The 55866-nt window shown below is 67.5% G+C and carries 50 protein-coding genes (2 of these 50 running past the window's edge); 33 read left to right on the top strand and 17 right to left on the bottom strand.

The window, feature by feature from the left end; all coding sequences use genetic code 11:
- From ACF8ME_RS26270 to ACF8ME_RS26310, 9 genes are all read left to right on the top strand, one after another.
- A protein-coding gene (locus tag ACF8ME_RS26270) for a TOMM system kinase/cyclase fusion protein (protein ID WP_392418907.1) crosses the window boundary here: on the top strand, positions 1 to 2369 show its 3' portion. Its footprint begins 1720 nt before the window's first position; only the last 2369 of its 4089 coding nucleotides appear in the window; its start codon lies off the left edge, out of view; it ends in the stop codon at positions 2367 to 2369.
- Positions 2370 to 2386: 17 nt separating this feature from the next.
- Positions 2387 to 3172: a BMA_0021/BMA_0022 family TOMM bacteriocin gene (locus ACF8ME_RS26275; RefSeq protein WP_016446373.1), complete on the top strand. Its 786-nt coding sequence runs from the start codon at positions 2387 to 2389 to the stop codon at positions 3170 to 3172.
- A complete protein-coding gene (locus ACF8ME_RS26280) occupies positions 3147 to 4013 on the top strand; it encodes a class I SAM-dependent methyltransferase (protein WP_223275345.1) in 867 nt (288 codons plus the stop codon). Before ACF8ME_RS26275 ends, ACF8ME_RS26280 begins: the two co-directional genes overlap by 26 nt.
- Positions 3970 to 6174, top strand: coding sequence for a TOMM precursor leader peptide-binding protein (locus ACF8ME_RS26285; protein WP_392418910.1), 2205 nt, complete (start codon positions 3970 to 3972; stop codon positions 6172 to 6174). Before ACF8ME_RS26280 ends, ACF8ME_RS26285 begins: the two co-directional genes overlap by 44 nt.
- Before the next feature lie 119 nt (positions 6175 to 6293).
- Positions 6294 to 7238 carry an FHA domain-containing protein gene (locus ACF8ME_RS26290; RefSeq protein WP_016446376.1) on the top strand — a complete coding sequence of 315 codons (945 nt, stop codon included), beginning with the start codon at positions 6294 to 6296 and terminating at the stop codon, positions 7236 to 7238.
- Between the two features lie 198 nt (positions 7239 to 7436).
- Positions 7437 to 7772, top strand: a complete 336-nt coding sequence (locus tag ACF8ME_RS26295; protein ID WP_223275358.1) for a hypothetical protein — start codon at positions 7437 to 7439, stop codon at positions 7770 to 7772.
- 94 nt (positions 7773 to 7866) lie between these two features.
- A complete protein-coding gene (locus ACF8ME_RS26300) occupies positions 7867 to 8274 on the top strand; it encodes a GFA family protein (RefSeq protein WP_017404804.1) in 408 nt (135 codons plus the stop codon).
- A gap of 189 nt (positions 8275 to 8463) precedes the next feature.
- Complete coding sequence (locus ACF8ME_RS26305; RefSeq protein ID WP_392418914.1) at positions 8464 to 10449, top strand: HEAT repeat domain-containing protein; 1986 nt, start codon at positions 8464 to 8466, stop codon at positions 10447 to 10449.
- 205 nt (positions 10450 to 10654) lie between these two features.
- The gene (locus ACF8ME_RS26310; protein ID WP_392418916.1) at positions 10655 to 11095 is read left to right on the top strand and encodes a hypothetical protein; all 441 of its coding nucleotides are present in this window, start codon (positions 10655 to 10657) and stop codon (positions 11093 to 11095) included.
- A 36-nt stretch (positions 11096 to 11131) separates the two neighbouring features.
- Here ACF8ME_RS26310 and ACF8ME_RS26315 read toward each other — a convergent pair whose 3' ends face one another.
- Both ACF8ME_RS26315 and ACF8ME_RS26320 read right to left on the bottom strand, forming a co-directional pair.
- Positions 11132 to 11611 carry a GNAT family N-acetyltransferase gene (locus ACF8ME_RS26315; protein ID WP_074931903.1) on the bottom strand — a complete coding sequence of 160 codons (480 nt, stop codon included), beginning with the start codon at positions 11609 to 11611 and terminating at the stop codon, positions 11132 to 11134.
- A gap of 129 nt (positions 11612 to 11740) precedes the next feature.
- Positions 11741 to 15241 (bottom strand): IPTL-CTERM sorting domain-containing protein, encoded by a 3501-nt coding sequence (locus tag ACF8ME_RS26320; protein ID WP_392418919.1) that lies wholly within the window; start codon positions 15239 to 15241, stop codon positions 11741 to 11743.
- A 504-nt stretch (positions 15242 to 15745) separates the two neighbouring features.
- Here ACF8ME_RS26320 and ACF8ME_RS26325 point away from each other — a divergent pair.
- Positions 15746 to 16045 carry a hypothetical protein gene (locus tag ACF8ME_RS26325; RefSeq protein ID WP_392418921.1) on the top strand — a complete coding sequence of 100 codons (300 nt, stop codon included), beginning with the start codon at positions 15746 to 15748 and terminating at the stop codon, positions 16043 to 16045.
- Positions 16046 to 16079: 34 nt separating this feature from the next.
- On the opposite strand, the gene ACF8ME_RS26330 is transcribed toward ACF8ME_RS26325, so the two are convergent.
- The 3 genes from ACF8ME_RS26330 to ACF8ME_RS26340 all read right to left on the bottom strand — a co-directional run bounded on the left by ACF8ME_RS26330 (position 16080) and on the right by ACF8ME_RS26340 (position 18495).
- Entirely contained in the window at positions 16080 to 16784 is a 705-nt protein-coding gene (locus tag ACF8ME_RS26330) for an SDR family oxidoreductase (RefSeq protein WP_392418924.1), read from the bottom strand.
- 30 nt (positions 16785 to 16814) lie between these two features.
- Entirely contained in the window at positions 16815 to 17816 is a 1002-nt protein-coding gene (locus ACF8ME_RS26335) for an NADP-dependent oxidoreductase (RefSeq protein ID WP_392418926.1), read from the bottom strand.
- 73 nt (positions 17817 to 17889) lie between these two features.
- Positions 17890 to 18495 carry a TetR/AcrR family transcriptional regulator gene (locus ACF8ME_RS26340; protein WP_392418929.1) on the bottom strand — a complete coding sequence of 202 codons (606 nt, stop codon included), beginning with the start codon at positions 18493 to 18495 and terminating at the stop codon, positions 17890 to 17892.
- A gap of 70 nt (positions 18496 to 18565) precedes the next feature.
- Here ACF8ME_RS26340 and ACF8ME_RS26345 point away from each other — a divergent pair, with 70 nt between their 5' ends.
- The 4 genes from ACF8ME_RS26345 (at position 18566) to ACF8ME_RS26360 (ending at position 22340) form a co-directional block, all read left to right on the top strand.
- Entirely contained in the window at positions 18566 to 19876 is a 1311-nt protein-coding gene (locus tag ACF8ME_RS26345) for a flavin-dependent oxidoreductase (RefSeq protein ID WP_392418931.1), read from the top strand.
- A 98-nt stretch (positions 19877 to 19974) separates the two neighbouring features.
- Entirely contained in the window at positions 19975 to 20877 is a 903-nt protein-coding gene (locus tag ACF8ME_RS26350) for a glutamate ABC transporter substrate-binding protein (RefSeq protein ID WP_016446387.1), read from the top strand.
- 3 nt (positions 20878 to 20880) lie between these two features.
- Positions 20881 to 21543, top strand: coding sequence for an amino acid ABC transporter permease (locus ACF8ME_RS26355; protein ID WP_046238349.1), 663 nt, complete (start codon positions 20881 to 20883; stop codon positions 21541 to 21543).
- Complete coding sequence (locus tag ACF8ME_RS26360) at positions 21540 to 22340, top strand: amino acid ABC transporter permease (protein ID WP_016446389.1); 801 nt, start codon at positions 21540 to 21542, stop codon at positions 22338 to 22340. The genes ACF8ME_RS26355 and ACF8ME_RS26360 overlap by 4 nt, the downstream gene beginning before the upstream one ends.
- A gap of 19 nt (positions 22341 to 22359) precedes the next feature.
- Here the strand turns inward: ACF8ME_RS26360 and ACF8ME_RS26365 are convergent, their stop codons facing one another.
- Positions 22360 to 22596, bottom strand: a complete 237-nt coding sequence (locus ACF8ME_RS26365; protein ID WP_016446390.1) for a hypothetical protein — start codon at positions 22594 to 22596, stop codon at positions 22360 to 22362.
- Positions 22597 to 22770: 174 nt separating this feature from the next.
- On the opposite strand from ACF8ME_RS26365, the gene ACF8ME_RS26370 reads away from it, so the two are divergent.
- Positions 22771 to 24153 (top strand): PLP-dependent aminotransferase family protein, encoded by a 1383-nt coding sequence (locus ACF8ME_RS26370; protein ID WP_392418935.1) that lies wholly within the window; start codon positions 22771 to 22773, stop codon positions 24151 to 24153.
- Here ACF8ME_RS26370 and ACF8ME_RS26375 read toward each other — a convergent pair.
- Positions 24134 to 25612, bottom strand: coding sequence for an MFS transporter (locus tag ACF8ME_RS26375; RefSeq protein ID WP_392418938.1), 1479 nt, complete (start codon positions 25610 to 25612; stop codon positions 24134 to 24136). The genes ACF8ME_RS26370 and ACF8ME_RS26375 overlap by 20 nt on opposite strands.
- Positions 25613 to 25740: 128 nt before the next feature.
- On the opposite strand from ACF8ME_RS26375, the gene ACF8ME_RS26380 reads away from it, so the two are divergent.
- From ACF8ME_RS26380 to ACF8ME_RS26400, 5 genes are all read left to right on the top strand, one after another.
- On the top strand, positions 25741 to 26643 hold the full coding sequence (locus ACF8ME_RS26380) for a LysR family transcriptional regulator (RefSeq protein WP_392418939.1): 903 nt from the start codon (positions 25741 to 25743) through the stop codon (positions 26641 to 26643).
- Positions 26644 to 26792: 149 nt separating this feature from the next.
- Positions 26793 to 27266 (top strand): BLUF domain-containing protein, encoded by a 474-nt coding sequence (locus ACF8ME_RS26385; protein ID WP_223275322.1) that lies wholly within the window; start codon positions 26793 to 26795, stop codon positions 27264 to 27266.
- A 60-nt stretch (positions 27267 to 27326) separates the two neighbouring features.
- Positions 27327 to 29111 (top strand): putative bifunctional diguanylate cyclase/phosphodiesterase, encoded by a 1785-nt coding sequence (locus ACF8ME_RS26390; RefSeq protein WP_392418941.1) that lies wholly within the window; start codon positions 27327 to 27329, stop codon positions 29109 to 29111.
- Positions 29112 to 29288: 177 nt separating this feature from the next.
- A complete protein-coding gene (locus ACF8ME_RS26395) occupies positions 29289 to 29696 on the top strand; it encodes a PRC-barrel domain-containing protein (protein ID WP_017404321.1) in 408 nt (135 codons plus the stop codon).
- A gap of 120 nt (positions 29697 to 29816) precedes the next feature.
- Complete coding sequence (locus tag ACF8ME_RS26400) at positions 29817 to 30191, top strand: cytochrome c (protein WP_016446397.1); 375 nt, start codon at positions 29817 to 29819, stop codon at positions 30189 to 30191.
- Positions 30192 to 30193: 2 nt separating this feature from the next.
- Here ACF8ME_RS26400 and ACF8ME_RS26405 read toward each other — a convergent pair whose 3' ends face one another.
- Positions 30194 to 31129, bottom strand: coding sequence for a LysR substrate-binding domain-containing protein (locus ACF8ME_RS26405; RefSeq protein WP_016446398.1), 936 nt, complete (start codon positions 31127 to 31129; stop codon positions 30194 to 30196).
- An 89-nt stretch (positions 31130 to 31218) separates the two neighbouring features.
- Here ACF8ME_RS26405 and ACF8ME_RS26410 point away from each other — a divergent pair, with 89 nt between their 5' ends.
- Complete coding sequence (locus ACF8ME_RS26410) at positions 31219 to 32589, top strand: MFS transporter (protein WP_392418943.1); 1371 nt, start codon at positions 31219 to 31221, stop codon at positions 32587 to 32589.
- Positions 32586 to 33224 carry a LysE family translocator gene (locus ACF8ME_RS26415; RefSeq protein ID WP_016451462.1) on the top strand — a complete coding sequence of 213 codons (639 nt, stop codon included), beginning with the start codon at positions 32586 to 32588 and terminating at the stop codon, positions 33222 to 33224. Before ACF8ME_RS26410 ends, ACF8ME_RS26415 begins: the two co-directional genes overlap by 4 nt.
- A gap of 43 nt (positions 33225 to 33267) precedes the next feature.
- Here the strand turns inward: ACF8ME_RS26415 and ACF8ME_RS26420 are convergent, their stop codons facing one another.
- Positions 33268 to 34161, bottom strand: coding sequence for a LysR family transcriptional regulator (locus ACF8ME_RS26420; RefSeq protein ID WP_016446401.1), 894 nt, complete (start codon positions 34159 to 34161; stop codon positions 33268 to 33270).
- A gap of 133 nt (positions 34162 to 34294) precedes the next feature.
- Between ACF8ME_RS26420 and ACF8ME_RS26425 the strand changes: the two genes are divergently transcribed.
- The 4 genes from ACF8ME_RS26425 (at position 34295) to ACF8ME_RS26440 (ending at position 37440) form a co-directional block, all read left to right on the top strand.
- Entirely contained in the window at positions 34295 to 35149 is an 855-nt protein-coding gene (locus ACF8ME_RS26425; RefSeq protein ID WP_061289477.1) for an amidohydrolase, read from the top strand.
- 77 nt (positions 35150 to 35226) lie between these two features.
- Positions 35227 to 36231, top strand: coding sequence for a tripartite tricarboxylate transporter substrate binding protein (locus ACF8ME_RS26430; protein ID WP_046238354.1), 1005 nt, complete (start codon positions 35227 to 35229; stop codon positions 36229 to 36231).
- Positions 36232 to 36242: 11 nt separating this feature from the next.
- Positions 36243 to 36761, top strand: a complete 519-nt coding sequence (locus ACF8ME_RS26435; RefSeq protein ID WP_392418945.1) for a carboxymuconolactone decarboxylase family protein — start codon at positions 36243 to 36245, stop codon at positions 36759 to 36761.
- Positions 36762 to 36765: 4 nt separating this feature from the next.
- Positions 36766 to 37440 carry a hypothetical protein gene (locus ACF8ME_RS26440; RefSeq protein WP_277849832.1) on the top strand — a complete coding sequence of 225 codons (675 nt, stop codon included), beginning with the start codon at positions 36766 to 36768 and terminating at the stop codon, positions 37438 to 37440.
- 17 nt (positions 37441 to 37457) lie between these two features.
- Here ACF8ME_RS26440 and ACF8ME_RS26445 read toward each other — a convergent pair whose 3' ends face one another.
- Positions 37458 to 38453, bottom strand: a complete 996-nt coding sequence (locus tag ACF8ME_RS26445) for an NAD(P)H-quinone oxidoreductase (RefSeq protein ID WP_217649270.1) — start codon at positions 38451 to 38453, stop codon at positions 37458 to 37460.
- A gap of 140 nt (positions 38454 to 38593) precedes the next feature.
- Here ACF8ME_RS26445 and ACF8ME_RS26450 point away from each other — a divergent pair, with 140 nt between their 5' ends.
- Complete coding sequence (locus ACF8ME_RS26450; protein WP_016446407.1) at positions 38594 to 39469, top strand: LysR family transcriptional regulator; 876 nt, start codon at positions 38594 to 38596, stop codon at positions 39467 to 39469.
- Positions 39470 to 39603: 134 nt separating this feature from the next.
- Here ACF8ME_RS26450 and ACF8ME_RS26455 read toward each other — a convergent pair whose 3' ends face one another.
- Positions 39604 to 39867 (bottom strand): VF530 family DNA-binding protein, encoded by a 264-nt coding sequence (locus ACF8ME_RS26455; RefSeq protein WP_198803962.1) that lies wholly within the window; start codon positions 39865 to 39867, stop codon positions 39604 to 39606.
- 123 nt (positions 39868 to 39990) lie between these two features.
- Here ACF8ME_RS26455 and ACF8ME_RS26460 point away from each other — a divergent pair, with 123 nt between their 5' ends.
- The gene (locus ACF8ME_RS26460; RefSeq protein WP_047327521.1) at positions 39991 to 41547 is read left to right on the top strand and encodes a methyl-accepting chemotaxis protein; all 1557 of its coding nucleotides are present in this window, start codon (positions 39991 to 39993) and stop codon (positions 41545 to 41547) included.
- A gap of 55 nt (positions 41548 to 41602) precedes the next feature.
- Positions 41603 to 41908: an NIPSNAP family protein gene (locus ACF8ME_RS26465; RefSeq protein WP_016446410.1), complete on the top strand. Its 306-nt coding sequence runs from the start codon at positions 41603 to 41605 to the stop codon at positions 41906 to 41908.
- A gap of 88 nt (positions 41909 to 41996) precedes the next feature.
- Here ACF8ME_RS26465 and ACF8ME_RS26470 read toward each other — a convergent pair whose 3' ends face one another.
- A complete protein-coding gene (locus ACF8ME_RS26470; protein WP_392418947.1) occupies positions 41997 to 42890 on the bottom strand; it encodes an amino acid ABC transporter substrate-binding protein in 894 nt (297 codons plus the stop codon).
- A 181-nt stretch (positions 42891 to 43071) separates the two neighbouring features.
- Between ACF8ME_RS26470 and corA the strand changes: the two genes are divergently transcribed.
- The gene (gene corA, locus ACF8ME_RS26475) at positions 43072 to 44046 is read left to right on the top strand and encodes a magnesium/cobalt transporter CorA (protein ID WP_012206223.1); all 975 of its coding nucleotides are present in this window, start codon (positions 43072 to 43074) and stop codon (positions 44044 to 44046) included.
- 114 nt (positions 44047 to 44160) lie between these two features.
- Positions 44161 to 45081, top strand: coding sequence for a polyphosphate kinase 2 (gene ppk2 / locus ACF8ME_RS26480; protein WP_392418949.1), 921 nt, complete (start codon positions 44161 to 44163; stop codon positions 45079 to 45081).
- Between the two features lie 60 nt (positions 45082 to 45141).
- Here ppk2 and ACF8ME_RS26485 read toward each other — a convergent pair whose 3' ends face one another.
- Positions 45142 to 51219 carry a DUF4011 domain-containing protein gene (locus ACF8ME_RS26485; protein WP_392418951.1) on the bottom strand — a complete coding sequence of 2026 codons (6078 nt, stop codon included), beginning with the start codon at positions 51217 to 51219 and terminating at the stop codon, positions 45142 to 45144.
- 429 nt (positions 51220 to 51648) lie between these two features.
- On the opposite strand from ACF8ME_RS26485, the gene ACF8ME_RS26490 reads away from it, so the two are divergent.
- The gene (locus tag ACF8ME_RS26490) at positions 51649 to 51987 is read left to right on the top strand and encodes a DUF6616 family protein (RefSeq protein ID WP_141831413.1); all 339 of its coding nucleotides are present in this window, start codon (positions 51649 to 51651) and stop codon (positions 51985 to 51987) included.
- 55 nt (positions 51988 to 52042) lie between these two features.
- Here the strand turns inward: ACF8ME_RS26490 and ACF8ME_RS26495 are convergent, their stop codons facing one another.
- Genes ACF8ME_RS26495 through ACF8ME_RS26505 form a run of 3 tightly spaced genes read right to left on the bottom strand, consistent with a single transcriptional unit; the run spans position 52043 to position 54670 of the window.
- Positions 52043 to 52717 carry an RraA family protein gene (locus tag ACF8ME_RS26495; protein ID WP_392418952.1) on the bottom strand — a complete coding sequence of 225 codons (675 nt, stop codon included), beginning with the start codon at positions 52715 to 52717 and terminating at the stop codon, positions 52043 to 52045.
- A 40-nt stretch (positions 52718 to 52757) separates the two neighbouring features.
- On the bottom strand, positions 52758 to 53744 hold the full coding sequence (locus ACF8ME_RS26500; RefSeq protein ID WP_373800755.1) for a Bug family tripartite tricarboxylate transporter substrate binding protein: 987 nt from the start codon (positions 53742 to 53744) through the stop codon (positions 52758 to 52760).
- Positions 53745 to 53791: 47 nt separating this feature from the next.
- Positions 53792 to 54670, bottom strand: coding sequence for an NAD(P)-binding domain-containing protein (locus ACF8ME_RS26505; RefSeq protein WP_392418954.1), 879 nt, complete (start codon positions 54668 to 54670; stop codon positions 53792 to 53794).
- A gap of 188 nt (positions 54671 to 54858) precedes the next feature.
- Here ACF8ME_RS26505 and ACF8ME_RS26510 point away from each other — a divergent pair, with 188 nt between their 5' ends.
- Positions 54859 to 55515, top strand: coding sequence for a GntR family transcriptional regulator (locus ACF8ME_RS26510; protein ID WP_088164349.1), 657 nt, complete (start codon positions 54859 to 54861; stop codon positions 55513 to 55515).
- A 6-nt stretch (positions 55516 to 55521) separates the two neighbouring features.
- On the opposite strand, the gene ACF8ME_RS26515 is transcribed toward ACF8ME_RS26510, so the two are convergent.
- Positions 55522 to 55866, bottom strand: partial view of an MFS transporter gene (locus ACF8ME_RS26515; protein ID WP_392418956.1) — the final stretch only. The gene runs 909 nt beyond the window's last position; 345 of the gene's 1254 nt are visible here — the last part of the coding sequence; its start codon lies off the right edge, out of view — the gene reads right to left on this strand; its stop codon occupies positions 55522 to 55524.

Genomic DNA, 55866 nt, shown 5'->3' on the forward strand with positions numbered 1-55866 from the left:
TCGTCCACGCCAGGACACAGGGCGCGAACACCGTGGTGCTGCAATGCCAGCCCGAGCACCGCAACACCGCGCTGACCCCTTTCCTGGGCCTGATACGGCAGCGGCTGGAGGCGGCAGATCCCCCGCAGGACCACCGCGAACAGATGCGCGAAGCCCTGCGCGCCGCAGGCTGCGATGCCGAGGCCGCCCTGCCCATTCTGTGCGCCTGGCTCTCGCTGCCCCTGGGCGACTGCGAGCCCAGCCGCATCTCGGCCGTCATGCAAAGGGCGCTGCTGCTGCAGTCCACCGCGCAATGGCTGCTGCACATGTCCGAAGCCGAGCCCCTGCTGCTGGTCGTCGAGGACGTGCACTGGGCCGATCCCACCAGCATCGAACTGCTGGAGCAACTGGTATCGCGCCTGCCCGGGCGGCGCGTGCTGCTGGTGCTCACGGCGCGTCCGCAGTGGCAACCGCCCGAAGGCCTGCAGGCCGACTGCGTGGATGTACGGCGGCTGGAAGACGCCCAGGCCACCGAACTGGCCCGCCAGACGCTGGCACCGCGCCGGCTCAGCCCTGCCGTGATCCGCCACGTGGTGGAGCGCACCGACGGCGTGCCGCTGTTCATCCAGGAAATGGCGCGCATGCTGCTGGATGCCCACCTGGTGGAGGAAGACGGCGTCTGGGACTTTCGCCATGCCGGACTGCCGGCCGCCATTCCGCTCACGCTGCGCGACTCGCTGGTCAGCCGCTTTGACCGCATCGGCCCGCTCAAGCCCCTGCTGCAGCTGGCCGCCACCATGGGCCGGCACTTCGAGTTCGACCTGCTGTGCGCCTGCGTGGAACGCCCGCAGGGCGAAGTCGGGCAGGAACTGGCCGCCCTGGGCCAGGCCGGCCTGGTGATTGCCGACGAACGCGCGGGCCCGGGCGCCTACATGTTCCGCCACGCGCTGATCCGGGACACGGCCTACGAATGCATGCTGGTATCGCAGCGCCGGCTGCTGCACCGCGACGTGGCCCTGGCCCTGATGCAGCACCAGCCGCAGCGCGTTGCGGCGGAACCCGCAGGCGTGGCCCAGCACTGGGCGGACGCCGGCGACCACGCCCAGGCCGTGGCCCTGGCCGTGCGGCAGTTGCGCATCACCCAGCTGCGCTCGCTCAACGATGAAACCATTGCCTACGCGCGCCACATCGACGACTGGCTGCAACAGCTCCAGGGCGTGGCCCAGCGCGAGGCGCGGCTGGACGTCAACAGCTACGTGACCCAGGCGCTGATGAACAAGCACGGCTGGGCCCATGCCCAGGTGGTGGAAAGCATCGCGCTGTCGCAGGAGCTGCTGGCCGGCCCGGGCGCCAACGCCGTGGCCGACTACAAGCAGGTGCAGCACCTGTGGATGCTTATCACCTACCACCACGTGGCCAGCAACCGCGAGGAAGTGCGCCAGCTCAGCCACCGGCTGCTGGAGCAGGCCGTGCGCCAGCAGGACACGGGCGTGCTGGTGGCCGCCCAGACCTACCTGGGACTGGCCCACTACTCCGACGGCCGATTCGAGCAGGCCGAAGAAGCGCTGACCGACGCCATCACCCGCTACGACCCCGTGGCCCATGCCCACCATGCGGCCGAGTTCGGCTTCGACACCCGTGTCTGGGCCACCTGCGGGCGCGCCCTGGTGCGCTGGTTCGCCGGCTTCGGGCAGGCCGCGCTGGCCGATGCGGCCGACGCCGTGCGCCTGGCGCACGAGGTCTCGCACATTCCCTCGCTGAGCATGGCCCTGCTCTACCAGGGCCTGGTCCACCAGGCGCGCGGCGACCGGGCCAGCGCGCTGGCCACCACGGGCGAGCTGCTGGACATCACGGCCCGCTACGGCCTGCCAGCGTTCTCGGGCTATGCGGACATCATCCGCTGCTGGGCCCTGGGCGAGGGCACGGCAAGCGAAGACAGCGAAGGCATAGCGCGCGCCAGCGCAACGGCGCAGGTGCTCTGGGACATGGGCTGCCGCTACTGCCAGACCTACTACCGCTCCTTCGTCGCCGAAATGCTGGCGGCCAGCGGGCGCTGGGCCGAGGCCCTGGACAAGATCGACGAATGCCTGCGCCTGGCCGACGTGCTGGACGAGCGGCTGCACAGCAGCGAGCTGCACCTGAAGAAGGCCCGCTTCCTGCTGGCCATGGGCGCCGACCACGCGGCCGTGCAGGACAGCCTGGCCCAGGCGGCCGGGACTGCGCGCACTGCCGGCAAGTACCGCACCGAAACCGAGGCACTGGCCCTGTCGCAGGCCCTGGCACCCGCCAGGCCTGACGTGGCCGCGCGCCTGAGTGAGCTGGCCGCGCTGCGGCCTGAACTGTCCGTGCACCTGTCCGGGCCCCTGCCCGGCCAGGCGCATTTTTCTTGAACCGAGGATGAAGTCACATGACCACCCAGCTGCAGAATACTGAACCGTTGCTCGCATTCCGCCTTGCCTACCTGCGGGCCATCGCCCGCTCCTGGCAGGATGACGCCTACCGCCGTGACCTGCTGGGGCAGCGCGACATCCAGCCCATGCTGCACCGCGACTTCAACCTGCCGACCCAGTGGCCCCAGGTCGATGTGTCGCTGCGCCTGAGCGACGACCCCACCCAGCGCGCCGAATGGAAGCCCGTGCTCACGGCCGGCTGGATCGGTCCCGACGATGAATTCGTCATCGTCCTGCCCCAGGCGCCCCAGACCCATGCCTCCGAGGCCCTGGCCGCCTACTACCAGCTGTTCCCCAACTTCATGGGCGTGAGCACCTCGTTCGAGGAGCCGAACAACGGCATGCTCAGGGCTGCCCTGCCCACGGGCCTGGGCATCCCCGGCGGCGGCCCGGACTCGCTGCTGGCCTTCGGCGGCGTGGTGCTGCGGGCCATCGCCCTGGCCTGGCAGTCGCCCGAGTTCCACGCGGAGCTGACGCGTGACGACGGCAAGGACAAGGCCCCCGTGCTGAGCCAATGGCTGGGCTACAACAACCCGTTCAACTTCCAGGTCCGCTTCGAGACCGAACAGGCCTTCACCTGGGACGCCGCGCGCGGCGAGTGGAACCTGCAGCGCGCAGACGGCACGGCCATCAAGAACGGCATCGTGCTGAACTACCCGGTGGCACCCGCCGAGCAGGACCTGTGGGCCATCGCCCTCACCTCCTACAACAACACCGGTGACGCCTATCCCTTCACCTGCTGATACGGCACCGGCGCAGCTGCAAGGGGCCACGGCCACCTTGCTGCTGACGCTGGCGGCACGTGCCCGCGCTGCAGGTGCGGCAGCTCCCCCGGAGCTGCACGACCTGCCGCCCTTTGCCGATCCCGAGGCGTGCCGCATCGCGGCGGCGCTGCCCCAGGCCAGCGAGGCGCACGCCGCCGACCCCGCCTTTGTGCGCAGCGTGGTGCTGCGCACGCAGCTGTTCGACCGGCTCACCACGCAATTCCTGAGCGCGCATCCGTCCGGCCTGTGCATTGCGCTGGGCGCGGGCCTGTGCACGCGGCGCAGCCGCCTGGCGGCCCTGGCCGGCACCGCACGCTGGCTAAACGTGGACCTGCCCGACGCCATTGCGCTGCGCGATCAATACATGGACGGCGACGAAACCCGCCTTGCCTGCTCCATCCTCGACACCTCCTGGCTGGACGCCGCCGCCCTGCCCGGCAACCAGCCCGTTCTGGTGCTGCTCGAAGGCGTCTGCCCCTACCTTCCCCAGGCGCCGCTGGAGGCCATGCTGCAGCAGTTGGCCCAGCGTTTTGCCGCGCCCGGCAGCCCGCCGTGTACCGTGGTGCTCGACCATGTGCACCCGGCCCTTGCACGGCTGCCCATGCAGGTGGGCGGCATGCGGCTGCCCGTCGTCTCCGGCTTTGCGGACGGCGCCCAGATGGAGCGCATCCACCCCGCCATCCGCATCAGCCTGCAGGAGCACCTGTATGCCCGGTTCTCGCAGCAGCACCAGCTGTTCGAGACCGCCTTCCACGCCACCACCGGCCAGCACCCGTATGCCGTCGTCCGCCTTGAACTGGGAGCCCCGTCCCTTGCCTGAGCCTGCGGCCCCGGACCTGTTTGCCGACGCCTTCCGCTGGCACGAAAAATTCCTGCCCCCCGTGCAGCAGGGCGACCGCCTTTTGCTGGCCAGCGAACGCGACACCCTGGCCCTGGGCTCCGCCGCCGTGCTGGCGCTCAACGCCCCGCTGCAGGCCGGCACCAGCCTCATGCAGCACTGCGCCACAGCGCCCGATGCGCCGCTTGCGCAGATGCTGCACGCCCTGGGCGCCCTGCTGCGCCAGGGCCTGGTCCAGCCGGTGCTGCACAGCGACTTGAACGGCCACGGTTATCTGCAACCGGATTTCTCGGCCCCGCCCGTGCACCTGCAGGCATCGGAGCAGATCGACATCGTCCTGCTGACTGCAGCGCTGGACAGCACAGCCGCCTGCCACTGGGCTGCGGCCGTGGCCACGCAGGCACCAGCCCCGCTCACCATCGTTTTCTGCGACGACTACCTGGACCCGCGCCTGGGCGCCATCGACGCCGGCCAGCGTGCCGCAGGCCGGCCCTGGCTGCCGGTCCGGCCCGCGGGCGAGCAGGCCATGGCCGGGCCCTTGTTCACGCCCCATGCCGGCACCGCATCGGCCTGCTGGCATTGCCTGGCGCACCGCTGGCAACGCAACCATCCCGCACGCGCCGCGCAAGGTGGCCCGCCGCACGACAGCGGCCGCTGCCCGCCCGTGCGCGCCGGCGCCGACCTCATCGCCACGCGGCTGCAGGCCCTGCTGCCCATGGTGCAGCGCCTGCTGGCGCACACCGATGCGGCGCAAAACGTGTGGACGCTGGAGCCTGACCAGCCCCACCCGGTGGCCGCCCGCCCGCAATGCCCGCACTGCGGCACACCGGGGCTGATGGCACTGCGCCAACGCGAACCCATTGCGCCAGTTCCCGGCACGCATGCCGCGCGCGCCGACGGCGGCTGGCGCAGCGTGCCGGCCGAGACCACGGTGCAGCGCCTGTCCCGGCAAGTCAGCCCGCTGACCGGCGTGATTGCCCGGGTCACGCCGCTGACGGCCGAGACCGACGAAGCGCTCACCGTCTACCGCAGCGAAATCTTCAGAACGCCCGCGCCTGGCAGCGGCTTCCTGGCAGCCCCCCCGACACAGCTGTGCCTGGGCAAGGGCCTGTCGGCCATGCAGGCCCGCGCCAGCGCCATGTGCGAAGCCGTGGAGCGCTACGCCGCCTTCCACCAGGGCGATGAAGCCGTGGTCGTCGCCCCCGCCGCGCAGCTGGATGCGCCCTGCATTCCTCCCACAGCGCTGGCCCGCTTCAGCGACCGGCAGACCGCCCGCTTTGCCAGCGACAGGCCGCCGCATGCCGTGGCCCCCGGCGCCGGCCAGGGCGAACCCCTGTGCTGGGCGCCCGCCTGGTCCCTGACCGCCGATGCGCGCCGCTACCTGCCGCTGGGCTTTTGCCTGGCCCATGCGCCCGCGCAAAGCCAGCACCACGTGGGCTGGACCTCCAACGGCTGCGCGGCCGGCAACACGCGGGAAGAAGCCATCCTCCAAGGCTTCATGGAACTGGTGGAGCGCGACGCCGCCGCCATCTGGTGGTACGGCCAGATCCGCAGGCCCGCCATCGCGCTGGACGGCATCGCCGCAGCCACGCGCCAGCGCCTGGCGCGCAGCTGCGGCCCGCAATGGTCGTACTGGCTGCTGGACATCACCCATGACTTCGGCATACCGGTCGTGGTCTGCGTGGGCCGCCACGCGGATACCGGCCATTGGGCCGTGGGCTTTGGCTGCAGCCTGGACCGCGCCCTGGCCTGCGAACGCGCCCTCACCGAAATCAGCCAGCTGATCGCGGCGGGCAAGGGCTTTGCCGTGCCGCAGCAGGTGCAGGCCTTTCTGCATCCGCTGGACGGCACCGATGCGCCGCCGCAACAGCCTGCGCAGCAGGCGGACACCGCGCCGCCGGACATTGCCCAGGCCATTGCGCACTGCGTGGACATCGCACGGGGCCTGGGCCTGGAAACCATCGTCTACGACCACTCGCGCCCCGACATCCCTCTGTACACCGTCAAGGTCGTGGTTCCGGGCCTGTGCCATATCTGGCCGGAACTGGGCAATCCACGGCTGCGCGACGTGCCCGTGGCCCTGGGCTGGCGCAGCCGTCCGCTGCAGGAATCCGAGTTCAATCCGCAGGCGCTGTACGTTTGACAAACTGAAACGCGCAGCGGGCATGTACTCTCTCGGCTTGGCAACAGGCTGCCGGCTCCGGGCCAATGCGCCCCCAGCCCACCCCCTGTTCACACAAGCCCCAAGGAGAATTCGAGGCGATGGCCCTCTTTCGTAACCAACTCGACGGCAGCATCGTCGTGCTGCGGCCCCTGCATACCTTCGGCCGCCACCCTTCGGTCTGCCAGACCGTCATGAAGGCGCCCGACGTCTCCCAGGTCCACGCCCTGTTCCGCTGGAACCGGCAGACCTGGGAAATCGTGGACCAGAGCCGCAACGGCACCATGCTCAACGGCGTGCGCCTGGTCGCCGGCCGCTGGACCGTACTGACCGTGGGCGCCAGGCTCAGCATGGGCGAAGGCGCAGAAGCGGCCTGGACCGTGCAAGACCTGGGACCGCCCGTCACCTGCCTGAGCCCCGGCCCGGGCCTGCCCCAGGACGCCCCCCTGGCCCTGAACCCGCGCGGCACCCTGCTGCCCGACGCCCAGGAGCCCGAAGCCAACGTCTTCTTCGAAGACGGCCGCTGGCTGCTGGAGTCCGGCGACGGCACCGAACCCCTGGTGGACGGCGCCATGGTCCACACCTCGGCAGGCAGCTGGGAATTCGTGCAATGCGACGACCTGGAATCCACGCGGGAAAGCAGCTTCGACCCGCATGCGCCCAAGCCGCCGGACGTGTCCTTTCGCTTCCACGTCAGCCAGAACGAGGAGCACGCCAGCCTGACCGTCATGAGCGACGGCAAGCCCATCGCGCTGGGTGAACGCATACACCACTACACCCTGGTCACCCTGGCCCGCGTGCGCCAGCAGGACGCCCACAAGGGCCTGGCCCCCGCAAGCCAGGGCTGGATAGAGCTCGATGCGCTCTCGCGCATGCTGGGCGTGGATTCGTCGTACGTGAACATCCAGATCTTCCGCGCCAAGCACCAGATCCTCAGCGCCCTGCCCGAATGCGCGGCCTTGCCGGCCCTGGTGGAGCGGCGGCGCGGCAGCCTGCGCTTCGGGGACTTTGCGTTCGAGATCGAGGGCGGGGCGCGCAGCGCCTGAACGGCGAACTGCAACGGAGAACGGCAGGCACACGGCGCATCGCTCGCCGTATGTAATCAGCTGTAATTTTCTTGTTGTGCACACGTCAATAAAGTGGGAACCGGTTCCTGCCGCCTGCGGCAAGGACCTCTCACCCTCCTCCCGGACCGGGTTGCCCGAGTCCACTGGCGCACCTGGAAACCGCAAATGAGCATGGACATGCGACGTGTACTGTTGATCCCCGCCAGCGCGCGGCCCGTTGACCCTGGCCTGGCCAGCCTTTCCATGGACGCACAGGTCTGGGAAAACGGCTATCCCCTGGTCGTCGGCAAGGCCCGCCACGGCCTGCTGCAGGACTTCTGGCGGCACTACTACGGCGAATCCGCCGCCATGTTCGTGGCCTCGGACCAGTTGCTGGAACTGCACAACGACATCATGGCCGCCATCCCCGCCTGCGTGGGCGAGATGCCGGTGCTGCGCTTTCTCAACGACCTCGGAAGAATGTGCCTGCAGGCGCATGGGGACGGCAGCGGGCTGCAGGTCATCGGCGACTGACGAAACGGATGACTCCTGGGGTTGCCGCGCATCCCTGTCGCGGCATTGGGGCGCATGCACAATGGCATGCGCCTTTTTTCGTGCCCGCCCGACCATGAGCAACGCCCCGGATAGCCCCCCTCTTGCCCTGACCGGCAGCTGCCTGTGCGGCGCCATCGCCTATGCACTGCGCTCCACGCCCCGGGCCGTCTCGCACTGCCACTGCCGCATCTGCCAGAAGGCCCACGGTGCCGCATTCGCCACCTACGGCAGCGTGCCGGCAAAGGACCTTGTCTTCACCCGGGGCCAGGAGCAATTGCGCTCCTTTGCCTCATCGCCCGGCATCACGCGCTGCTTTTGCCAGCAATGCGGCTCATCGCTGTCATGGCACAGCCAGCATTACGAAGAAGGCGCATGGATCTCCGTCGCACTGGCCACGCTGGATTCGGAGTTTGTCGTGGGCAGGCAGCGGCATGTGAACCGGGGGGCGGGGATGGCGTGGGTGGATGGTGGGACAAGGTGATCGGGCGGATGGGGTCGGCCAAAAGCGGCCGGATGCCAAGGCCTGCCCGGCCGGTCGACCGGTGGACGACTTGTCCAGTGGCGGCCCTGGGGCGGCACCTATGATGCAGGGCGCGCCAGACGAGCCTGTGCTGGTGGTCTTCTCGGACAAGCAGAACCAGGGCAATCCGGACCGGCCCTTCCAGTACTTATGAACGACAACCCAAGCCAGGCACTCGCAGAGCAGCTGCAGAGCTCCACAAAAAACGTCGATGTGTTCTTGGCGCTGCAAGCGCTGTCCTGCGCTGCCCCCGCAGTGGCTTTCGAGGCCATCACGACATTCATGAGGTCCGCGCCGGCAAATCAGCTGCCCCTGGCCCGAAATGCACTGCTGGAGCTGGCGGACCGCGCTCCCGCGCTCCTGGTGAGCGCGACGCTGGACGAAGACGCAAAGGTGGCTGACTCGGCCAGGCAGGCCTTGTTGATCCGTCCCTCCAATGAGGCACTGCCCCTGTACCTGCGCATGGCCAAGTCCAAGAGCGTTGACGAAGCCTGCTCGGGCTGCATGTACCTGGGCCGTATCTCCTCGCCACAGGCCCGGGCGCCTTTGTTCAAGGCCTTGGGCCACCGCAGCGCAGCGGTGCGCGAGTATGCGGCGACATCCATTCACAGCCACGCCGACGAACACTGGATCGCCGACCTGCTGGAGGCCATCCGCACGCTGCGGCGTGAGGAGACCGACAAAAAGAAAGACTTTGGCGAGGTGATCAGCACGCTGTGCAGCGCGGTGGTCCAGAAATCCACACACGCCTGCCTGGACCTGCTGATGGAAGGACTCCACGATGCGGACGCCAGAGTCCGCGGGACCTGCATCAGCGCACTGGGGCGCCTGGGCGATACGGCAGCCGTGGTCCCGCTGATCGAGACGTTTGAACATCCGCGCCGCGGGATGCCGCGGGAGCTGAGGACGGCACTGGTCAAGGTGCTTGGCGAGTTGGGCGACGCGCGTGCGATCGCGCCACTGCTGCGTGCCGGAGTGACCGTTGCAGCACCGGCGCTGGGCCCGCTGAAGGCGCAGGAAGCCGTGCCTGAACTGATGGCCGCGCTGGAGCAGGCAAGGACACCGCGCGATGCCGACGAGCTGGCCGAGGTGTTGGCCCAGCTGCAAGGGCCCGGCGAGTCGCAGTGGCCCCGCGCAGGGTTGCGCACGGCGTCGCTGCAGGTACGGCGAGCCGCCGCGCTGCAGCTGGCGCGCACCGCGCCCCAGGAAGCGGCCCAGCATCTGCGCGCCATGCTGCCCCAGCTGTGCGGCGGCGACGCCGTGGGCGTGGCCGAAGCGCTGGCCTTGATGGGCTCAGCAGAGGGTTTCGAAGGCTTCGCGAAGGCATTGGCGGACGACCCCCACCACTGGAATGCCAGCGCCGTGGCGTACGCCTGCCAGAATCTTCGCGGCCCCCAGGTGCAGGCCCTGCTCCTGGGGCTGATGCCCGGCATCCGCAACGAATACGTCCACCACGCCTGCAAAGCGCTGGCAGCGCAAGGGGCTGACGTATTGCCTGCGCTGATCGCTGCAGCCCAGGCAGCCGGCGACAGCGTGCGACACCGGTACGTGATGGCGCTTGCCGAGTTCCGCGCCCCCCAGGGGGCCGGTTTGCTGGCGCCTCTGATGGTCCGCCGCAACCCGTTGCGGGACGCCGCCATGCTGTCGCTGTCAGCCACGCCCAGCGCCGAGGCCAGCGCGGCGCTGGCTGCGGCATTGCGGCAAGCCGAATCGCCGGCTGATGCCCGGCTGATCACCGAAACGCTGGCGAAGGCAGCCACGCGCGAGGCGATTCCCGACCTGATACGGGCGCTGCAGGCCGACCTCGCCACCGAAGAGATATTGGAAGCCTTGGGCCGTCTGGGCAGTCTGGGCGACCAGGCGGTTGTGCCTGCACTGATCGATCAACTGAGCAGCCCCAACGCGCGCCGCCGCCAGGCAGCAGCCATGGCGCTGGGGCAGATCGCAGACCCTGCGGCAGGGGCACCGCTTGTCCGCCTGCTGCTGAAAGAGTTTCATCTGGAGGTGGCGCAGGCCGCAATGCAAGCCTGGCTGGCCATGGGCGCGCAAGATGGTGGCGTACTCGATGGGCTGGGCGCGCCGGGCACGCGCGCATTCCTGTTGGCCAGTGCCAGACAGCTGCGCAGGGAACGCTGACACGCACATCCCCGCACGGATTGCGGTGCGCCCGGTCAGGATCTGCCATCGCTGTAGAGCCGGCATTTGGTGCGGCTGCTTGAGGCTGAGAGCTGCCCGGCCCCTTGACGAAGATTCACCGTGCCTTCAGGCAAAATCCAGACGATCGGGAAAGCTTGGCGTCAGGTCTGCCGAGAGGCCCAACTTGAAGAATGGAACAGTATCAATGGCACTGACGAAGAAGGGCGAGTTCTGGTACGGGACAACGTCCGGCGACACCCAAGCCGAGCTGCGCAGCTACAGCATTGCGAATGGCCATGAGGCCGTCCGGTTTGCCTCGTCCAAATGCGATTGCGGATGCCGGACTTTTGCGCTGCAGACGGATGAAGAAGCCGGCGTGGCCATCCGCACCTGCACCGACTGCGGGCAGGAACACCTGATGGGCGACAGCGCGGAACATGTTGAAGAGGCCGCCCCTGAGGCACACGAGTGCGTGTGCGAGAACGAGACGTTCGAACTGATGTCCGGCGTCTCCGTGTACGAAGGCACACACGACGTGCGCTGGTACTACATCGCTTGCCGCTGCGTGGAATGCAATCTGGTTGGGGTCTTCGCAGACTGGAAGTGTGAAGCGGGTGATGCGGCGGCCTTCCTCGCCAAGGTATGAGCGCGCGGGATCAAGACGCGCTGCCCAAAGATCTGGTCAAGCGGGTTTGCCGGGTGCATGCAGGCGATAGCGCAAAAAGCGAGTCCCCTCGATATCCAGTGCGCCATCTGGCCGAAATCCCAGCTTGAGAATCCCTTTTATTCTGGTTCTTGAAGGTGGCAGCAAAATTGTGATGGAGCTCAGCCCCAAGCCAGTGAATGCACGTTTCACTATCTCTTGATAGATGGCTTTGCCACTTCCCCAGAATTTGGGGTGAAGCACCAAAGCGAGGTCGGCATCACCTTCCTCGTACTGCAAACCGCCCCAGCCGGCAAATTGCTGATCAATTTCAAACGCCCATGGCCCATAGCCGTATTGCTGCCACTGGGCATCCTTTTGCCGAGCCCATTCATTTGCTTTCGCCAGGTCGAAATTCGCACTTCCAAGCGGCATTTGTCGCAGCACATCTGGATTGTTGTTCAGCGAAACAATGTGAGCCGGATCAACTTCAGTGAGCCGCTTAAATTTCAAATTCATGCCTGTATCTGGTTGTCTATCCATCAAATTCAAAGCCTACCAAAACGGTGGTTGCCGACCGTCTATCTGAGCGTCAACCAAGGGGCAGCAGTCCACAGTGCGGGGTTGCTGCCGCTGCAAGCCAAGGCTTCACTTTCTGATCGGCGGTGCGCAACCACTGCTCGACGCTCGGCAACGCACCGCCACCAGCCCCGCTGCCAGCAGCGAAAGCAGTGCCAGCGCCCAGGGGCCGAGCGCGGGTATGGCCTGCGGGGCCAGCAGCACGGGCAGGCCGGGGTCGGTGATCTGGTTGGGCACGGAATCGCTGTCGCCCACGCCGCCATCGGCCAGGGTGAAGGTCACGCTCAGGCCGTCGGGCGCAAACTGCGCGCCGGGCAGCGCATACCAGTGCGGCTGCGCGCAGGCAGCGCCGGTGCAGCCCAGCCCGTCGGGGCTGGGGCCGTATTTGTAATAAACGGCCCCCTGCGGCACTGGTGTGGTGAAGTGCACGGTCACCTGTGCATCTGCATTGCCAGCGACACGCCCCAGCACCAGGCCCAGCGGCGCGTGCACCGCACGCACATGGGACGGCAAGGGCGCGGGCAAGGTGGAGGCAAAGGCGGCGCTGCTGATCTCCCAGCCGTTCGCACTGTCCACCTCCACCGCCCCCAGATTGCCGTTGCCGCCCGCACCCTGCCACGGTGCGCTGCACTGCTGCGCTGCACCTCCATATTCACCGTTGCACTGCCATTTGTGTTGGCCGCCAGCGGATAGCACGGTCCCTGGCGTGCCCGTGGCGCACAGATTCGCGCTGGGCTTGAAGGCCACAGCGCCGTTGGCCGCTGAGCCGCAGGTGGCATCGACCGGGTCGTGGGTGAACGTGGCCGAAACGCTGCGCGGACTGGTCACGTTGGTGAGCTGGCATGCTCCCGTGCCCGCGCAATCGCCCGACCAACTGGTGAAGTGATAGCCCCTACCAGGCGTGGCGGTGCAGCTTGCGTCCTGGCCGTGGGTGACGGGGTTGGGCGTGCAGGTGACTGTGCCGTTGGTGGTCGCGGGGGTAATGCTGATGGGGTATGTGTTCAGCGCGAAGGTGGCACTCACGCTGCGCGGGCTGGTCACGTTGGTGAGCTGGCATGCCCCCGTGCCCGTGCAATCGCCTGACCAACTGGTGAAGTGATAGCCCGCATCGGGCGTGGCGGTGCAGCTTGCGGCCTGGCCGTGGGTCACGGGGTTGGGCGTGCAGGTGACCGTGCCGTTGGTGGTGGCGGGGGCGATACTGATGGGATAGGTGTTCAGCGCGAAGGTGGCACCCACGCTGCGCGGGCTGGTCACGTTGGTGAGCTGGCATGCCCCCGTGCCCGTGCAATCGCCCGACCAACTGGTGAAGTGGTAACCCGCATCGGGCGTGGCGGTGCAGCTTGCGTCCTGGCCGTGGGTGACGGGGTTGGGCGTGCAGGTGACCGTGCCGTTGGCCGGGGCGGGGACGATGCCGATGGAATAGGTGTTGAGCGCGAAGGTGGCACCCACGCTGCGCGGGCTGGTCACGTTGGTGAGCTGGCATGCCCCCGTGCCCGTGCAATCGCCCGACCAACTGGTGAAGTGATAGCCCGCATTGGGCGTGGCGGTGCAGCTTGCGTCCTGGCCGTGGGTGACGGGGTTGGGCGTGCAGGTGACCGTGCCGTTGACGGCGGCGGGGGTAGCGATGGAGTGGGTGTTGGGCGTGAAGGTGGCCGAGACGGTGCGCGACGCGGTCACGCTGGTGAACTGGCATGCACCCGTGCCCGTGCAATCGCCCGACCAACTGGTGAAGTGGTAGCCCGCATCGGGCGTGGCGGTGCAGCTTGCATCCTGGCCGTGGGTGACGGGGTTGGGCGTGCAGGTGACTGTGCCGTTGGCCGGGGCGGGGACGATGCCGATGGAATAGGTGTTGAGTACAAATGTGGCACCCACGCTGCGCGGGCTGGTCACGTTGTAGAGAATGCACGCGCTGGCAGTGCCCGCGCAATCGCCCGACCAATGGGTGAAGTGGTAGCCCATCGCGGGCGAGGCGACGCAGATGGTGTCTTGCCCATGGGGCACGGGGTTGGCCGTGCAGTTCACGCTGCCGCCGGTGACGGCAGGGGTGGCGATGGCGTAGGTAATCGGCGCGAAGGTGGCTCCCACGCTGTGCGCGCTGGTCACGTTGGTGAACTGGCATGCACCCGTGCCCGCGCAATCGCCCGTCCAGCCGGTGAACTGAAAGCCCGTTTGCGGCGTGGCAGTGCAGCCAGCGGCCTGGCCGTGGGGCACGGGGTTGGGCGTGCAAGACATGCTCCCGCCCGTGGTGGCAGTGGTAGTGATGGCGTAGGTGATGAGCGTCGTGTTGGCAGAGACGGTGGTAGCCCCGAGAACCACGGGCTGGCAAGCCCCCGTGCCGCTGCAGGCGCCGCCCCAGCCGCTGAAGGGGCGGGCGACAGGGTCGTGCACCGTGGCCGTGCAGGTGGCGCTGGAGCCATGGGTCACGGGGTTCGGGGTGCACTGTGCGCTGGCGATGCCCGCATCCGTGTTGACTGTCACCATGTACTGGCGCGGTGCCAGGCAAGCGGCCGTGGTGCCGCCGCTGATGCCCGCGCAATTCCAGCGGAAGGCATCGGACGCGGCAGACTGGTTGGTGGCCGAACCGGCGCTGCACAAGAGGGTTGGCAAGGTGAGCGAAGGCGCAGTGCTGCCACACGCGCCATTGGTGGGCGGCGGGGCGAAGGTGGCGCTGATGGTGCAATTGCCGGTAATGGTCGCAGTGGTGTAGGTGTTGCCCGCAAGCGATCCGCCGCAGCCACTGACCTGCACCGTATAGCCCGGTGGCGTGGTGAGCGTGAAGCTGGCCTGCTGCCCCGCCGCTACATCGCGCCCCGCCTCGATGCTGCCGCCGCCCGTGGCCTGGGAGGTAACGAGGTAGGCGCGAGGCACGGAGCATTGCGGCGAAGGGTTGCCGCCGTAGCTGCTCTGGCACACCCAGGAGAAGGAGTAGGTTTCACCCATCACGCCGCTGGTCGTGCCCACGCTGCACAGCAAGGCGTCTGGCGGATAACGGCGAGGCGTGGTGCTGCTGGCACTGCCGCACACGCCATCGAGCTGCACGGAGCCGGCTTCGACCGTCATGCCGATGGAGGTCTGCGGCTCGGCCACCCAGGCCGGGTTGTGGCTCGCGCCTGAATACCAGGTCAGCCCGTCGTTGGTGGCCGTGGTGATCTGGCGGCGGATCATGGTCTGGCCGATGCTGCGCACCACCACCCAGGCAAAGTCGCCCGCCGCCACGATGCGGTCGCCCGTGAACACGCGCATGCCCGGCGTGGCCGCGTCGGCGGTGAAGGGGGCGCAGGCCGTCATGTCCACGAACGGCGTGGCGGCGCTGGCGTCGGTTGCGCACACTTGCAGCTCGAACTGGTCGATCTGGGTGAGATTCATCTTCACCTGCGTGATGCGCAGCGACTGGCTGCCAATCGGGATGCGGTTGGCCACCCACAGTTTGGTGTGGTAGCTGGAGTTGTGCTGGATGAGCCACGGGTCATTGGCGGCTGCCAGGTTGTCGAATACCGTGACTGCACCAGCAGACACTGAAGCCGCCGCCGTCAGCAGCAGCATGGCAATTCGAAGGGCAAGGGTTTTCATGGCGATGGGGTGGGTGGGTGAAGCGGTGTTCCACCCAGCCGCGATCGGCCATGAAAAATGCTTTCAGCGCTTGTGTATCAAGCGCTGAAAGCCATGTTGATGCAAGCGTGTGGCACGGGTGGATGCGCACTGCCGGCCATCTTGCGGGCGCGCAGCCCTGGCGGCTTGACTGTGCGTTCGTGCCGCGCTTGACTGGACGTTTCGCAAGCCTCACCCCCCCAAAAAAAGGGGCGTTCCCCTCCCCGCCCGCGCTATCATCCGCCCCGGCCCCCTGTCCCGGGGCTGATGCTTCAAAACATCCGTCGTATAGCGGCACAGCCTCTCCGAAAGCGAGGCTTGGTACACCGAATCCATCAGTCAACGCAGATGCGATGGCCTGTGGATTCGATCCGCAATGGAGCACGGAACAATGAACGCCGTTTCTCTCGCCTGCGCGCCGTCTTTTGGCGCAGCCCCTCCCTCATGCCAGGCCTTTGTGCCCGGCCAACTGCGGAGGGACATGGCATGAACCCCGCCCAGCCCTCCCCCACCACGGACAGCCACAGCACCCGGCAGCTGTCCAACGCCCTCACCCAGGTGGACCATCTCGTGCAGCAAGGCTGTGCAGAGATCTCCTCCATCGCCCAGCTCGCCCTGGCATGGCTGGAGACCCCCAAGGGCCACCGGCACCTGGACGTGGTGGCCCGCGCCCTGCAAAGCATCCGCGACAGCGCCGACACGCTGGCCGACTACGCCGGCACCGAGGCCCAGACCATGGGCTGCGGATCTGCCATGGCGCGCACTTCATGGCCCGGCCTGTGTTGATGGTCCGGCCACGGGCTGCGACGGTCATCCAGGCTCAGGCGCCCTGCGGCAGATAGCTTGGCCGGGCCGCCGTCATGCCGCGCTTGACCTGCTGGGTGAGCTCGTCGGCCAGCACTTCATCGAGCCCGGCCTCCAGTCCGTCCAGCGCGCGGCTGACGATGTCCTCGGGGCTGGACTTCGGTGCGTCAAGCCCGCGCGTGAGGTCGGTATCGACATAGGCCATGTGCAGGCCCAGCACCTGTGTCTTCTGCCCTGCCAGCTCGCTGCGCAGGGCGTTGGTGAGCGACCAGGCGGCCGACTTGCTGGCCGAGTAGGCGGCCAGTTCGCCGCCATTGACCCAGGAGGCCACCGACAGCACATTGAGCAAGGCCCCGCCGCCGTTGGCCTTGAGAACCGGCGCAAAGGCCTGGCTCATGCGCAGCACAGCGAAGAAGTTGGTCTCGAAGATGCGCCTGGCGACCTCTTCGCTGTCGGGCGCCAGAAAGCCGCCGGGCTGCGCGATGCCGGCGTTGTTGATCACCAGCGTGACGTCCGACGCCTGCGCTGCGGCGGCGGCCACGTCCTGCGGGCGGTTCACGTCCAGCTGCAGGGCATGCACGCCGGGCTGGGTGACGGTGGCGGGGTCGCGCGCGCCGGCGTAGACCTTGCGGGCGCCACGGGCAAGCAGCTCGCGTGCGAAAGTCAGGCCGATGCCGCGATTGGCACCGGTGACGAGAACAACAGCGTTTTCAATTTTCATGGAGCACTCCAGGGGTGGGGGGAAACAGATTCAACGGATCTTGATGACGACCTTGCCCTTTGCGTGGCCGGCTTCGGCATAGGCAAGGGCCTCGTTGGTGGACTCGAATGCGAAGACCTTGTCCACGACCGGGCGGATGGCGCCCGCCTCGATGAGGCGGGTGATCTCGCGCAGCTGGCCACCGTCGGCCTTCATGAAGACAAAGGAGTAGTCGATGCCACGGCTTCGCGCCCGGCGCCTGATGCCGGAGCTGAGCAGCCGCATCACCAGCTTCACGAACAAGGGCACCGCGATTGCCCTGCCAAATGCGGGATCGGGCGGGCCGGAGATGGAGACCAGCTTGGCGCCGCCCTTGAGCACGCGCAGGGATTTACCAAGCGCCTTGCCGTCCTGGCTGTTGAGCACCACGTCGTAGTCGTGCAGGACGTCCTCGAAGTCCTGCGTGCGGTAGTCGATGACGACATCCGCACCCAGGCTCCTGACCAGTTCGAAGTTGGCAGCGCTTGTGGTGGTGGCAACGGTGGCGCCCAGGTGCCTGGCCAGCTGGATGGCGAACGTGCCCACGCCCCCGGAGCCGGCCTGGATGAAGACCCTTTGCCCCTTCGTCAGCTTCGCTGTCTCCACCAGTGCCTGCCAGGCCGTCAGACCCACCAGGGGGATGGAGGCGGCCTCTTCCATCGTGAGCCCCTTGGGTTTTGGCGCCAGCGACGACTCCCTGACCGGCACGAACTCCGCGAACGTGCCGATCCGGAAATCGTCCGTGCGTGCATAGACCTCGTCACCGGGCTTGAACTGCCGCACGCGCGGGCCGGCCTTGACCACCACGCCGGCCACGTCGTGGCCCAGGATCAGGGGCAGGCGATAGGGCAGGATGAGCTTGAATTGCCCATCCTTGATCTTGGAGTCCAGCTGGTTCACGCCTGCGGCATGGACCTGGACCAGGACTTCGTCGTCACGCAGCTGCGGCTCGGGTACGTCTGCCAGCTGCAAGGCGCGGTTCGCTCCATAGCTTTCCAGAATGAATGCCTTCATGGCTCTCCTTTATATGATGATCATCATATGTAAAGACGAAAAAAATCCAGGCACATGCACAGGGCATGCGCCATCACTGGCTGGCCGGCGCCAGGTGCTTGAGTGCTGCCTCGCGCAGGTTGTCGGACAGGGCCGGATCGTCCACCGCCCGAGCCAGCAGCAGGCTGCCGACCATGGTGGACAAGGTGACGAGCGCGCGCTCGTGGGCACCGGGCTGTCCCCAGTCCGGTGATTGGCGGGCGATGAGATCGACCATTTCCTTGATGTGGCCCGTGGCCACGCGGCGCACCTCCGGCGCCTGGCGCGAGGTCTCGGAACCCAGGGCCGCCAGGGGGCAGCCCAACTCGGCGCGCTGGACATGTTCCTTGGAAAGATAGGCGGCCAGCATGGCCTGCAGCACCATGCCGGGCGGTGCCTTGGCCACCACGTCGGCGACGGCGGCGCAGGACTCCGCGCAGGCCTTGCCCGCCGCTTCGGCCAGCATGGCATCGCGCGAGGCGAAATGGGCGTAGAAGGCGCCATGCGTCAGGCCCGCCTCCTTCATGATGTCCGCCACCCCGGTGCCGCCATAGCCGCTGCGGCGGATGGCACGCGCCGCCACGGAGACGATGCGCTCATGCGTGGCCTCCTTGGCGGAAGCCCGGGCGCTGGAATTTGTGTTTCGCATGATGATCATCATACATTGTTTGCGCCATGCACGCGCCGCAGATGGGACATCCGCCCGCAGCCATTGCATGGACAATCCCGGCATGTCTGCTGCTGCTTCACACAACAATCCATCCCGCCCCGTGCTCATTGCCGGCGGCGGCATCGGTGGCATGGCCACTGCCCTCACGCTGCACCAGATCGGCGTGCCCTGCATCGTGTTCGAGTCGGTGGCGCAGCTGCAGCCGCTGGGCGTGGGCATCAACCTGCAGCCGAACGCGGTGCGGGAACTGCATGACCTGGGTTTCGGCAACGATGTGCTGGACACCATCGGCCTGCAGGCGCGGGAATGGGCGCTGGTGGGCCGCAACGGCAACGAGGTGTATGCCGAGCCGCGCGGGCTGCAGGCCGGCTACCGCTGGCCGCAGTACGCGGTGCACCGGGGGCAGCTGCAGATGATGCTGTTCAACGCCGTCAGGCAGCGCCTGGGCGACGACGCCGTGCAGCTGGGCCGGCGCGTGGTGGGCTACCGGCAGGATGCCGAGGGCGTGACCGCCCTCATCGACACCCGCGATGGCCAGCGGCTGGAGGTGCAGGGCTCGCTGCTGGTGGCGGCCGATGGCCTGCACTCGGCCGTGCGCGCGCAGATGCACCCCGCGCAGCCGCCCATACAGTGGGGCGGCGCCATCATGTGGCGCGGCACCACGCCCGGGGTGCCGGTGCGCACCGGCGCGTCCTTCGTGGGCGTGGGCTCGCTGCGCCATCGCGTGGTGCTGTACCCCATCACGCCGCCGGACCCCGTCACGGGCCTGGCCACCATCAACTGGATCGCCGAGATCACGGTGGACAACCAGGGCGGCTGGCGGCAGGGCGACTGGAACCGGCGCGTGGCGCTGGAGGAATTCATCCACCACTTCGACGGCTGGGACTACGGCTGGCTGGACGTGCCGGCCATGCTGCGCGGCGCCACGGATGTCTTCGAGTACCCCATGATCGACCGCGACCCCGTGCCCACCTGGGTGGACGGCCGCGTGGCCTTGCTGGGCGATGCGGCGCATGTGATGTACCCGGTGGGCTCCAACGGCGCCAGCCAGGCCATCGTGGACGCGCGCGTGCTGGGTGCGCAGTTCCTTGCCCACGGCGTGGGCCCGCAGGCGCTGCGCGCCTATGACGACAAGCTGTGCAAGGACCTCTCGGCGCTGGTGCTGCGCAACCGGGGGGCCGGCCCCTTCGGCCTGCTGGGGCTGGTGGACGAGCGCTGCGGCGGCGTCTTCGACCATATCGACGAGGTGCTGCCACGCGAGGAGCGCGAGGGCTTCATGGCCCGGTACAAGGCCGCTGCCGGCTTTGCGATCGAGACGCTCAACGCCGCGCCCCCCACCATTGCGCCGGGGCAGCGCGTGGCCGGGGCCTGAGCCCTTGTGCGGCGGCAAGGGCCGCGAGTCGCCATAATCGGCCCTTGCCCCTGGCAGCCATCCCCAGATTTACATCACAGACCCAGCAGGAAGACCCCATGCCGATCCAATCCATTCTGAAATCCACCGTGGTGGCACTGGCGATCGTGGGCAGCGGTTCGCTCTTTGCGCAGGGCGCGCCCCTGAACACAGCGGCGTTCGACGCCCTGATTGCGCAAGGCCCCGTCGCCGACGCCGCGACCATCGCATCGAGCACCTGGGCCAGCAAGATCAAGCAGGCCGGCACGCTGCGCCTGGGCAGCACCCAGACCTCCAATCTGTTTTCCCTGCTCAACGAGAAGGACGGCAAGATCCGCGGCTTCGACGCAGGCCTGGCCCAGCTGCTCACGCGCTACATCCTGGGCGATGCGTCCAAGTACCAGTTCGCGCAGGTCACATCGTCCACGCGCGAGCAGGTGCTGATCAACAACCAGGCGGACATGGTGATTGCCACCTACTCCATCACCCCTGCCCGTGCCGAGAAGATCTCGTTTGCCGGCCCCTACTACACCTCGCAGGCCGGGGTGCTGGTCAAGGCAAGCAACAAGACCGTGCAGTCGTACAGCGATCTGGGCGGCAAGAAGGTCGCCACGCAGGCCGGCTCCACGGGGCCCGCCATCCTGGCGCAGCACGCGCCCAAGGCGGTCGTGCAGGAGTTCCAGACGCACCAGGAAGCGCTGGACTCCCTGCGCCAGGGCCGCGTGGACGCCTATGTGACCGACTACACCCTGCTGCTCAACACCCTGAGCCTGGGCACCGGCGACGCGCGGCTGGCGGGCGCGCCCTTCGGCACGCAGGATTCCTATGGCATCGGCCTGCCCAAGGGCTCGGACGGCGTGGCCTTCATCAATGCCTTCCTGAAGAAAATCGAAGCCGACGGCACCTGGGCCAAGCTGTGGACCATCTCCATCGGCCAGCGCACCGGCAGCACGGCCGTTCCCACGCCGCCCGCCCTGCCCTGAGCGATGGGTGACGTCTCCAGACTCCTCGCCGACCACGGGCCTGCCTTCTGGCAGGCCCTCTTGCTGACCTGGAAGCTCACCGCGTTCTCGTTCCTGCCCGGCTTCCTGCTGGGCGTGGTCGTCACGGTGCTCAGGTTGCTTCCGCTGCCGCCGCTGCGCTTCGTGCTGACGGGCTACGTCGAGATCTTCCGCAACATCCCCAGCGTGGCGCTGCTGATCTTCATCGTGTTCGCGCTGCCCGATCTCAACGTCGTGATCGACTATGAGCCCAGCGTGGTCCTGGCCCTGGCGCTGGTGTGTTCCGCGTTCACGGCGGACTATCTGCGCGCGGGCATCAACACCATCGCCGGCAGCCAGATCGAGGCCGCGCTCAGCCTGGGCATGCGGCCCATGCAGATCATCTCGGCCGTGGTGCTGCCGCAGGCGCTGCGCTCGGTGGTGCAGCCGATGACGTCGCTGCTCATTGCGCTGATGCTGTCCACCTCGCTGGCATCCCAGGTGCCGCTGGCGGGCCGGGAACTCACCTCGCTCGTGTCCAAGATCGCCAACGACTCCGCTGCCGGCATGGCCGCCTTCGCCGTGGCTGCCGCGATGTACGTGGCCACCGGATTGCTGATCGCCTGGGCGGGCGCCATCCTGGAAAAGAAGCTGCGGATACTGCGATGAGCCGTTCTCTGGAAGACATTCTGTTTGGCGCACCCAGCCCGCAGGCCCGGCGGGTCACGCAGGTGGCCAGCCTGATCGCGGCGGCCCTGCTGCTGGCGCTGGCCGCGGGCATCGCGCTGCGCTTTCATTCGGCAGGCCAGCTCGAGGCCCGGTTCTGGGAATTCTTCGCCTGGCCAACCACCTGGGCCTTTCTGGCCAAGGGCCTGCTCGGCACGCTGGCATCGTCGGCCATGGCCGCCGTGATTGCGCTGGCCCTGGGGCTGGTGCTGCTGGCGGGGCGCCTGGCGCGGCCCCGCATCGTGCGCTGGCCCAGCGTCGCCGTCATCGAATTCCTGCGCGGCACGCCCACGCTGCTGCTGATCTATGTCTGCTTTCTGGTGCTGCCCGCCGCCGGCATCAAGCTGAGCACCTACTGGATGCTGACCCTGCCCATAGGCCTGAGCACCGCCGCCGTGGTGGCCGAGGTCTACCGCGCGGGCGTGCTTGCCGTGCCACGCGGCCAGACCGATGCCGCGCGAAGCCTGGGACTGACCGAGGTACAGGTCTTCCGGCTCGTCGTCTTCCCCCAGGCGGTGCGCTTCATCGTGCCGGCGCTGGTCGCGCAACTGGTCATCGTGGTCAAGGACACCACGTTCGGCTACATCGTCACCTACGGCGAGCTCATGCAGAACGCCAAGGTGCTCATTGCCAACTACCACGCGCTGGTGCCCGTGTACCTGGTGGTGGCGGTGCTCTACTGCCTTGTGAACTACGCGATATCCAGGGCGAGCAGGCGGCTGAACCGGCCCGTGCACTGAGGCCCGCCAGTGCCTGCCCTCAGGGAAGGCTCAGATCCATGCCGAGCATCCTGGCAAGGCCGAAGGTGAAGGCCAGCACGCACAGCAGCAGCAGCGTGAAGACGGCAGCGATCTTGCCGCCCGCAATGAGCAGCTCGCGCCTGTCCGCCCCCTTCTTCTTGCCTTGGTCGTAATGCCACTTGATGGCGAAGAACATGGCCGTGCCGAACACGAGCGCCTTGAACGTGACGAAGACTACGGGGATCCAATCGATCATTTTGAGAACTTCCAGCCAATGACTTGGCACTGTCCACGGTGGGGAGCCCCCCTCCCGGACATGAGAGGCAGAGCGTCAGCGACGGCCATGCAAGCACGGTGCTGCCACACCTTGTGGCGCATACTACCCAAAAGCAATTTCCATACATGGACCCAAACATCGCTGCTGAAAACCATGCAAGATGACTCTTTGCCAAGCTGGCTGCCGCGCCTGGCCGTGCAGCGCGGCCCCCGTTTTCTGCAGATTGCGGATGCCTTGCAGGCAGCGGTGGCGGACGGATCGCTGAAACCGGGTGACCGCCTGCCTCCGCAGCGCCTGCTGGCAGCGCAGCTGGATGTGGACCTGACGACCATCACCCGCGCCTACGACGAGGCCCGGCGGCGCCACCTGCTGGAGGGACGCGGCGCGCGAGGCACCTATGTCGCGGCGCCGAAGGTCGAATGGAGCTCGGTGCTCGACCTGAGCATGAACACCCCGCCGCCGCCCGAGGGCGTGGACTTCGACGACATGCTCAAACAGGGCTTGTCGCAGGTATTGATGAGGGCCGATGCCCAGCTGCTGATGACCTACCACCTGGGCGGGGGCAGCGACTCCGACCGCAAGGCCGCAGCCCAATGGCTGGAGCCGATGTTTGGAAGTCTGGATGACCGGCAGATCGTTGTCTGCCCCGGGGCGCAGGCGGCGATCGCCGCCCTGATTCTTGCGCTGACCGCGCCGGGCGACGTGATCCTGGCGGAGCCCGCCAGCTATCCCGGCCTGCGTGCCGCAGCGGCCCAGTTCGGCCGGCGCATCCTGGCGGTGCAGGCGGACAGGCAGGGGATGGTGCCGGAGATGCTGGAGCAGGCCTGCCGCGAGCACAGGCCGGCGCTGGTCTACCTCAATCCGACACTGCAGAACCCGACCGCCATCACCATGTCGGAAGGCCGGCGCAAGCAGCTGGCCAGCGTGGCCAGGCGCTGCCAGGTGCGCATCGTCGAGGACGACCCCTACTGGCTGCTGGCCGACGCCCCGCCGCCGCCCATTGCCGCATTCGCCCCGCAGCAGGTGTACTACATCTCGACCCTGTCCAAATGCCTGACGCCCGGCCTGCGCGTGGCCTTCGTGCTCATGCGCGACCCGCATGAACGCCAGCGCTTCCTGGTGGCGCTCAGGTCCTTTGCGCTGATGGCCCCCCCCGTGACGGCCGCGCTGGCCACGCAGTGGATCCTCGATGGTTCGGCCGGGCAATTGATGGACGGCGTGCGCAAGGAGGCGCGCCTGCGCCACCGGATGGCCAGGGACATCCTGGCGGGGCGGTACAGCGGCGCCGGAGACGGCCTGCATGTATGGCTGGAGCTGCCGGGGTACTGGACTAGCGCCCAGCTGGCACGTGCCGCCGACAGCGAGGGCATCGCCGTCACGCCCGCGCAGGCATTCGCCACCGGCAGCGAATCCGTGAATGCCATCCGCATCTCCCTGGGCAGCATCAAGGACCGTGGACGCCTGCACGCCGGTCTTCAACGGCTGTCCCATCTGCTTGCACGGCTGCCGGAGTCGTTCAGCGCTGCCGTGGTGTAGCCGCGCCGGTCGCGGGAGCGCGGCTTGCGGCCGCAATCGCAGCCGCAATCGCGAGCGCAGCCACGACCAGCACTGCCGCGACTGCGAACGTGATCCGCATCGCGTGGGCAATGGCCCCGGGATGCGCCGCGGCGATGTCGGCCGTCCCTGACGCGAACGCGAACACCATCCCCATCACGGATGCCCCGGTGACGAGCCCAAGGTTGCGCGACAGCCCGAGCATGCCCGACATCACGCCACGCTGGTCCGCAGCGACATCGGCCATGACGGCCGTGTTGTTGGCGGCCTGGAACAGCTGGTAGCCAGGGGTCAGGACGGCGATGGCGGCAACGTAGCCCGCAACACCGAACATCGCCGCAAGCACGGACAGGGCGAATGCGCCCGCCGCCATGGCGATGAGTCCGGCGATGACCATGGGGGCAGCGCCCAGGCGATCGACGACACGGCCGGCCGGGACACCGCTCAGGATGGCGATGAACGGGCCCACCGACATCACGAGCCCGACCGTGGTTTCGTCAAGCCCGAGCCCGCGAGACAGATAGAACGGCCCGACCACCAGCGTCGCCATCATCACCGTCGAGACGAGCGCATTCATGGCCAGGCTCGCGCTGAAGCCCGGATCGCGGAACCGCTCCAATCGGATCAATGGCGATGCGGCTGCCGCCTGGGCCCTCGCGAAGAGCACGACGCCGAAGGCCGCGGCCGACAGCAAAGCCCCGTTGAGCGAACCGAAGCTTGCGCGCCCCAGCGTCATGGCGAGTGCATAGGCCACAAGCGTCAGAGCGAGCAGCAAGGTGCCCAGGTGGTCGAAGCGCGCCCGATCCGCCTGCGCCCCTTGGCGATGCACGGGCAGGTATCGATGCGCGAGAAGGAATGTCAGGACGCCCAGCGGCAGGTTGATGAGGAAGATGGCCCGCCAGCCGGGTCCGGCGATCAGATATCCGCCGAGTGCTGGACCGAGGGTGGTGCCCATCGCGGACATCGTTCCGAGCAGGCCCATCGCGCTACCGGTCCTCGCCTTCGGAACCGTCTCGGCGACCAGCGCCATGGAGAGGGCCATCATGATGGCCGCGCCCAGGCCCTGCACCGCCCGGGCGGCAATCAGCAGCCAGAGATTGGGAGCCAGGCCGCAAAGGATCGAGGCCAGCGTGAACAGGACGATGCCGGCCAGCAGCAGCCTTCGGCGGCCCAGGACATCGCCAAGCCGGCCGGCGCTGACGGTCAGGGCGGTGATGGCCAGCAGATAGGCCAGGACGATCCACTGGACCTGCTGGAAGGACGCGTTGAACGCCTGCGCGAAGGTGGGCAATCCCACGTTGGCGATGCTGGTGCCCAGCGAGGACAGCAGCATGGACAGCGAAAGGCTGGCCAGCACCCACCGGACCGGCGGCCCCTGTTGCGCACTGCCGGCCCCTGCCCCACCTGTTCCGGCACCGATCGGTTTCGACGTGGACTTCATCTTTGGCGACTCCCATATTCAAGTTCTCAGGAGCCTAGTGCCGTGCCTGGCATGGCGGAAGGCGCACTGCTCTCACTTTATTCATGCGTTTGACGCCATGTCGCTACCCGCTGTGCTACGGTCAATCCATGCCGAAGCCCGATCTCAACCTGCTTGTCACCCTGGATGTGCTCCTTGCGGAGGGAAACGTTGCGCGCGCGGCCCAGCGGTTGCGGCTGAGCCCGTCGGCAATGAGCCGGGCGCTGGCGCGGCTGCGTGAGACCACCGGCGATCCGCTGCTGGTCAGGGCCGGGCGGGGTCTCGTTCCCACACCGCGAGGCCTTGAGCTGCGCGAGCGGGTCAGCCAGCTGGTGCAGGACACGGAAGCTGTTCTGCGCCCTGCCGGGCAGCCCGACCTCGGACAACTGGTGCGCACGTTCACGCTGCGCACCAGTGAAGGCTTCGTGGAGAATTTCGGACCGGACCTCATTGCCCGCGTGGGCCAGCAAGCGCCCGGCGTACGGCTTTGCTTCGTGCAAAAGACCAACAAGGACAGCGGCCCGCTTCGCGACGGGACGGTCGACCTGGAGACCGGCGTTGTCGCAAGCACGATAGGTCCGGAGGTGCGCGCGCAGGCGCTGTTCCGAGACCGTTTCATCGGCGTCGTGCGCCAGGGCCATCCGCTGAGCCAGGGCGAGATCACACCCGCGCGCTATGCGAGCGGCAGGCATATCCTGGTGTCCCGGCGGGGGCAGGAAAAGGGGCCCATTGATGAAGCCTTGAATGCGCTCGGCCTGCAGCGGCAGATCGTTGCGACCGTCGGCGGCTTTTCCAGCGCGCTGGCCCTGGCCCGCGCCAGCGACCTGATCGCCAGCGTTCCCGAACGACACACCGGCAACCTGCGCGCGCAAATGCACAGCTTCCCCCTTCCGGTCTCCATGCCGCAGATCACGGTTTCATTGCTCTGGCATCCCAGGCTGCATGCCGATGCTGCGCACCGCTGGCTGCGCGGGTGCGTACGGGAGATTTGCGCAAAGGCTGATTCGCCATGAGCGCCCGCAGCCAGCGGGCTGCCATCGCCGCTCCCATGCACCCATGCAGATACCCATGCAGATGGGCCAGCCCATCAGCAGACCAAGGCTGACCAGCGCCAGATGCAGCAGGCGCTGGAGGCCGGGATGGTTACATATGCAACAACGGGTTGCACACCTACGTGGACCGTCCCGCGCAGGCCATACCATCGCCGGCCTACAACACAGAAAGGCGCGAGGTTATGCAGGAGAGTTCTCTGGAGTGCTTCCTCTATCACAGTCAGTTGGCACCAGGGGCCGACACCACCTGCATCGCGGGCATCATCAAGACCGCACGCTCGTTCAACGGGTCGGCCGGGATCACGGGCATGCTGGTTTTCGACGGGGAACGTTTCTTTCAGTATGTCGAAGGGCCGGCACGGCAATTGGGTTTGCTGGTGGAGTCCATCTCGCGCGACGAAAGACATATCAACTTCACGCCGATGTTCCCGCAAACGCGCATTGATCAAAGGCGTTTCGCCAAGTGGTCCATGGCCTATGTGATTGTGGAAGATACAGAACATCTGGGCACGATTTCCAAGCTTGAAGGCCCTGGTGCGCTGGCCAAATTGCAGGAGCTGTTGCCGCTGCTGGATGTTCAGTAATTCCTTGGGCCAAAGCGGAGCGGGATTTTCATGATGTGGGTTCACTGAGGCAGGAAATCGATGCTCACCCGTTGGACTACCGAATCCGAGAAAGAGCAACTGCTCGGACTTCAGACCGCTGAAATCCTGGACATGACCGCCAGACGGGAATTTCAGCGCATCACCCAGCTGACCAGCCAGATGTTCATGGTGCCGATTGCCATCATCACGGTTCTGGACGAGCACAGGCAATGGTTCAAGGCGCCCGTAGGTGTGGACATGGACGGCAGCCTGCGCACGGACGCCTTCTGCGACCACACCATCAGAAACGAAGGAATCATGGTGATTCCTGACACGCACCTTGACCGCAGGTTCTCAGGCAATGCGCTGGTAACCGGCCAACCGAACATCAGGTTCTATGCCGGCGTTCCCCTGATCATGAAATCCGGCCATGCCATCGGCAGCCTGTGCATCATCGATACCCGACCCAGAACCTTCTCCGAAGAGCAAGGCCGGCAACTGGCCGCCATGGCTGCGATAGTGCAGGCTCAGATCCAATACCATCACAGCATTGGAAAAGTAGACGAGGTCACGGGCTTGCACAATCGCTCGCAGCTCCAGTGCGACCTGAACAGCCTTTGCATTGTGGCCCCGCAGGAGGCACGCAGCCTGGTATTGATGGAAGCGATCAACCATTGCAGCCTGCTGGAAATGAGCAATGCGCTGGGCTTGAATTATGTCGAGCAGCTCCTGCGTGACATTGCGAAGGCCGTCACGGACATGACGGGACCGCACGCAACCGTGTACCACGTGGGCCTGGCCAGGTTTGCATGGATCATCAGCGCAGGCAGGCAAGAAGATGAAGAGGCCCTGGTCAGGCAATTGCTGAAACACCTGCAAAAGCCCATCACCAGTGCCGATCTCCGGTTCGAACTTCAGCCCCGGGCAGGCGTGGTGCGGTTCCACCTGGCCCAGGCCGAGGTCGATGATGTCATTCGCAAGGCCATGGTATCCGTGCAGCAGGCTGGCCACGACCATCGGTCACTTCACCGCTATGAGGAGAACGAGGACAGCCGCCAGCGAAGATCCTATCGGCTATTGCGGGACTTTGGGCATGCGCTGGACAAGGGGCAGCTGCGGCTGGTGTACCAGCCCAAATTCGACAACCGCAGTTTCAGCTGCAAGGGGCTGGAGGCGCTCATCCGCTGGAAGCACCCGGAAATGGGGGAAATCCCGCCCAGCGAATTCATCCCCCTGGTGGAAGCCACGCCGTTGATCCATGGCCTGACGCGGTTCGTGATCAAAACGGCGCTGGCGCAGGTTGCGACCTGGAAAGCGGAAAGTCTTGACCTCCAGGTCTCCATCAATGTCTCGCCGCGCAATCTGGACGAGGTCGATTTTCCGGACTACCTCAACGCCATGTGCAGTCAATATGGCGTTGCCCTGGAAAATATCGTGATCGAGTGCACCGAAAGCGATGTGCTGACAGGCCATGGCACGGTCCAGGCGCTTCAGCACATCAGAAAACTCGGAATCCAGGTCGCACTGGATGATTTTGGTGCCGCCTACTCCAATCTTGCGTCACTCAAGAATCTGCCTGCCGAGATATTGAAGATAGACCGTTCCATGGTCTGCGACGTCGATACCAATGAACGGGCGCTGGCCGTGCTCAAATCCATCATGACCATGGCCTCGGACCTTGGCTACCGCCTTGTGGCAGAAGGCGTTGACAGCGCCGAAGTCTTCGATCTGCTGGTTTCGCTGGGGTTCGATGAGATACAGGGCTACTATTTCAGCAGGCCCATGGAGGCATCGGAAATCAGGAAATTCGTCGAAGAGCGCAATCGATACGCACAGGGGAAATGAAGGGCCTTGGCCATGGCATGCCGGGCGCAGGCGCAGGCAATTGGCGGGACGACTGTAGGCAGTCTCCTCACCGTGGCGCTGGATCGGCTGACATGGCTTTGCTTGGTTTTCCGATCTCGCCGCTGCCGGGCTGCACTCCTAATGAGGGCTTCAAATTTTGCTTTCCAGGAGTTCTCTATGACAGGTCTCAAGACGCTGAAGATGGGTTTGATCGCAACCGCGCTGATCGCAGCCACGGCCTCGACCAGCTGGGCACAGCCCGTGGCGGGCACCACCACCTTGGGCGTGACGGCCACCGAAGTCCAGGCCGTGGCCACGGGCTGGAGCCTGAAGAAGTCCGTGCTGGGCAAGAGCGTCTACAACGAGGAAGGCAAGGCCGTGGGCAAGATCGACGACGTGATCGTCGCACCCGACAAGGCGGTCTCCTACGCCATCGTCGGCGCCGGCGGCTTCCTGGGCATGGGCAAGCATGACGTGGCCATTCCGGTGAACCAGTTCCGCGTGGAAAACAACAAGATCACGCTGCCCGGCGCCACCAAGGACGCGCTGAAGGCGCTGCCCAAATTCGAGTACGCCAAGAAGTAAGCCGGGCGCGCGCCCTGCTTCTTTGACAAGCCCTGCGTTGCAGGGCTTTTTCGTGGGCGGCCGTGCAGGACCATATGATCGCGGCGGATCAGATTCATACCAAAAAATATCCGCGAGTCAATGAAAACAATCGTCGCCGTATCCTTGGGAATATCGCTGTGCATTCAGGCATTGCCCTGCCTTGCAGACAACAGCAATGGAAAGCAGCTCTACCTGTCCAGATGCGCCATGTGCCACGGGGCAGACGCCAAGGGTACGGGCCCGCTGGCCAACAAGAGCAATCCACCCACCCCCGACCTGGCGACCGCCGCGTTCAGAAAAAGGCTCCATGACTATCCGGGCGTGATCGTCTCGTCCGTCATTCTTCGCCCCAATGGCGACCTGATTCCCAGGACCTTGCGGGAAAACGGGGTGAAGGTGCCGCCCCATGCCTGGACCGTGAAGGATTTCCGCGACCTCAATGAATACTTCAGTGGCCTGGTTGCGAAGAAGTAGCCCTATATATCGAGTTTCTGCGCGCGCATATGCTCGCGCACCGCATCGACCAGGATGCTGGCCAGCCGGTCCACGGGCGCTGGCGCATCGAGCGTGGCACGGCCCAGGATCAGATCCATGGACGGCAGGGCCGGCAGGCCCAGGGCCTGCGCATCCAGCGGCTTGACGTGCGCGGGCAGGCCGAACGGCGTGCGCACGGACAGGCCCAGGCCTGCAGCCGTGGCGGCCCAGACGGCGGACAGGCTGGCACTGTTGAAGGCATGGCGCCAGGCCATGCCCTTCTTGTCCAGCGCAGCCGTCACGATGTCCCGCAAGGGGCAAGGCGCATCGAGCATGGCCAGGGGCAGCACGTCGTCGTCCTGCGCTGCACCACTGCGCCAGCGTGCCCAGCCGGCGTCGGCCGCGTCCATGGATGCCGGGCCAATCCACTGGAGCGGCAGCCGCATGATGTGCTCCCCATGCACGCACGCGTGGTTCACGCCCGCATCCCATAGCAGGGCCAGGTCGAATTGCCCGAGGGCGATGCGCTCGCGCAGTTCATCGCTGCGGGCCACGCTGGCTTCGATGCGCACATGGGGGTGGGCGCGCGCGAACTGCCCCAGCACATGGGGCAGCACGCTTTCGCCCAGGTCCTCCTGCAGGCCCAGGCGCACCAGGCCGCGCAGTTCGCTGCCGCGCACGGCCGCCACGGCGCGGTCGTTGAGTTCGAGCAGGCGCAGCGCGTAGCCGCGCAGGGTTTCTCCGGCCTCCGTCAGCACCAGCCCCCGGCCGGACTTGCGCAGCAAGGGCGTGCCGCATTGGGATTCCAGCTTCTTGAGCTGGGCGCTGACGGCCGAGGTGGAGCGGCCCAGCTTGTCCGCGGCGCGGGCAAAACTGCCCAGTTCGACGCCGGTGCAAAACGTGCGCAGCACATCCAGGTCATAGAGCACACGTGTCATTGCCAAGCCTTCATCGTGCTGAAAAACTGGATTGTAGATACGAAATTATGTGATTTTCAGGATGGTTGGGGCTGACCATACTGCCGGCCATGACCTCTTCTCCTGCCGGCCGCAGCGCCAATTCCAGCCCCTTGGCTTCCCCCCACCCGCCCCGCCACCGATGGAAGGTGCTGGCCGCTGGCGTCATCGCCAACGCCGCGTTTTCCGTGGCTTTCAGCGGCATCCCCATGACGGCCATCCTCATGCGTTCGGGCTACCAGCTGGACACGCAGACGCTGGGCCTGGCGCTGGGGCTGATGGGCCTGGGCATTGCGCTCAGCGAACTGCCCTGGGGCCTGCTGACGGACCGCTGGGGCGACCGGCCGGTGCTGCTGCTGGGCCTGTGCGGCACGGCCTTGGCCCTGGCGGCGATGGCGCTCTGGGCCTCGCCATCGCCGGACCATATCCCTTCGTTCGGCCTGCTGGCCGGCGGGCTGGTGCTGGTGGGCCTGCTGGGCGGCAGCGTCAACGGTGCCAGTGGCCGGGCCGTCATGGGCTGGTTTGCCGAAGGCGAGCGCGGCCTGGCCATGAGCATCCGCCAGACCGCCGTGCCCTTGGGCGGCGCCATTGGCGCCCCCTTGCTGACCGGCCTGGCCACGCATGCAGGCTTTGCCGCCGTCTATGGCGTGCTGGCGGCGCTGTGCCTGGCGGCGGCGGTGTTTGCAGCGCTGTGGATTCAGGAGCCATCGCATGCACCGGCCTCAGGCAAGGCCGCTGCGCCAGGCCGGGCCGGGCCATCCGCGCCAGGGCCCCTGCGCGATCGGCAAGCCTGGCGCATGGCCGCCGGCATCGGCATCCTGTGCGCCCCGCAGTTCGCCGTGCTCTCGTTCGGAACGGTGTTTCTGCATGACCATGCCCACCTGGGGCTGGGCGTGGCGGCGGCTGTCATGTCGGCCGTGCAGCTCGCCTCCATGGCCCTGCGCATCTGCAGCGGCCGCTGGACCGACAGGCGCCAGAACCGCCCGGCCTTTCTGCGCGCCTGCTGCCAGCTCACCCTGGCGTTGTTCGCGGGCATGGCGGCCCTGAGCTGGAGCAGCCATCCGGGCGCATCGGCAGTGTCGCCCGCCATGGGCCTGGTGCTGATGGTGATGCTGGGCGTGTGCGGTATCTGCGTGTCCGCCTGGCACGGCGTTGCCTACACGCAGCTGGCCGGGCTGGCCGGCGCGGCCCGCGCGGGCACGGCGCTGGGCATGGCCAATACCTCGGTGTTCGCGGTGTGCTTCCTGGTGCCGCTGGCCATTCCGCACTTGCTGTCGGCCCAGGGCTGGGGGCTGGTCTGGGCCTGCGCGGCGGCCTGCGCGGGCTGGGCCATGCATCTGTTTGCACGGGCCGGGGCGGCCGGCAACCCCGGGGCCACGCAGGGGGCGTTATTGAACGAGAATACCGGCTGTCTTCCCACGGCCTCCTCGCACCGACCATGACCATCGCCCACTGGCTTGTTTTCTGCGGCGTCTCGCTGCTGATGTGCTTCACTCCCGGCCCGGCAGTGCTGCTGGCCATCTCCAACTCGGTGGACGTGGGCGCCAGGCGAACGGCCCTGAGTTCGCTGGGCAGCTCGGTGGGCATCTTCGTGGTCTCCGGGCTGGCCATGATCGGCATGGGCACCATTCTCAGCATGTCGGCCCACGCATTTCTGGTCATGAAGGTGGCAGGCGCCATGTACCTGATCTGGCTGGGCGTCAAGCGCTGGCGCAGCAAGGACGCGCTGCTGGGCAGCGACGCCGGCCTGGCTCCTGCCCACCGGCGTGAACGGGGGAACTGGCAGCTGGTGGCGCAGGGCCTGGGCGTGTCGCTGACCAATCCCAAGGCCATCCTGTTCTTCTCCGCGCTGTTCCCGCAATTCGTCATCCCGGGCGAGCCGCTGCTCACGCAGTACCTGGTGCTGACCACCACGTTCGCGGTGTGCGCCCTGATCTCGCACGCCTGCTATGTGCTGCTGATCTCCATGATCAAGGGCCACGTGCTGGCGCACGCCAGGCTGTTCAACCGCATCGTGGGCGGCACCTTCATCGCGCTGGGCCTGGGATTGCTCAGGACGCGGCACAAGCTGGGCTGAGTGCGGGCCAGGGCTTCGCACTGGCCGTTCAACAGCTGTCGGATCAACCCGGCAAGCCCAGCCGCTCGCTCACCACCCGCTTGATCAGCTGCTCTGCAAAGCGCGTGACGCGGGTGGACGGGCGTGCGCGCGGAATGGCCAGCACCAGGCGGTTGCGCACGACGGGCGAGATGATCTGCGCGATCGACAGCTGCGAAGGCGAGGCCGTGCCCTGGATGGCGCTCAGCGGCAGCACGGAGTCGCCCATGCCCCGGGCCACCAGCGAGAGCACGGTGTGCACGGAATCGACCTCGGCCAGCATGTGCAGCGGCACGCCGCGCGGCACGGTGTAGCTCTCCAGCAGCTTGCGCAGCGCGTTGGGGCCGCGCGCCATGACGAGCTTGCGCTGGGACAGCGCCGCCATGCGGACCTTGGCGGGCAGCGCATGCCTGCTGACCAGCACCAGCGGCTCGCGCAGCAGGGTCTCCGTGGTGATCTGCGGCGAGTGCGGGGGATCGAACAGCAGGGCCATGTCCACGCGCCCGGCGATCAGCCATTCGCGCAGGCTGATGCTCAGGTTCTCCTCGATGGAGATGGTGACGTCGGGGTACTGCTGCAAAAAGCCCTGCACCAGGTCTGCGGCGATGGAGCGCGCCACCCAGGGCGGCAGGCCGATGCTGATGCGCCCGCGCGGGCTGCGCAGCCGGTCCTGCATGTCCGATTCGGCCTGCGCGGCCAGCGCAAAGATGCCGGCCGCATGCTGCAGCAGCGCCTGGCCCGGCTCGGTCAGCACCACGCCGCGCCCGGTGCGCTCCAGCAGCCGCTGTCCCAGCTCCCCCTCCAGCAACAGCACCTGTCGGCTGAGGGCCGGTTGCGACAAATGCAGGGCGGCGGCGGCGCGGCTGAAGCTGCCGGCCTCGGCCACCGCAGCGAAATAGCTCAGGCGCGTCAGGTCCATGGTTCTCCTTGGCAAGGGCTTTCAGCATGCTTTTGGCTGATAGCAGGTATCAGCCAAGTCTATGCCTCATTCGCGGCGAGCCCGCCCACAATCGCCACAAGCCTTCGTTGTCGCTGCCTTGTTGCAAAGCCCCATGCCTGAACTCACCTACGCCCTGTCCCCCTCCAAGCCCGCGCTGCAGCTGCCTGCGGGCGCCTGCGATACCCATGTGCATGTGTTCGGTCCCGGCACCCAGTTTCCCTATGCGGCCGGGCGCAGCTTCACCCCGGCGGACGCGGGCAAGCACACGCTGTTTGCACTGCACCGCCACCTGGGCGTGTCGCGCTGCGTGATCGTGCAGTCCGCCTGCCACGGCCTGGACAACAGTGCGGTGCAGGACGCGATTGCCGCCGGTGGCGGCAACTACCTGGGCGTGGCGCTGGTGGCCGCCGATGTGTCCGATGGCGAGCTGGCGCGGCTGGCGGGTGCGGGGTTCCGGGGCGTGCGCTTCAACTTCATGCGGCACCTGGCCGGCGCCCGCATTGAAGACGTTCTGGCGCTGACCCCGCGCCTGGCCGCGGCCGGCCTGCATCTGCAGGTGCATTTCGAAAGCAGCCTGGTGCATACGGTGGGCCGGCAGTTGCAGGCCAGTGCCGTGCCCGTGGTGATCGACCACATGGGGCGCGTGGATGCGCGCCTGGGCGCAGGGCATGCAGATTTCCAGGCGCTGATGCAGCTGCTGGCCGACCAGCCGCAGTTCCACGTCAAGGTCAGCGGCGTGGACCGCATCGACAGCCAGCCGCCCTATGCCCAGGGCAAGCCGCTGGCGCGCCTGCTGGTGGAGCGCTTTCCCACGCAATGCCTGTGGGGCACGGACTGGCCCCACCCCAACCACACGCATGTGCCCGACGACGGCCTGCTGGTCGATGCGCTGGCCGACATCGCGCCCACGCCAGCGCTGCGGCAGGCCCTGCTGGTGGACAACCCGCAGCGGCTGTACCGGTTCTGAGGACCGCACAAGGCGCCTGTCGCCTGTGGCTCATCGCCCGTCGCCCTGCCCACAGATACCCATAAAAGGAGACATCCATGACAAGCATCCCTTCCACCCGCCGCAGGCGCTGCCTGTCCATGGCGCTGGCGGCCCTGGCGCCCCTCGCTGCCCTGGTTTGCGCCGCATGGCCCGCGCTTGCGCCCGCGCAGCCGCAGATGACGCGCATCGTCGTGGCCTTTCCGCCGGGCGGCCCGGTGGACTTCGTGGCGCGCACGCTGGCCGAGCAGTTGGGCAAGGAGCTGGGCAGCATCGTCGTGGTCGAGAACAAGGCCGGTGCCAACGGCGCCATTGCGGCCGAATACGTATCGCGCGCACAGCCGGACACGCGCACGCTGTGGCTGACCAGCGTGGGCGCCGTGGCCATCAACCCGGCGCTGTACCCCAAGCTCGGCTACAAGCCGGCCACCGACCTCGCACCGGTGTCGCTGGTGGTCAGCAACGTGGAGATGCTGGTGGTCAACGCCAAGGCGCCCTACGGCAACGGCGCGCAGTTCGTGGCAGCCGCACGCCAGGCCCGTACACCGCTGACCATGGCCTCGTCCGGCACGGGCAGCGTGCCGCACCTGGCCATGGAATTGCTCAAAGAGCATGCGGGCATCCAGCTCGCCCACATTCCCTACAAGGGCGCCGCGCCCGCCATCACGGATGTGGTGGCGGGCCATGTCGATGGTTTCTTTGGCGACATTCCCGGGCTGATCGGACAGATCTCCGCCGGCAAGCTCAAGCCCGTTGCCATTGCCGCCAGCCGGCGCCACCCGCGCTTTCCCGAGGTCAGGACCTTTGCCGAGATCGGCATCACCGGCGTGGATTCGGACAACTGGTACGCCCTGTTCGCCCCCAAGGGCACGCCAGCGGCCGAGACCGAAAAAATGAGCCAGGCCGTGCAGCGGGCGCTGAACACGCCCTCGGTCAAAAGCCGCCTGGAAGCCTCTGGCACCGAAGTCGTGGGCAGCACGCCGGCCGAGCTGGCCAGGGCGCTGCAGGCCGACACCCTCAAATGGAGCCGCGTGGTACGCGCCAACGGCATCACCCCCGACTGAAGCGAGCCCCCATGAGAATCCAACCCGTACTCCCCGGAACCCGCCCCGAACTGGCGGCTGTGGAATCGCGCATCCTGGCCGAACGCGGCCGCATTTCCGAGCTGTACCAGGTGCTGCTCAACAGCCCGCCCATCGCCCACGGATGGGAGCAGATGCTGTCGGCCGTGCGCAATCGCAGCAGCCTGGATGCAGGGCTGCGCGAGCTGGTCATCCTGCGCGTGGCCGTGCTCAACGGCGCGCCCTATGAATTCAATGCCCATGTGCCCCATGCCCGCAAGGCGGGCAAGAGCGATGCGGCCATCGAGGCGACCCGCAGCATCCCCTGCGCCGCGGATGCGCCGTGGACCGAGCAAGAGCACCTTGCTATCCGCCTGACCGATGCCATGACGCGCGACATCACCGTCGCCGACGCGCTGTTCGCCCAGGTGCAGGCCCGCTTCAGCGCGCAGGAGCAGGTGGACCTGGTGGCCACCATCGCGGCCTACAACATGGTCTCGCGCTTTCTCACCGCATTCCATATCGGGCACTGAAGGCATGGCTGATTCCCGCATACCTGCCGACTGCCTGCTGCTGCGATGGACGATGGCAGCGCCCTGCCTGGCAAGCGCCAAGGCACTCGCAAGAAGCGCCTACGGTCCTGCGTTTGGCGACGCCCTCACCCAGGCGGCAGGCCTGGGCGTGCGCCTGACCGTCCAGCGATTCGCCTGGTCGGCCAGCACGGGGCGCATCTACGTCTATGTGGAGCTGCCGGGCCGCATGGGCGTCTCGCGGCCTGCAGTGCTTGCCGTGCAGGCGGCGGCGCAGGCCATGCTGCCGGCCGCATCAAACCTTGCGGCGTCCAGGCTGACGCTGGCCTTCGACCGGCCCGGCGCCTCGCACGGGCAGCAGCGCCATGCCCACTACACGGTGGAGATGGACCCGGCCGAAGGCTGGGCGCCCGAGATCTTTCGCTGGTACGACGAAGAACACATGCCGGGCCTGGCCGCCGTGCAGGGCAACATCCATTCACGCCGCTACCTGAACCACGACGGCGGCCCGCTGTCCCTGGCCTGCTATGACCTGCAAAACCCCGACGTGCTGGGCAGCCCGGCCTGGCTGCAGGTGCGCGCCACGGCCTGGAGCGACATCACGCGGCCGCATTTCACGCACACCGTGCGCACCATGTTCGCGACCGTGGACGCGGGGGATGGGGCCTGGCCGCCCTATTGAGCGCCTTATTGAGCGCCCTATTGACCGCCCTGCCCGGGAATCAGCAGCAGCTTGCCCACGCTCTGGCCCGACTCCATGCGCCGGTGCGCCTGCGCGGCCTCGGCCAGCGGCCAGGTGCTGTCGATCACGGGGCGGATGGTGCCGGCAGCCAGTGCGGGCAGCCAGCGCTGGGCAAAGCGCCGGACCATGGCCTGCTTGACTTCGGGCGGGCGCGACTTCATCACCGTGCCGAAGATCCTCAGGTGCCTGTACAGCAGCACGTCCATGGGCACGGCCGCCGCCAGCGCGCCGCCCAGCAGGCCCACGCAGACCATGCGCCCGCCCATGGCCATCGAGCGCAGGTTGCGCTCCAGATACGGGGCGCCGATGAAGTCCACCACCACATCCACACCCTGGCCGCCGGTCTGCTCGGCCACCACGGCCTGGAAGTCTTCGCTGCGGTAGTCGATGAACACGTCGGCGCCAAGGCCCGTGACAGCCGCCCGCTTGTCGCCGCTGGCCGTGGCGAACACGCGCGCCCCGGCCGCATGCGCCAGCTGCACCGCCGCCGAGCCCACGCCGCTGCCGGCCGCGTGGATGAGCACGGCTTCGCCAGGCTGCAGTTGGGCCAGGTGGAACAGCGCCTCATGCGCCGTCACGAAGACTTCGGCCACCGCGCCGGCATCCGTCAGCGAAAGGCCCTCGGGCACATGCATGGCCATGCGGTGGTCGATGCGCGACAGCTCGGCATAGGCGCCGCCGCCCACGATGCCCATGACACGGTCGCCCACGGCGAAGCCCTGCACCTCGGCGCCCACTTGCACCACCGTGCCGGCGATCTCCAGGCCCATGAGGTCGGATTCGCCAAAGTGGGCGCGGCCATAGGCGCCCTTGCGGTGCGAGACATCGGCACGGTTCACGCCGATGGAGGCATTGCGCACCAGAAGGTCATGGGGCCGGACTTCGGGCCGGGCCACGTCGCGGGCCACGAGCACTTCGGGGCCGCCGAAATCGTCGAAAACAATGGCTTGCATGCGGGCGTCGTCATTCATGGCGAAAGAGTGTCCAAAAACAGGTTGAAGAAACGAATGCCCCGAGCTTACGACTGCCGCCAGCCGCTCGAACGCAGCGATTTCGCTCTACAGTGCTGCAAATCTGCATCACGCCAACCGCCATGAACTGGGATGACACCCGCATCTTTCTCGCCCTGACACGCGCCCCTTCCCTGCGCGCGGCCGCACGCATCCTGGGCGTGGACCAGGCCACCGTGGGCCGCCGCCTGAACGCGCTGGAGGCCGAGCTGGGCAGCAAGCTGTTTTTGCGCGCCAGGGATGGCTACCTGCTCACGGCCGCTGGCGAGGCAGCGCTGGGCGCGGCGCGACGCATGGAGGGCGCGGCGCTGGACCTGCGCACGCGCATCGAAGGCCTGGACGACAGCCCGGCCGGCCTGGTGCGCGTGACCAGCACCGACTCGATTGCCACAGAATTCCTGCTGCCCGCCATCGAGCGCCTGCAGCAGCGCTGGCCCGGCATCCGCGTGGACCTGGAGGTGTCCACCCAGATGCTCAACCTGGGCCGCCGCCAGGCCGACATCGCGTTTCGCAACGTCCGCCCCGAGGCGCCCGAGCTGGTGGTGCGCCGCGTGGCGGCATGGCCGGTAGGACTGTTTGCGAGTGCCGCCTATGTGGCGCGCTTTGGCGAGCCCGTGGCCGAGGACGAACTGCGCGGCCACCACCTCGTGGTCTACGGTCCCTTCCTGGAGCAGCGGCCCGTTCCCACCATGGTGGACGTGCCCGCGCGCCAGGCCAGGATCGCCATGGCCGCCAACTCCAGCCTGCTGGTGCGCAAGGCCGTGGCGGCCGGCATAGGCCTGGGCGAAATGCCCGTGAGCATGGGCGAGCGCGAAGGCCTGCTGCGCATCTGGCCGCAGCGCCAGCGCTCGGACGACTACGAGGTCTGGCAGGTCATGCACCCCGACCTGCAGCGCACGGCCCGGGTGCGCGTCACGGCCGAGTTCCTGGCCCAGGCGCTGGGCGCGGAGCCTGCGTGATGCAGAGCTTGTCCAGGGCGGCGGCAATCACGGCGGCAGGGATGCAGGGATGCAGGCATGCAGCGGGAGCCGATGATCGGCAGAACCTGCGCCAGCGCACCGGACAGGCTGCCCGGTGGCCACCGGCTTCGCCTTCAGTCTTGGGAAGCAGGCCTGGGCCTGTCCTTGCGCAGCATCTCCAGATAGAGCGCCTCCACCTTCTCGCGCGCCCAGGGCGTCTTGCGCAGGAACTTCAGGCTGGAGCTGACGCTGGGGTCCAGCGCAAAGCAGCGCACCGGAACCTGCCGCGCAAGCCCGGCCCAGCCGTAGCGGGCCTCCAGGGCAAGGACGATGGCTTCGAGCGTGACGCCGTGCAGCGGATTGCGGGGCTGGGCGGCGGGAGGCGGGGTTTCTTGCATGGCGCGATTTTCGCCCGCCTTTGCAGTGCTGCGGACCGCAGCTTTATTTGTAATTACATGCAACCATGCCGTAAGTTTCTGTAGCATTGTGGCGTTCCTGGCCTACTGCTGCACTCCCCGACCATGCCCGCCCTGTCCCTTCGCCAGAAACTGCTGGCACCGCTGGTTTTCTGCCTTCTCGCGCTGCTTGCGCTCACCCTCTTCAACGCCTACCAGGCACGCGACAAGGCCTACGAGGCCCGGCAGCAGGCGCTGCGCGACTTCGTCGATGCGGGCGACAGCCTGATTGCGGCGATTGCCGCCGAGGCCAAGGCCGGCAAGCTGACAGAGGAAGAAGCCAAGGCCACCGCCATTGCCCGCGTGGGCCAGTTGCGCTATGCAGGCGGCGCAGGCTACATCACCAGCATCACCACGGATTCCGTGGTGCTGAACAATCCCGCAAGCCCGGGCATCAACGGCAAGAACATGGGCGGCTTCCAGGATGCCAAGGGCAACTACCTGTACCGCAACATTGCCGCCGTGGGCGCATCGGCCCAGGGCAGCGGCTACCTCACGTACTGGTGGCCCCGCCCCGGCGCCAAGGAGCCCAGCGAGAAGCTGGCCTATGCCAGGCGCTCCACGGCCTGGAACTGGGACCTGATCGCTGGCGACTATGTGGACGACATCCAGCAGGCCTTTGTCGCCACCATCACCAAGTCGGTGGCGGCGCTGGCCGTGCTGGGCGCACTGCTGTCCCTGATTGCGTGGCTGGCCACGCGCAGCGTGCTCAATGCCATTGGCGGCGAGCCGGCGGTGGCGGCCGAGATTGCCAACCGCATCGCCTCGGGCGACCTGTCGCAGTCGGGGCTGGCGGGCGCAGCCCAGGCCCCCGAAGGCAGCGTGATCGCCGCCGTGCAGCGCATGAGCGAGCAGCTGCGCCAGCTGGTGACACGCATCCATGACACGGCCGGCGTCATCCACCGCTCGGCCGGCGAGATCGCCACGGGCAGCGTGGACCTGTCGCAGCGCACGGAGCGCCAGGCCAGTTCGCTGGAAGAAACCGCCGCCTCCATGGAGCAGCTCACGGCCACCGTGCACCAGAACGCCGAGAACGCCCAGCACGCCAGCCAGATCGCCTCGGGCGCCTGTTCCGTGGCCGAGCGCGGCGGCTCCGTGGTGGACCAGGTGGTGGCCACCATGGGCGAGATCAACAGCTCCTCGCGCCGCGTGGTGGACATCATCGGCGTGATCGACGGCATTGCCTTCCAGACCAATATCCTCGCGCTGAATGCGGCCGTGGAAGCGGCGCGCGCGGGCGAGCACGGGCGCGGCTTTGCCGTGGTGGCGGGCGAGGTGCGCACGCTGGCACAGCGCAGCGCCTCGGCCGCGCGCGAGATCAAGACGCTGATCCAGACCTCGGTGGACAGCGTGGACGCCGGCGCCACCCTGGTGGACCAGGCCGGCCAGACCATGCGCGAGGTGGTCACCACGGTGCGCAACATCACGGGCATCGTGACCGAAATCGCCTCGGCCAGCCGCGAGCAAAGCAGCGGCATCGAGCAGGTGGGCCATGCCGTGACCGACATGGACCGCGTGACCCAGCAAAACGCCGCCCTGGTCGAGCAGTCCTCGGCTGCCACCCAGGTGCTGCAGGAAGAATCGGAGAAGCTGTCGCGCCTGACGGCTTCGTTCAAACTCTAGAGCCGGCTCTGCCCTCCCTGCCTCCCCTTTCCTTTCCTCCCCTTCTTCCATCCCCATGATCACCTGCTACCTGCGCTACATCATCGACCCGTTCAAGGCCAAGGAATTCGAGCACTACGGCAAGACCTGGATTCCGCTGGTCGAGAAGTTCGGCGGCAAGCACCACGGCTACTTCCTGCCGTCCGAAGGTGCCAACAATGTGGCGCTGGCCATGTTCAGCTTTCCCAGCATGGCGCTGTACGAGGAGTACCGCATCAAGTCCATGCAGGACCCCGAATGCCAGGCGGCCTTCCGCTACGCGGAGGACACGCGCTGCATCCTCAGCTACGAGCGCAGCTTCATGCGCCCCGTGTTCGGCTGAATCTGCCCGGCGCCGCAGCCGCCCGTCGAACGGGGCAAGCGGGCAAGCGCTGGCGGCTCGACAAATCCGGCGCCGCGCCTGCACGGGCCTACAGCAGAATGTCCGCCGTGGGGTACTTCCAGAAGTCGCGCAGCAGGTAGCTGATCGGCAGGTTCAGATTCGTGGAGCTGGGTGGAATCGGCTGCAGGAACCACTTCTCGTAGATGGGGTGGATTTCGCGGCTGGTGATGATCCGCTTCATCTCTTCATCGACCAGTTTCTTGAACGCGGTATCGGCCTTCGGCAGCATGATCGCCAGGGGTTCGGTGGACAGGAACTTGCCCACCACCTTCAAGGCACGTGGATCAGGCCGTGCAGCGGCCAGCCCGTTGAGAAGCACGTCATCCATCACGAACGCGTCGGCTTCGCCGTTCTCCACCATCTCCAGGGCCCTCGCGTGATCGGGGGCCTCCACAATGGTGATGCCCATCAGGCGCTGCCTGTTGGCCTGCGTCACCAGGGCCATCGGGCTGGTGCCCTTGGTGGAAACCAGCTTTTTGCCCTTGAGATCCTCCATCGCGTTGATGGTGCTGTCGGCCTTCACGAGCATCCGGGCGCCGGTGATGAAATGGGGAACCGTGAACGCCACGGTCTGGCGCCGCTGCGCGTTGTTCGTGGTCGAGCCGCACTCCATGTCGGCCTTGCCCTGCTCGATCACGGCCATGCGATTGGCGGGCGTGACCATCAGGAACTCCACCTTCATGTCCCCCCTGCCTGTCTGCTTGCGCACCGCCTCGGCCAGGCGAAGGCACAGATCCAGCGCATAACCGACGGGCTTGCCGCTGCGGGTGTCGATGTAGGAGAAGGGAACCGACGATTCCCGGTGCGCAATCACCAGCGCGCCACCGGCCTGGATCTTGTCCAGCACACCGGCTGCAGATACACCGCTCAAGGCCGACAGGCCCAACGCACCCAACGCGATTCCCCACTGGCGAAAGATCATCTGAGTCCTTGGCTCGCAAGCGCCGGGCGGCGCCCAGCAGGTTGTGACAGGTTATACACGTATTGTTACCAGGTGCGCAAACCCGGGCTGCTGGCGGTTTCGATGGCAGCTTGGGCACTGGCTTTTCCCCCTCCCCCGTTATGGCAGGATCACCAGCACCAGAATTACCGAGGGACCTCCCATGCTGATCAACTGCGTTGCCTACGAAAACGGGGCCAAGCTGGCGGACATTCCCGTCGCCGACATCAGCAACTACATAGAGCGGCCCGGCTGCTTCGTCTGGGTGGCGCTGGCGGACGCCACGCCGGCCGAGCTGGAGGAGATGCGCCAGGAGTTCGGCCTGCACGCCCTGGCCGTGGAGGATGCGCTGCACGGCCACCAGCGGCCCAAGCTGGAGGAGTACGGCAGCTCGCTGTTTGCCGTGATGCACCTGCTGGAGCCCGAGCCCGAGCGGCCCGGCCACTTCAACCACGGCGAGGTCGATGTCTTCGTGGGCTCCAACTACGTGCTGTCGGTGCGCAACCGCAGCAAGCGCGGTTTCCTGGGCGTGCGCGAGCGCTGCGAGAGCGAGCCCGAGCTGCTGCGCCATGGCTCGGGCTTTGTGCTGTATGCGCTGATGGATGCGGTGGTGGACCGCTACTTTCCCATCATCGACGCGCTGGAGGTGGAGCTGGAGCAGATCGAGCAGCAGATCTTCACCAAGGGCGCGGCGCGCGACAACATCAAGCAGCTGTATGAACTCAAGGGCCGCGCCATGGACCTCAAGCACGCCGTGGCCCCCCTGCTGGAAGCCGTGGGCAAGCTCAACGGCGGGCGCGTCCCCCAGATCTGCGTGGGCTCCAGGGACTACTTCCGCGATGTGATGGATCACCTGGGCCGCATCAACGCCCAGATCGACACCATGCGCGACACCGTGGGCACGGCCATCCAGGTGAACCTGTCCATGGTGTCCATCGAGGAAAACGAAGTCACCAAGCGGCTGGCAGCCTGGGCCAGTATCTTCGCCATCTGCACGGCCTTTTTCGGCGTCTGGGGCATGAACTTCGAGAACATGCCCGAACTGAAGTGGCAATACGGCTATCCGGCCGCACTGCTGTTCGTGCTGGGTGTTTGCGGCCTGCTTTACTACAAGTTCCGCAAGGCGGGGTGGCTGTAGGCGGCGGGAAGGCGAGCGGTGCCAGGGTATTCACCCAGCCACACCGTCACAGCCGCGTCACACATCCACGCCACCATCCCAGGCGCCAACTCCTGGACGCCCGGATTCCCCACCATGTACGACGAACTTCTGCCCGACCACCATGATTCGCTGATGCAGCGCATCGAACGCGATCTGCTCGACAGCTACGACGAAGGACTGGAGATGGAGATAGACGACGCCCGCCTGGGCAGCGGTGGCGACGATCTGGACGGTGCCGACACCGTGAGCCGCCAGACCTACTTCCGCGAGCTGCTGCGCCTGCAGGGCGAGCTGGTCAAGCTGCAGGACTGGGTGCAGCACCACAGGAAAAAGGTGGTCATCCTCTTCGAGGGCCGCGATGCGGCCGGCAAGGGCGGCGTGATCAAGCGCATCACCCAGCGCCTGAACCCTCGCGTGTGCCGCGTGGCCGCCCTGCCCGCGCCCAACGACCGCGAGCGCACGCAGTGGTACTTCCAGCGCTATGTCTCCCACCTGCCTGCGGGTGGCGAGATCGTTCTCTTCGACCGCAGCTGGTACAACCGCGCGGGCGTGGAGCGCGTGATGGGCTTTTGCTCCGACGAGGAGTACGAGGAGTTCTTCCGCTCCGTGCCCGAGTTCGAGAAGATGCTGGTGCGCTCGGGCATCACGCTGGTGAAGTACTGGTTCTCCATCACCGACGAGGAGCAGCACCTGCGCTTTCTGGGCCGCGTGCACGACCCGCTCAAGCAGTGGAAGCTCAGCCCCATGGACTTCGAGAGCCGCCGCCGCTGGGAGGACTACACCAAGGCCAAGGAAGCCATGCTGGAGCGCACCCACATCGCCGAGGCGCCCTGGTGGCTGGTGCAGGCCGTGGACAAGAAGAAGGCCCGGCTCAACTGCATCTCCCACCTGCTGACGCAGTTGCCCTACGAGGAGATAGAGCACCCGGCCATCGTGCTGCCCGAGCGCACGCGCAATCCCGAATACACACGCAACCCCGTTCCCCAGCACATGTACGTGCCGGATCTGTACTGAGCGGCGGCCGGCAGCGGGCTGCCGGCGTTCTCACGCCCCGTCTTCTCAAGACCCGTTTCCTCAAGCCTTCTGCGCCTCGCCATCCTCCACGGATGCCTCGGGCCACTCAGAGGACGCGGAGGCCTCGGAGGACTCGGACGCCTCAGGCGTCTCTGGCGCTGGCTCTGCCCCGGCGACTGCAGCCGCCTGCGGCACCTCGGCAACCTCAACAACCTCGGCCGCACGCTTGCGCCGGTCCTGCTCCAGCAGCGCGGTCAGCGCCGCGTGGATGCGCTCCAGCGTGCCGCCCGGGTTGACCCACCAGTCCGTGGACCAGATGCGCAGTATCTGCCAGCCCAGGCCGCGCAGCACCTGCTCGCGCAGCTTGTCGCGGTCGCGCGCCGTGGCCGAGCGGTGGTAGGTGGCGCCGTCGCACTCCACGCCCGCCAGGTAGCTGCCCGCATGGTCCGGGTGCACCACGCCCAGGTCCACACGGAATGAGGACGCGCCGATCTGCGTGTGCACGCGCCAGCCCTTGCGCTCCAGCGCCTGGGCCACGCTGGCCTCGAAGGGGCTGTCGAAATCGCCCTGGCTGCCATGGTGCGACTCGGCCAGCGCGCGCGGGCCGCGCTCGGCAAATTCCAGGAAGTGCTTGAGGTCGCGCACGCCCGCCGCCTGGGTGCGCGACAGGTCCATCTGCTCGCCGCGCAGGCTGGAGAAGATGCGCAGCTCCTGCCGCGCGCGCGTCACCGCCACGTTCAGCCGCCGCTCGCCGCCGTCGCGGTTGAGCGGGCCGAAGTTCATGGACACGGCGCCCGAGATATCGGGCCCGTAGGTGATGGAAAAGTACATGATGTCCCGCTCGTCGCCCTGCACGCTTTCCAGGTTCTTGACGAAGACGGGCTCCAGCAGCGCATCGGAGAAAAACGGCTCCAGCCCCGGGTCCTTGCGGCGCTCCTCGTCCAGCAAATCCTCGATCAGGCTTTGCTGCTCGGAGTTGAAGGTGACCACGCCGATGGTGGCTCCCGACTGCGCAAACCCCGGCGACTTCAGCCGCGCCACCAGGTCGGCCACGAGGGCCTTGGCCTCGGGCTGGTTGATGCGGGCGCCACCTTTTTCATAGCGGCCCTGCACGGCGTGGAAGCTGACGGCGCGGTCATCGGTGACGGGCGAGGGAAAGGTCACCAGCCCGCCGCCGTAGTAGCGGTGGTTGCTGAAGGCGATCAGGCTTTCATGGCGCGAGCGGTAGTGCCACGACAGGTTGCGCGTGGGCAGGCTGGCGCCCAGGCATTCGTCCAGGATGCTTTCCATGTCGCTTTCCACGCCCTGCGTGTCGTCGTCGAAGGTGTCGGAGGTGTCGGCGCGGCCGAAGAAGCTGGTGGGCGGCAGTTGCTTGGGGTCGCCCACCATCACCACCTGCCTGGCACGCGCCATGGCGCCGATGGCGTCCCAGACGGGAATCTGCGAGGCCTCGTCGAAGATGACGATGTCGAAGTTGCTGGTCTCGGCGCTCAGGTACTGGGCAATGGACAGCGGGCTCATCAGCAGGCAGGGCGTCAGGCGCAGCACGGCCGAGGGGATCTGCTCCAGCAGCTGGCGCAGCGGCAGGTGCTGGCGCTTCTTGGTGATCTCGCGCCGCAGGATGCCCCACTCGCTGTTGCGCTGGATGCTGTCGGCCGACGGCAGGCCCGCGCACAGCCGCGCACGTATCCACTGGCGCGTGACCGAGGTGAATTCATCGTCCAGCGCGCGGAAGTCGGCAATGCGCCGCTCATGCTCGGCAGAGACGAAGCGCTTGAGCACCTCGTCCTCGTCCACGGCCAGCGCCAGCCACCAGCGCGCGTAGTTGACCTCGAAGGCCTGGGGCGCCTGGGCCGGTTCCAGGCTGCCGGACTCGATGGCGTCGGCCAGCGCACCCAGCCCGCCCGCGCGGGCCGCGGCCTGGGCATTGCGCCAGGCGCACCAGGCATGCAGGCCGCCCTGCCCGGCCAGCACGCCGCCCGCCGTGGCCGCCAGCTGCTCGGCCGTGCGCTGGGCCAGGGCACGCTGCTGCGACTCGCCATGGGCTGCCGCCGCGCCGAAGGGGTCTATGGCTGCGTGCAGGCCGGCCAGGCTGTCCAGCAACTGCTGGCAGGCCATGCCGACCGCGGCGCCCTCGCCCAGCTCGGCGCTGCGCAAGGCCAGCACCTGGTGCAGGGCCTGGCGTGCCTGGGCCAGCTCGGCCTCCTGCCAGCCCAGCCCGGTCAGCCCTGCCTGCAGCGATCCCTGCAGGCGCAGCGCATGCTCCACGGCTTGCGGGCGCGTGTCCAGGCCGTCCCAGACGCCGGGGCAGCGCAAGCGCAGCTCGTCCAGCGCCAGCAGTTGTTCCTCGATGGCGCTGCGGGCCGCCAGCTGCGCATGGGCCTGCTGCAGCGCCGCGCCACAGCGGCCCTGGGCCACGGCGGCGTGCGATGCCATCAGGCCGCCGCGCCGCGTCAGTTGCAGGCGCTCGCGCTCGAAGGCCAGCGCGTCCTGCAAGGCCTGGGTATCGGTTTCCAGGCCGCGCCACAGGCCGTGGCTGGCATCGGCCAGCGGCAGGTAGCCATCGAGCTGGCGGTCGATCTGGTACAGGGCCTGCAGGCGCTGCACTTCGGCCGCCCAGCGCTCGCCGCCATGGCCTTCGGCCACGGCCTCCAGTCCATCGAGCGAGAAGGATTTCTGCGCGCGCGCGGCCAGCAGGGCCGCATTGGCCTTCAAGGCGCTGCGCGCATGGTCGGTGCGCGTGCGGTATCCGGCCCACAGGCCGTCGGCTGCGGCCCCGGGCTGGATCTGGTCCAGTTCCTCGCGCAGGCCCCGGATGCACACCAGGGCGGCCAGGTCATCGGCCACGCGCGGCTCGCCCGCGCCTTCGATGGTGGCCTCCAGCGCCGCGCGCACCTTGCGCCGGCCCAGCCAGGACAGCGGCCACAAGGACTTGCCGGCCCTGGCCCATTCGCGCTGCAGCTGCGAGACATTGAGCTGGCCCACGCCCGCGCCGTACTTGACGGACAGGCCCTGGCGCAGCGCCGCGATCTCGTCGATGCACTGCAGGCCGCGCTCCAGCTCGTCGCCCAGGGCCACAGGCCAGGGCGTGCCCAGCCCGGCCTGCAGGCGCCGGCGCTGCGCCAGCAGGTCCAGCGCCTGGGCCAGGCGCGCCTGCAGCTCGGCCGGCCAGGGCGCCAGCATCTGTGCGGACAGATCACCGTGCTGCGCCAGCAGCTGCAGGCCCGATTGCAGGGATTCGCCAATGCGCGTGCCGTCAGGCAGCACGCAGAAAGCCAGGTTGCGGCCTGCGGCCGCAGGCAGCGCGCGCGCGATCACGCCCAGCGCCGAGCGCGCCTGGCGCCCCAGCGCCGGCCACTCGATGCGCAGCAGCCGGCCCAGCTGCTGCGCCGCCTCGGCAAAGCCCTGGCCTGCATCGTGCAGGGCCTGGGCGGCATCCACCATCTGCTGCTGCCAGCGCACGGACCAGTCGCTGGCCTGCACCGTGGCCAGCGGCCCGTCCTTCAGATGCTGCGCGCCCACGGCCTGGGCATTGGCCTGCAGGCGGCCCGCAGTCTCGCGCAAAAGGGCCAGGCCCGCTTCGTCATGGGCCTGGGGCGTGGGCCAGTGAAATCCCAGGCGCGGCAGCGCCTGGCCACCGGCCACGGCGCCAATGGCGCGGTAGATGGTCCAGCCGTTGGCGTGGCGCCGGTGCAGGCGCTCCACATAGGCCGACAGCTGCTCGCGCAGGCGGCCGAGCTGGCTGGCCTTGGCGGCCCAGGCCTCGGCATCCACCTGGCCATGCGAGTCCCAGGATTTCTGCAGCTGGCCCAGCACGTCGAGCTTGCGGCTCTTGTTGGAGTGCAGCTCCAGGCAGAACTCGCCCAGGCCCACTTCGCGCAGGCGGCGGTAGACCACGTCCAGCGCGGCGATTTTCTCGGCCACGAAGAGCACGCGCTTGTCCTCGGCCAGGCATTGCGCGATCAGGTTGGCAATGGTCTGGCTCTTGCCCGTGCCCGGCGGGCCGATGAGCACGAAGTCCTTGCCGCGCGCAGCGGCCATCACGGCCGACAGCTGCGATGAATCGGCCGGCAGCGGGCTGAAGACCTGCTGCGGCGCGAACTCCTGGTCCAGCCGCCGCGTGTCGGGAAAGGCGATCTCCGAGCGATAGGGCTCGCGCGGCGTGTCGATCAGGTGGGCGACCACGGGCGAGCTGCGCAGCTGGTCGGCGCGCTCGGCCAGGTCCTTCCACATCAGGTATTTGGCGAAGGAGAACATGGACAGCACCACGTCCTCGCTGACCTCCCAGCCGCGCACGTCCTTGATCGCCTCGCGCACGCGGGCCCAGATGCCGGTGATGTCCAGTCCGGCCTCGTCGCGCGGCAGGTCGCCTGCGGGCACGCCCAGCTCCAGCTGGAAGTCCTGGCGCAGCATCTCGACCAGCGTGGGGTTGAAGCGCGGCTCGTCCTCATGCGCCTGCAGCGTGAAGCCCGAGCGCGCGCTCTTGCGCTCCAGCGTGACGGGCAGCAGGATCAGCGGCGCGCGCACGCGCACATCGGGCTTGTCGGGCCGGCTCCAGACCAGAAAGCCCAGGGCCACGAACAAGGTGTTGGCGCCGCCTTCCTGCAGCGCGTTGCGCGCGCCGCGAAACAGCTCCACAAAGCGGCTGTCCAGCTCCAGCGGCTCCAGGTCGATGAAGACCTCGCGCCGCTGCAGCGCCTCTTCGGCGTGCGCGCCGCGCAGGTCTTCCAGGCTGCGCGCCTCGTGCAATGGCTGGCTGCGCGGGTCCTTGCCCTGCATGAGCTCGGGGCTGGGCAGCAGCTTGAGCACCTGGCCCCGGGCCAGCGTGTCCTCCAGCGCGGGCGCGGCCACCTGCAGCAGCAGCGATTTCTTGCCGGGCTTGAAGTTGAGCAGCGCATTGCGCAGCGACAGGTCCAGCAGCCGGCGCTGCCAGCGCGCCAGCCTGTCCTTGGGATCGAGCTGGGAGGTGGGCACTTCGCGTGTCTGCGCCTGCGCCAGGAGTTCGGGCGGCGGCTCCACGGTGAGCCGGGGCTCGGCCTGTCCTTCGCCGGCCTCGGGCGCGGCGTCCTGCGGCTGGGCCAGCGCCAGCGGGCGGATGCGCTGCATGCGCGCGCGCCGAACGTCCACCAGCAGCTCGAACTGGTCCTCATGCTCTTCGGCCAGCTGGCGCGCGCCCTGGGCAATGGCCTGGCTGAAGGCCACGGCCTGGCCTTGCGCGGCCAGCGTGGTCTCGAAGACCACCAGCTCCTGCAGCTTGAGCCGCTTGCGCACGGCCGTGATGTCATCGACCACGGCGGTCGAGAATTCCTGCCTGCCCAGCCACAGGCCCACGAAGGCATGGCCGCGCGTGAAGACCAGCAGCGGGTTCAGGTGCGCCTGCTCCAGGCAGGAGGCGAACAGCAGCGTCAGGTCCAGGCAGGTGGCCAGGCCCGCATCCAGCACCTGGGACGCGCCGCGTATCTTCTGGCCCGCATGCTCGAAGCTGGCCGGCGGCAGCGCGTAGTTGAGTTTCTTCTGGAGCACGGAAGTCCAGATGGCCGAGGCCAGTTCCCAGGCCCGCTGCGGCCCCTGTTCATAGCCGTTGATGGCGCCGGACTTGCCCGCCGCCTCCAGCGCCTGCGCCGCGCCCTTGAGGATGCGGTCCACGGCCGGATCGTTGGGTTGCACGAAGGCCACCACCATCTCGGGCAAATGCCCCAGGCCGCCCCACTGGTTGCGGGCCAGCAGTTCCAGCGGGTGTTCGTGCCGGGCCAGCACCGTCTGTGCCGGCTGGCCGCTGCGCAGCTCCAGCCGCAGCACGGCAGGCTCGGCCTCGGTCAGGCGCGAGAGCAAGGCGCCGTCCAGCGCCACATCCAGGTCGGTCAGCGCATAGGTGCTGTGCGCGGCCACCGACTCCAGGCGCCAGGTGCGCGGCTTGATGAAGGCAGGCTCCGAGGCCAGGTGCAGGCTCAGCGCCTGCAGCGGCAGTTCGCCCTCGTTGACGATGGCCAGCTCCAGCAGCGCGGGCACGGCGTTCTGGAAGTCGGCGAGATTGAGCTTGGCGACGGTGCCGATGCGCAGCTGCGGGGCCGTCTGCGGCGCCTGGGCGGCGGCGGGGGCGGCATCTGCGGGGGAATCTCGGCGGGGGTCTTCTGTCATGCGCGGTAGTCCTTGGCTGGCCAGCAGGCGGCGGGAACTGTCGAAATCCCGTCATATTCCTGGCCCGACGATTGTCCGCTGCGAATGAGGCGCCGTGTCCGAGATGGGCGGTTTTCAGGGGTCACTGTTTGCAAAAAATAAGAGCGAAGAGGCCTGCTGAGAACATCAATCCGAAGGCCCGGCAATCACTTCATGCACGAGCGCATCCCATCAGCACCTCGCAGATCATGGCGTTGACGGCGCCGTGCACGGCGGTCACGGCACGGGCAAAGCGCGCTGACCCCATCGCAAACAAGCCTGCCGCATCTGGATATGCGCAAATGCCTGGTGGACGGTCCCGGCTGCACGTGGTTGTGGAACTTTATGATTAGCCACCATACAATATGGCACCAACAACCACGGCGCACAGCGCCCATGCAAGGAAACACCATGTCCCACTATCTGGTCGAGCTCTATTCCCCCAACCCCGCCTGGCTGGCCCTGCCCGCCGCGCAGCGCCAGCAGTTTCTGGAGGGGGTTGCCAGCGCCATGGGCGGGCTGGCTGCCATGGGCGTGCAGGTGCTGGCCCTGGCCGAGACCGAGCGCGGCCTGGACCAGGCCAGCCCGCACCGCTTCCTGGGCATCTGGCGCTTTCCCGATACCGCCGCGCGCGATGCCCTGCTGGCGGGCATCAAGGCCAGCGGCTGGTACGGCTACTTCGACCATGTGAACGCGGCCAGCGGCACGGGCGGCCTGGAAAGCCATCTGAAGGCGCTGGCCGAGGCCTGAGGCGGACGGGTGATGGGTGCTGGATGAGTGCTGTATGGGTGATGCAGCGCCGGCCCTACGGCTGAATCGGACACCCCAGACGCTTGAGCGTCTCGTCTATCCATGGCGCGCTGTAGGTACCGGCAGCGATGTCGGCCACCATCCTGGCCTCAACGACCTGCTTCCCGAGTGCTGCATCCAGCAGGGCCTGCGCCTGCGCATGCGGTACGCACAGCAAGCCATCGTCGTCGCCAATCATGAGGTCACCGGGCTCGATCACCATGCCATCGATGGCGACAGGCACATTGATCTCGCCCGGGCCGTCCTTGTAGGGTCCGCGGTGCGTGACGCCCGCTGCGAATACCGGGAAGCTGCCAGCACGAATCCATGCCGCGTCCCGGATCGCGCCATTGATCACGATCCCGCCCAGCTGGCGACGCATGGCGTCTCCCACCATGATTTCTCCGATGAGTGCGTTGGTGAGGTCGCCGCCCGCATCCACCACGATCACGTCACCTGGGCTGGCCAGTTGAAGTGCCTTGTGGAGCATGAGGTTGTCGCCCGGGCGTGTCTTGATGGTCAACGCAGGGCCGGCCATGCGCCCGCCGCCGTGCATGGGGCGCAACCGCGCGCCGCCGGCCGTCATGCGGGCCATGCAGTCGCTGACGTTGGCAACAGGCACGTCGAGATAGCGCCTGGCAATATCAAGGCTGACAGCGCGCTGCCGCTTCAGAATTTGAAGACCGATCATGGTGTGGTACTCAGAGTGGATGGGATGAAAGCCGTGCCGCTCAATCGAGCGTGGTGCCAGAGCTCTTGACGATGGGTGCCAGCCGTGCACGGTCGCTGGCGTAGAGCCTGGCCATGTCCTGCGGTGTGCCGGTGATGAGTTCGGCGCCCGAGTCGGCGATCTTCCTGGCCGTGTCGGGTGCGTTCACCACCTTGTTGATGGCTTCGTTGAGCTGCCTGACGATGGCGTCGGAGGTGCCGGCCGGGGCCATCACGCCCCACACGCTGGCCAGCTCCACGCCCTTGATGCCGGATTCGGTGTAGGTCGGCACGTCGGGCAGCAGCTTGGAGCGGCTCGCGGTGGTCACTCCGATGGCGCGCACCTTGCCCGACTGGATGTGCGACAGCAGCGTGGGGACGGAGCCCATGTACATGTCGATGCGCCCGCCCAGCAGGTCGGGCATGGCCTGCGCCATGCCGCGAAACGGCACGTGGGTGAACTTCACATTCGAGCTTTTCTGCCAGGCCTCGCTGATGAGGTGCGAAATGGTGCCGGTGCCCGGCGTGGCAAAGCTCAGGCGCCCGGGGTCCTTCTTCGCCGCCTGGACGATGTCGTCCAGGGACTTGTACGGCGAATCGGCATTCACCACGAGCACGGCCGGGCCGGCTGCGACCAGGGCCACGGCGCGCAGGTCCTTGTCGGGGTTGTAGGTGAGCTTGGAGTACAGCAGCGGGTTGAGCACCACGTTGTCGGTCTGCGCCATCACCAGGGTCAGGCCGTCGGCGGGGGCCTTGGCCACCTGGTCCAGAGCCAGGTTGCCACCGGCACCGGGCTTGTTCTCCACCACGATGGCCCACCCATGGGCCTCGGTGAGCTTGGTGCCGACCAGCCGCGTGAGGTTGTCGGTGCCGCCGCCGGCCGGAAAGGGCACGATGAACCTGATGGGCCGCTGCGGATAGGTGCCCTGGGCATGGGCCGGGGCCATGGCGGCAGCGGTCAGTGCCAGCAGGCCGGCGAGGGCCAGGCGGCGTCGGGTCGGGGTCGTCATTGCGGATGTCTCCTTTGTTGGTGTCGGTTGGCGCAGGGGTACGTTGATCAGGCTTGGCTGGCGAGCACGTGGCTGCCCAGCCAATCGATGGCCTCGTCGGTGGAGGTGCCGGTGAACGGCTGGGCCGCATGCGCGCGGGCCGTGGCGGCGAACAGCGCCTCGACGGCGGGCAAGGCGATGGGTGCCAGGCCGTTGCGGGCCATCTGCTGCCGGGCCTCGGCCACCTCGTTGCGGCGGCGTGCGGAGTGCGGGATGTGCGTGCGCACCATGGACTCCATCAGCGTGCGCAGCGGTGTCTCGTCGATGTCCTGCAGCACGGCATGCAGCTGCTCGCGCAGGCCCATCTGCTGGGCCGTCACCAGGCACTCCACGGCCAGCGCCTCGGTCCCCTTGGTGTAGATGCTGCGCAGGAGCTTGAGCGCGGCGGCATCGCCAGGCTGTCCGCCCACCACGCGAACGGAGCCGCCAAGGGGCAAGAACAATTCCTGTACAAAACCGGCCTTGCCACCGGCCACGAGCAGCGGCGTCTTGCTGCCGCCCAGGTTGACCGCGCCGGTGATGGCCACGTCCACGAAGTGCACCGCCCTGCCCTGGGCGACGCGCCGGGCCAGCTCGCCGCATTCGCGCATCTCCTGCGGGTCTGCCGTGGTCATGTCCACATAGATCACGCCATCGCGCAGATGGGGCAGGCAGGCCTCGAACAGGCTGCGCGCCACGGTGCCGAACACGGCGCTCACCACCAAGTCGGCCTCGGCCAGCCAGGCACCGGGCGCGGTATGCACCTGCGCACCAGCGGCCTGCACGGCGTCGGCCACCGCAGCGTTGGGCTGCAGGTCGCACAGGCCCACCAGGCTGTGCCCCTGCTCCACAAAGGCCTGCATGTAGCAGGCGCCGACCATTCCACCACCCAGTATTGCGAACTTCATAAAAGTACAAATTTAAAACATTGAGCGCAGTCTATGGAGTGCACCTGCGATCCACTCATAGAGATTTCCCGTAGAACTGCGGATATTTGTACTTCTTTTGTATTTTTTCGGATGAAGCGCAGCGCAGCTAGCCCCTCCGTCGTCACCTAGAATCGGCGCACCATCCCCACCCACCTGGTGCAAACACAGTGCAAAACGTGAAAGACAAGGCGTACGAGGTTCTGCGGCAGCGGCTCATCGGCGGCCACTACCGACCCGGCGAACAGCTCAAGGAGGAGCCTATTGCCCGCGACCTGGGACTGAGCCGCACGCCGGTGCGCAATGCGCTGCACCGCCTGGTGGAAGATGGCCTGGCCACCGATGGCGCGGGCCAGGGTATCCGCGTGTCGGAGTGGAGCGACTGGGATGTGGAGGAGACCTTCCAGCTGCGCATGCTGCTGGAGCCGTACGCCTCGTTCCTCGCGGCCACGCGCGGCGGCGAGGGGCTGGCCAATGAGCTGGAGGCCAGCAACCAGCGCATGGAGGCCGGCATTGCCGCTGGCCACGACGGCATTGGCGAGGTGCAGTCAGCCAACCGGGATTTTCACCACGCGCTGATCGAGGCATCGGGCTCGCCGCGCCTCAAGACCATGCTGGCGACGATGATCGACATGCCGATCATCAAGCGGTCGTTCTACATCTACACGCCCGAAGAGCTGGTGCAAAGCCTGCACCACCACTGCGACCTGGTGATCGCCGTACGCGCCAGGGATGGCGAGCTGGCACGCCAGGTGATGCAGCTGCACCTGCGCATGTCCTACCACCGGTTCATGAAGCATCGGGGGGAATACCGCGCGGATGCATGAACAGTGTCATGACCGGGGCTGAACCCTTTGCGCTGACCGCACCCGGTACAGCCACGGCAGCCAGACAAAGGCGATGAGGACCAGCACAACGCCTGCCAGCGCCATGGGCAGCACCATCGGCCAGGCACCGTGGCGCATCGTCGGATCGACAAATTGCGCCGCCAGCTGGCCGGCGCAGAAGGCCACGCACATGATCGCGAAGCCCGAACACGACACGGCCCGCCCGGCCAGTTGCGGCGGCAGGCCACCCACCGCGCCCGCCTGGCCGCAAGGCTGGTGCAGGCCATGGCCCAACGCATACACCGCGTGCCCCAGCAGCAGTGGAAAGGGCGAGGTCGGCGCCAGCGCGCA

Source organism: Delftia sp. WSY_7, from assembly GCF_043104845.1.
Classification (GTDB): Bacteria; Pseudomonadota; Gammaproteobacteria; order Burkholderiales; family Burkholderiaceae_C; genus Comamonas; species Comamonas tsuruhatensis.

What these genes read in the sequence shown, in the direction of transcription:
- ACF8ME_RS26275 (WP_016446373.1), top strand. Translation starts at nt 2,387, where the DNA reads ATGACCACCCAGCTGCAGAATACTGAACCGTTGCTCGCATTCCGCCTT.
- ACF8ME_RS26285 (WP_392418910.1), top strand. Translation starts at nt 3,970, where the DNA reads ATGCCGTCGTCCGCCTTGAACTGGGAGCCCCGTCCCTTGCCTGAGCCT.
- ACF8ME_RS26290 (WP_016446376.1), top strand. Translation starts at nt 6,294, where the DNA reads ATGGCCCTCTTTCGTAACCAACTCGACGGCAGCATCGTCGTGCTGCGG.
- ACF8ME_RS26295 (WP_223275358.1), top strand. Translation starts at nt 7,437, where the DNA reads ATGCGACGTGTACTGTTGATCCCCGCCAGCGCGCGGCCCGTTGACCCT.
- ACF8ME_RS26300 (WP_017404804.1), top strand. Translation starts at nt 7,867, where the DNA reads ATGAGCAACGCCCCGGATAGCCCCCCTCTTGCCCTGACCGGCAGCTGC.
- ACF8ME_RS26305 (WP_392418914.1), top strand. Translation starts at nt 8,464, where the DNA reads ATGAACGACAACCCAAGCCAGGCACTCGCAGAGCAGCTGCAGAGCTCC.
- ACF8ME_RS26310 (WP_392418916.1), top strand. Translation starts at nt 10,655, where the DNA reads ATGGCACTGACGAAGAAGGGCGAGTTCTGGTACGGGACAACGTCCGGC.
- ACF8ME_RS26315 (WP_074931903.1), bottom strand. Translation starts at nt 11,611, where the DNA reads ATGAATTTGAAATTTAAGCGGCTCACTGAAGTTGATCCGGCTCACATT.
- ACF8ME_RS26320 (WP_392418919.1), bottom strand. Translation starts at nt 15,241, where the DNA reads ATGAAAACCCTTGCCCTTCGAATTGCCATGCTGCTGCTGACGGCGGCG.
- ACF8ME_RS26325 (WP_392418921.1), top strand. Translation starts at nt 15,746, where the DNA reads ATGAACCCCGCCCAGCCCTCCCCCACCACGGACAGCCACAGCACCCGG.
- ACF8ME_RS26330 (WP_392418924.1), bottom strand. Translation starts at nt 16,784, where the DNA reads ATGAAAATTGAAAACGCTGTTGTTCTCGTCACCGGTGCCAATCGCGGC.
- ACF8ME_RS26335 (WP_392418926.1), bottom strand. Translation starts at nt 17,816, where the DNA reads ATGAAGGCATTCATTCTGGAAAGCTATGGAGCGAACCGCGCCTTGCAG.
- ACF8ME_RS26340 (WP_392418929.1), bottom strand. Translation starts at nt 18,495, where the DNA reads ATGATGATCATCATGCGAAACACAAATTCCAGCGCCCGGGCTTCCGCC.
- ACF8ME_RS26345 (WP_392418931.1), top strand. Translation starts at nt 18,566, where the DNA reads ATGTCTGCTGCTGCTTCACACAACAATCCATCCCGCCCCGTGCTCATT.
- ACF8ME_RS26350 (WP_016446387.1), top strand. Translation starts at nt 19,975, where the DNA reads ATGCCGATCCAATCCATTCTGAAATCCACCGTGGTGGCACTGGCGATC.
- ACF8ME_RS26355 (WP_046238349.1), top strand. Translation starts at nt 20,881, where the DNA reads ATGGGTGACGTCTCCAGACTCCTCGCCGACCACGGGCCTGCCTTCTGG.
- ACF8ME_RS26360 (WP_016446389.1), top strand. Translation starts at nt 21,540, where the DNA reads ATGAGCCGTTCTCTGGAAGACATTCTGTTTGGCGCACCCAGCCCGCAG.
- ACF8ME_RS26365 (WP_016446390.1), bottom strand. Translation starts at nt 22,596, where the DNA reads ATGATCGATTGGATCCCCGTAGTCTTCGTCACGTTCAAGGCGCTCGTG.
- ACF8ME_RS26370 (WP_392418935.1), top strand. Translation starts at nt 22,771, where the DNA reads ATGCAAGATGACTCTTTGCCAAGCTGGCTGCCGCGCCTGGCCGTGCAG.
- ACF8ME_RS26375 (WP_392418938.1), bottom strand. Translation starts at nt 25,612, where the DNA reads ATGAAGTCCACGTCGAAACCGATCGGTGCCGGAACAGGTGGGGCAGGG.
- ACF8ME_RS26380 (WP_392418939.1), top strand. Translation starts at nt 25,741, where the DNA reads ATGCCGAAGCCCGATCTCAACCTGCTTGTCACCCTGGATGTGCTCCTT.
- ACF8ME_RS26390 (WP_392418941.1), top strand. Translation starts at nt 27,327, where the DNA reads ATGCTCACCCGTTGGACTACCGAATCCGAGAAAGAGCAACTGCTCGGA.
- ACF8ME_RS26395 (WP_017404321.1), top strand. Translation starts at nt 29,289, where the DNA reads ATGACAGGTCTCAAGACGCTGAAGATGGGTTTGATCGCAACCGCGCTG.
- ACF8ME_RS26400 (WP_016446397.1), top strand. Translation starts at nt 29,817, where the DNA reads ATGAAAACAATCGTCGCCGTATCCTTGGGAATATCGCTGTGCATTCAG.
- ACF8ME_RS26405 (WP_016446398.1), bottom strand. Translation starts at nt 31,129, where the DNA reads ATGACACGTGTGCTCTATGACCTGGATGTGCTGCGCACGTTTTGCACC.
- ACF8ME_RS26410 (WP_392418943.1), top strand. Translation starts at nt 31,219, where the DNA reads ATGACCTCTTCTCCTGCCGGCCGCAGCGCCAATTCCAGCCCCTTGGCT.
- ACF8ME_RS26415 (WP_016451462.1), top strand. Translation starts at nt 32,586, where the DNA reads ATGACCATCGCCCACTGGCTTGTTTTCTGCGGCGTCTCGCTGCTGATG.
- ACF8ME_RS26420 (WP_016446401.1), bottom strand. Translation starts at nt 34,161, where the DNA reads ATGGACCTGACGCGCCTGAGCTATTTCGCTGCGGTGGCCGAGGCCGGC.
- ACF8ME_RS26425 (WP_061289477.1), top strand. Translation starts at nt 34,295, where the DNA reads ATGCCTGAACTCACCTACGCCCTGTCCCCCTCCAAGCCCGCGCTGCAG.
- ACF8ME_RS26430 (WP_046238354.1), top strand. Translation starts at nt 35,227, where the DNA reads ATGACAAGCATCCCTTCCACCCGCCGCAGGCGCTGCCTGTCCATGGCG.
- ACF8ME_RS26435 (WP_392418945.1), top strand. Translation starts at nt 36,243, where the DNA reads ATGAGAATCCAACCCGTACTCCCCGGAACCCGCCCCGAACTGGCGGCT.
- ACF8ME_RS26440 (WP_277849832.1), top strand. Translation starts at nt 36,766, where the DNA reads ATGGCTGATTCCCGCATACCTGCCGACTGCCTGCTGCTGCGATGGACG.
- ACF8ME_RS26445 (WP_217649270.1), bottom strand. Translation starts at nt 38,453, where the DNA reads ATGCAAGCCATTGTTTTCGACGATTTCGGCGGCCCCGAAGTGCTCGTG.
- ACF8ME_RS26450 (WP_016446407.1), top strand. Translation starts at nt 38,594, where the DNA reads ATGAACTGGGATGACACCCGCATCTTTCTCGCCCTGACACGCGCCCCT.
- ACF8ME_RS26455 (WP_198803962.1), bottom strand. Translation starts at nt 39,867, where the DNA reads ATGCAAGAAACCCCGCCTCCCGCCGCCCAGCCCCGCAATCCGCTGCAC.
- ACF8ME_RS26460 (WP_047327521.1), top strand. Translation starts at nt 39,991, where the DNA reads ATGCCCGCCCTGTCCCTTCGCCAGAAACTGCTGGCACCGCTGGTTTTC.
- ACF8ME_RS26465 (WP_016446410.1), top strand. Translation starts at nt 41,603, where the DNA reads ATGATCACCTGCTACCTGCGCTACATCATCGACCCGTTCAAGGCCAAG.
- ACF8ME_RS26470 (WP_392418947.1), bottom strand. Translation starts at nt 42,890, where the DNA reads ATGATCTTTCGCCAGTGGGGAATCGCGTTGGGTGCGTTGGGCCTGTCG.
- corA (WP_012206223.1), top strand. Translation starts at nt 43,072, where the DNA reads ATGCTGATCAACTGCGTTGCCTACGAAAACGGGGCCAAGCTGGCGGAC.
- ppk2 (WP_392418949.1), top strand. Translation starts at nt 44,161, where the DNA reads ATGTACGACGAACTTCTGCCCGACCACCATGATTCGCTGATGCAGCGC.
- ACF8ME_RS26485 (WP_392418951.1), bottom strand. Translation starts at nt 51,219, where the DNA reads ATGACAGAAGACCCCCGCCGAGATTCCCCCGCAGATGCCGCCCCCGCC.
- ACF8ME_RS26490 (WP_141831413.1), top strand. Translation starts at nt 51,649, where the DNA reads ATGTCCCACTATCTGGTCGAGCTCTATTCCCCCAACCCCGCCTGGCTG.
- ACF8ME_RS26495 (WP_392418952.1), bottom strand. Translation starts at nt 52,717, where the DNA reads ATGATCGGTCTTCAAATTCTGAAGCGGCAGCGCGCTGTCAGCCTTGAT.
- ACF8ME_RS26500 (WP_373800755.1), bottom strand. Translation starts at nt 53,744, where the DNA reads ATGACGACCCCGACCCGACGCCGCCTGGCCCTCGCCGGCCTGCTGGCA.
- ACF8ME_RS26505 (WP_392418954.1), bottom strand. Translation starts at nt 54,670, where the DNA reads ATGAAGTTCGCAATACTGGGTGGTGGAATGGTCGGCGCCTGCTACATG.